The organism is Vibrio superstes, assembly GCF_003569005.1.
Classification (GTDB): domain Bacteria; phylum Pseudomonadota; class Gammaproteobacteria; order Enterobacterales; family Vibrionaceae; genus Vibrio; species Vibrio superstes.
Map to the genome: position 1 here is coordinate 2539573 of NZ_BCUR01000004.1, position 57671 is coordinate 2597243.

Annotated in this window: 41 protein-coding genes (1 of these 41 running past the window's edge); 22 read left to right on the forward strand and 19 right to left on the reverse strand. The window is 46.2% G+C overall.

Features of this window, described 5'->3' with window-relative positions:
* Positions 1–76 precede the first annotated feature (76 nt).
* The 3 genes from D5I41_RS19535 to erpA all read right to left on the reverse strand — a co-directional run bounded on the left by D5I41_RS19535 (position 77) and on the right by erpA (position 4705).
* Complete coding sequence (locus tag D5I41_RS19535; RefSeq protein WP_119011244.1) at positions 77–3160, reverse strand: efflux RND transporter permease subunit; 3084 nt, start codon at positions 3158–3160, stop codon at positions 77–79.
* 10 nt (positions 3161–3170) lie between these two features.
* On the reverse strand, positions 3171–4253 hold the full coding sequence (locus D5I41_RS19540) for an efflux RND transporter periplasmic adaptor subunit (protein WP_119011245.1): 1083 nt from the start codon (positions 4251–4253) through the stop codon (positions 3171–3173).
* 110 nt (positions 4254–4363) lie between these two features.
* Positions 4364–4705 (reverse strand): iron-sulfur cluster insertion protein ErpA, encoded by a 342-nt coding sequence (gene erpA / locus D5I41_RS19545; protein WP_017028370.1) that lies wholly within the window; start codon positions 4703–4705, stop codon positions 4364–4366.
* A 198-nt stretch (positions 4706–4903) separates the two neighbouring features.
* Here erpA and hemL point away from each other — a divergent pair, with 198 nt between their 5' ends.
* The 11 genes from hemL to D5I41_RS19600 all read left to right on the forward strand — a co-directional run bounded on the left by hemL (position 4904) and on the right by D5I41_RS19600 (position 22039).
* Positions 4904–6193 carry a glutamate-1-semialdehyde 2,1-aminomutase gene (gene hemL, locus D5I41_RS19550; RefSeq protein WP_119011246.1) on the forward strand — a complete coding sequence of 430 codons (1290 nt, stop codon included), beginning with the start codon at positions 4904–4906 and terminating at the stop codon, positions 6191–6193.
* Between the two features lie 112 nt (positions 6194–6305).
* Positions 6306–7391, forward strand: a complete 1086-nt coding sequence (locus tag D5I41_RS19555) for an AI-2E family transporter (RefSeq protein WP_119011247.1) — start codon at positions 6306–6308, stop codon at positions 7389–7391.
* A 13-nt stretch (positions 7392–7404) separates the two neighbouring features.
* On the forward strand, positions 7405–8424 hold the full coding sequence (rsmC, locus tag D5I41_RS19560) for a 16S rRNA (guanine(1207)-N(2))-methyltransferase RsmC (RefSeq protein WP_119011248.1): 1020 nt from the start codon (positions 7405–7407) through the stop codon (positions 8422–8424).
* Between the two features lie 107 nt (positions 8425–8531).
* Complete coding sequence (locus D5I41_RS19565; RefSeq protein ID WP_119011249.1) at positions 8532–11930, forward strand: response regulator; 3399 nt, start codon at positions 8532–8534, stop codon at positions 11928–11930.
* Positions 11931–12526: 596 nt separating this feature from the next.
* Positions 12527–14200 carry an ABC transporter substrate-binding protein gene (locus D5I41_RS19570; RefSeq protein ID WP_119011250.1) on the forward strand — a complete coding sequence of 558 codons (1674 nt, stop codon included), beginning with the start codon at positions 12527–12529 and terminating at the stop codon, positions 14198–14200.
* A 150-nt stretch (positions 14201–14350) separates the two neighbouring features.
* Positions 14351–15337, forward strand: coding sequence for an ABC transporter permease (locus D5I41_RS19575; RefSeq protein WP_102430834.1), 987 nt, complete (start codon positions 14351–14353; stop codon positions 15335–15337).
* Position 15338: 1 nt separating this feature from the next.
* A complete protein-coding gene (locus tag D5I41_RS19580) occupies positions 15339–16367 on the forward strand; it encodes an ABC transporter permease (protein ID WP_119011251.1) in 1029 nt (342 codons plus the stop codon).
* Positions 16368–16369: 2 nt separating this feature from the next.
* Positions 16370–17356 (forward strand): ABC transporter ATP-binding protein, encoded by a 987-nt coding sequence (locus D5I41_RS19585; RefSeq protein WP_119011252.1) that lies wholly within the window; start codon positions 16370–16372, stop codon positions 17354–17356.
* 18 nt (positions 17357–17374) lie between these two features.
* Positions 17375–18370 (forward strand): ABC transporter ATP-binding protein, encoded by a 996-nt coding sequence (locus tag D5I41_RS19590; protein WP_119011253.1) that lies wholly within the window; start codon positions 17375–17377, stop codon positions 18368–18370.
* 61 nt (positions 18371–18431) lie between these two features.
* Positions 18432–20162: a glycoside hydrolase family 9 protein gene (locus D5I41_RS19595; RefSeq protein ID WP_119011254.1), complete on the forward strand. Its 1731-nt coding sequence runs from the start codon at positions 18432–18434 to the stop codon at positions 20160–20162.
* The gene (locus tag D5I41_RS19600) at positions 20159–22039 is read left to right on the forward strand and encodes a beta-N-acetylhexosaminidase (RefSeq protein WP_119011255.1); all 1881 of its coding nucleotides are present in this window, start codon (positions 20159–20161) and stop codon (positions 22037–22039) included. Before D5I41_RS19595 ends, D5I41_RS19600 begins: the two co-directional genes overlap by 4 nt.
* On the opposite strand, the gene D5I41_RS19605 is transcribed toward D5I41_RS19600, so the two are convergent.
* The 6 genes from D5I41_RS19605 to D5I41_RS19630 all read right to left on the reverse strand — a co-directional run bounded on the left by D5I41_RS19605 (position 22036) and on the right by D5I41_RS19630 (position 28235).
* On the reverse strand, positions 22036–23061 hold the full coding sequence (locus D5I41_RS19605; protein WP_119011256.1) for an ABC transporter ATP-binding protein: 1026 nt from the start codon (positions 23059–23061) through the stop codon (positions 22036–22038). The genes D5I41_RS19600 and D5I41_RS19605 overlap by 4 nt on opposite strands.
* Positions 23061–24686: an ABC transporter permease gene (locus tag D5I41_RS19610; RefSeq protein WP_102376313.1), complete on the reverse strand. Its 1626-nt coding sequence runs from the start codon at positions 24684–24686 to the stop codon at positions 23061–23063. The genes D5I41_RS19605 and D5I41_RS19610 overlap by 1 nt, the downstream gene beginning before the upstream one ends.
* A gap of 79 nt (positions 24687–24765) precedes the next feature.
* On the reverse strand, positions 24766–25779 hold the full coding sequence (locus D5I41_RS19615) for a Fe(3+) ABC transporter substrate-binding protein (RefSeq protein ID WP_119011257.1): 1014 nt from the start codon (positions 25777–25779) through the stop codon (positions 24766–24768).
* A 285-nt stretch (positions 25780–26064) separates the two neighbouring features.
* Positions 26065–27297, reverse strand: a complete 1233-nt coding sequence (locus D5I41_RS19620; protein ID WP_119011258.1) for an ammonium transporter — start codon at positions 27295–27297, stop codon at positions 26065–26067.
* A 24-nt stretch (positions 27298–27321) separates the two neighbouring features.
* Entirely contained in the window at positions 27322–27660 is a 339-nt protein-coding gene (gene glnK / locus D5I41_RS19625) for a P-II family nitrogen regulator (RefSeq protein ID WP_017028386.1), read from the reverse strand.
* Positions 27661–27866: 206 nt separating this feature from the next.
* Positions 27867–28235 carry a YacL family protein gene (locus D5I41_RS19630; protein WP_119011259.1) on the reverse strand — a complete coding sequence of 123 codons (369 nt, stop codon included), beginning with the start codon at positions 28233–28235 and terminating at the stop codon, positions 27867–27869.
* A 147-nt stretch (positions 28236–28382) separates the two neighbouring features.
* Between D5I41_RS19630 and D5I41_RS19635 the strand changes: the two genes are divergently transcribed.
* From D5I41_RS19635 to D5I41_RS19645, 3 genes are all read left to right on the forward strand, one after another.
* Positions 28383–29534 carry a sugar diacid recognition domain-containing protein gene (locus D5I41_RS19635; RefSeq protein WP_119011260.1) on the forward strand — a complete coding sequence of 384 codons (1152 nt, stop codon included), beginning with the start codon at positions 28383–28385 and terminating at the stop codon, positions 29532–29534.
* A 131-nt stretch (positions 29535–29665) separates the two neighbouring features.
* A complete protein-coding gene (locus tag D5I41_RS19640; protein ID WP_065210190.1) occupies positions 29666–30931 on the forward strand; it encodes a GntP family permease in 1266 nt (421 codons plus the stop codon).
* Positions 30932–30947: 16 nt separating this feature from the next.
* Entirely contained in the window at positions 30948–32087 is a 1140-nt protein-coding gene (locus D5I41_RS19645; protein ID WP_119011261.1) for a glycerate kinase, read from the forward strand.
* A gap of 75 nt (positions 32088–32162) precedes the next feature.
* Here the strand turns inward: D5I41_RS19645 and acnB are convergent, their stop codons facing one another.
* The 4 genes from acnB to hrpB all read right to left on the reverse strand — a co-directional run bounded on the left by acnB (position 32163) and on the right by hrpB (position 42294).
* Positions 32163–34751, reverse strand: a complete 2589-nt coding sequence (acnB, locus tag D5I41_RS19650; protein ID WP_119011262.1) for a bifunctional aconitate hydratase 2/2-methylisocitrate dehydratase — start codon at positions 34749–34751, stop codon at positions 32163–32165.
* Between the two features lie 240 nt (positions 34752–34991).
* Positions 34992–37292, reverse strand: coding sequence for a patatin-like phospholipase family protein (locus tag D5I41_RS19655; protein ID WP_186811123.1), 2301 nt, complete (start codon positions 37290–37292; stop codon positions 34992–34994).
* 79 nt (positions 37293–37371) lie between these two features.
* Positions 37372–39759 (reverse strand): penicillin-binding protein 1B, encoded by a 2388-nt coding sequence (gene mrcB, locus D5I41_RS19660; RefSeq protein ID WP_119011264.1) that lies wholly within the window; start codon positions 39757–39759, stop codon positions 37372–37374.
* A 60-nt stretch (positions 39760–39819) separates the two neighbouring features.
* Positions 39820–42294: an ATP-dependent helicase HrpB gene (hrpB, locus tag D5I41_RS19665; RefSeq protein WP_119011265.1), complete on the reverse strand. Its 2475-nt coding sequence runs from the start codon at positions 42292–42294 to the stop codon at positions 39820–39822.
* Between the two features lie 56 nt (positions 42295–42350).
* Here hrpB and sfsA point away from each other — a divergent pair, with 56 nt between their 5' ends.
* The 7 genes from sfsA (at position 42351) to panC (ending at position 48393) form a co-directional block, all read left to right on the forward strand.
* Complete coding sequence (gene sfsA, locus D5I41_RS19670; protein WP_119011266.1) at positions 42351–43064, forward strand: DNA/RNA nuclease SfsA; 714 nt, start codon at positions 42351–42353, stop codon at positions 43062–43064.
* A gap of 141 nt (positions 43065–43205) precedes the next feature.
* A complete protein-coding gene (gene dksA / locus D5I41_RS19675) occupies positions 43206–43652 on the forward strand; it encodes an RNA polymerase-binding protein DksA (RefSeq protein WP_119011267.1) in 447 nt (148 codons plus the stop codon).
* Between the two features lie 229 nt (positions 43653–43881).
* A complete protein-coding gene (gene gluQRS / locus D5I41_RS19680) occupies positions 43882–44769 on the forward strand; it encodes a tRNA glutamyl-Q(34) synthetase GluQRS (RefSeq protein ID WP_119011268.1) in 888 nt (295 codons plus the stop codon).
* A 106-nt stretch (positions 44770–44875) separates the two neighbouring features.
* Positions 44876–46225 (forward strand): polynucleotide adenylyltransferase PcnB, encoded by a 1350-nt coding sequence (gene pcnB, locus D5I41_RS19685; protein WP_119011269.1) that lies wholly within the window; start codon positions 44876–44878, stop codon positions 46223–46225.
* Positions 46222–46707, forward strand: a complete 486-nt coding sequence (folK, locus tag D5I41_RS19690; protein WP_119011270.1) for a 2-amino-4-hydroxy-6-hydroxymethyldihydropteridine diphosphokinase — start codon at positions 46222–46224, stop codon at positions 46705–46707. The genes pcnB and folK overlap by 4 nt, the downstream gene beginning before the upstream one ends.
* A gap of 31 nt (positions 46708–46738) precedes the next feature.
* Positions 46739–47533, forward strand: coding sequence for a 3-methyl-2-oxobutanoate hydroxymethyltransferase (panB, locus tag D5I41_RS19695; protein ID WP_119011271.1), 795 nt, complete (start codon positions 46739–46741; stop codon positions 47531–47533).
* Positions 47534–47541: 8 nt separating this feature from the next.
* Complete coding sequence (gene panC / locus D5I41_RS19700) at positions 47542–48393, forward strand: pantoate--beta-alanine ligase (protein WP_119011272.1); 852 nt, start codon at positions 47542–47544, stop codon at positions 48391–48393.
* 51 nt (positions 48394–48444) lie between these two features.
* On the opposite strand, the gene D5I41_RS19705 is transcribed toward panC, so the two are convergent.
* Positions 48445–49215, reverse strand: coding sequence for an ABC transporter permease (locus tag D5I41_RS19705; RefSeq protein ID WP_119011273.1), 771 nt, complete (start codon positions 49213–49215; stop codon positions 48445–48447).
* Positions 49215–50138, reverse strand: a complete 924-nt coding sequence (locus D5I41_RS19710; protein WP_119011274.1) for an ABC transporter ATP-binding protein — start codon at positions 50136–50138, stop codon at positions 49215–49217. The genes D5I41_RS19705 and D5I41_RS19710 overlap by 1 nt, the downstream gene beginning before the upstream one ends.
* Before the next feature lie 95 nt (positions 50139–50233).
* On the opposite strand from D5I41_RS19710, the gene can reads away from it, so the two are divergent.
* The gene (gene can, locus D5I41_RS19715; RefSeq protein ID WP_119011275.1) at positions 50234–50884 is read left to right on the forward strand and encodes a carbonate dehydratase; all 651 of its coding nucleotides are present in this window, start codon (positions 50234–50236) and stop codon (positions 50882–50884) included.
* A 63-nt stretch (positions 50885–50947) separates the two neighbouring features.
* Here can and hpt read toward each other — a convergent pair whose 3' ends face one another.
* From hpt to aceE, 4 genes are all read right to left on the reverse strand, one after another.
* Complete coding sequence (hpt, locus tag D5I41_RS19720) at positions 50948–51475, reverse strand: hypoxanthine phosphoribosyltransferase (RefSeq protein WP_119011276.1); 528 nt, start codon at positions 51473–51475, stop codon at positions 50948–50950.
* A 210-nt stretch (positions 51476–51685) separates the two neighbouring features.
* Positions 51686–53110, reverse strand: a complete 1425-nt coding sequence (gene lpdA, locus D5I41_RS19725; protein WP_017032770.1) for a dihydrolipoyl dehydrogenase — start codon at positions 53108–53110, stop codon at positions 51686–51688.
* A gap of 201 nt (positions 53111–53311) precedes the next feature.
* Positions 53312–55198: a pyruvate dehydrogenase complex dihydrolipoyllysine-residue acetyltransferase gene (aceF, locus tag D5I41_RS19730; protein ID WP_119011277.1), complete on the reverse strand. Its 1887-nt coding sequence runs from the start codon at positions 55196–55198 to the stop codon at positions 53312–53314.
* Positions 55199–55226: 28 nt separating this feature from the next.
* A protein-coding gene (gene aceE / locus D5I41_RS19735) for a pyruvate dehydrogenase (acetyl-transferring), homodimeric type (RefSeq protein WP_065210201.1) crosses the window boundary here: on the reverse strand, positions 55227–57671 show its 3' portion. 219 nt of this gene lie beyond the right edge of the window; only the last 2445 of its 2664 coding nucleotides appear in the window; its start codon lies off the right edge, out of view; the stop codon is at positions 55227–55229.

Here is a 57671-nt window from a genome sequence, read left to right on the forward strand (position 1 = left end):
ACCTTTTATAAAAACAGATTCCAGCTTATAACATGCGGTAAAGACGGTTTTTACAGCTTGCAACTGATAGCTGCTTTTATTTAATCTTATTCCTTCCAAACATCAACAAACATGGTGTCAGTACCAGTGTGAGTACTGTGGCAAAGGCTAGGCCGCCGGCAATGGCGGTGGCGAGCTGAGTCCACCACTGGGTGCTTGGGGCACCGATTTCAATCTTTTGGTTTATTAGATCTACATTGGTTTGTAGAACCATAGGCATTAAACCAAGGATAGTGGTGACCGTGGTAAGCATTACTGGCCTTAGACGCTGTACACCCGTTCTCAGTATCGCTTCTTCTTTTGACAATCCACGTTGGCGCAACTGGTTAAAGGTATCGATCAAAACAATATTGTTATTAACGACAATACCTGCCAATGCAATCACGCCAATGCCCGACATCACTATGCCAAACGGGCGTTGGAACAGCAATAAACCGGCAAACACCCCTACGGTTGAGAACAACACAGCACTCAGGATCAAAAACGCTTGGTAAAAGCTATTAAATTGAGTGATCAGGATCAGCGCCATTACAGCCAATGCAGCCAAGAATGCGGACTGCAGGAAGCTCGAAGAGTTTTGCTGCTCTTCATTTTGTCCCTTAATTCTGAACTCAACACCTTCTGCTAGATCTAGCTCTTGCAATGCTTGCTCAATCGATGGCAACTCAATAGCGAGGTTATAGCCCTCACTCATATCAGCCACAACATTGACGATGCGCTTGCCATCCAAGCGATTAATGGTGTCTTGCTTAGGCTCAGGTTTTACCTTGGCAAAATTAGTAATAGGCACCAAGCCTGAGTGTGTTTTTACCCTGAGTTCATCAAAGCGACCAATATCTCGCTTGTCTTCAGGGTAGCGAACCAATATGTCGACCTCATCATCGGTATCATCGGGGAGATAATCCCCCACCCTTAGTCCATTAGTGACAAACTGAACCGTATTGCCCACCAGTGAGGCATCCGCGCCAAATCGAGACGCATCGGCGCGGTTAACATCGATAGTCCAATCAATGCCTTCCTTGCTTGAGTTATCGCTAACATTAGTCAATGCAGGATTACCATCAGCCCATAGCCGTATTTTCTTGGCCGCTGAATCAATCAGATTAGGGTCGCGAGAGGTCACCTCTATGACTAAATCGTTCTCAACTGGGGGACCTGCATCTGGAAACTTATACTCGATTTCGACACCAGCAAATTTGTCGGTTCTTTCACGAAGCTCCTCTATGATCTCTTTCACCGAGCGGCGATCCTGCCAATCTACCGGCGTCACCTGTATGGTGCCGATTTCGTCTTGCCCGCCAGTGCGAGTGTAGACACTCTCAAGTTCAGGGTGACCTATGATCTCTTGCTCCAACTCTCGCATAATGCTGTCTTTCTCAACAATAGACAGATCACCATAGGAGCGAGCCTTAACATTAAAGTATGGCGGATCAACCTCAGGGAAGAATTCAGCGCCAAGCCCTGCCTTGTTGTAGGCAAAGCCCACTGCAAATGCCAACAATACGGCGCTCAGCAATACTTTAAGAGGATGTTTAATGGCGATAGCCAGGGTGTGGTAATAAAGCTTGGTAATCCCCGTAGCCTTTTCAAAGTCACCATCATGAAGCTGCTGCATACGTATCTGCGTCGCTGCATTCATAAATTGAGGCTTGCCAATCAAACTGCCCAGCACAGGGACAAATACCAGCGCCATCACCAAGGAAGCACTCAGCGTTGCTATCAAGGTCAGCGGCAGATACTTCATAAACTCGCCCGTCGTATCAGGCCAGAACAACAATGGAGCAAATGCGGCTAAGGTCGTTGCGGTAGAAGCGGTGATAGGCCAAGCCATTCTCTTAGCTGCATCACGATAAGCCTCTTTACGAGGTGAGCCCTCTTGCATCTTTCTGTCGGCAAATTCGGTGACCACAATGGCCCCATCCACCAGCATTCCCACTGCCATGATCAACGAGAACAGCACGACGATATTCACCGTCAAGCCAAATACAGACAGTACCAATAAACCGGTAAGAAAAGAGCCTGGAATTGAGATACCGACCAACAGAGCGGTGCGCATTCCCAAGATGGCAATGATAACGATCACTACAAGGATGATGGCTGATAGCACGTTATTTTGAAGATCCGTCAACATACGATCAACGTCTTCAGAATCATCATAGGTGTACTTAACCAATAGGTTACTTGGCCATTCTGGTAATTTTTGAGCCTCAGCAATCACCGCTTTAACGATGTCCACCGACTCTATGATGTTCTCTCCTGCACGCTTTTTAACATCTAGCACGACAGCGCTTTCGCCATCTAATCGCGCAAAGCTTTCTGGGTCTCTAAAGGAGCGTCTTACCGAGGCGACATCACCAAAGGTAATGACTTGTTTGCCATCCACCTTAACCGGCAATTCAAGCACATCTTGTAGCGAAGCAAACACCGAAGGCACCTTCACCGAAAATCGACCATAACCCGTATCCACAAAACCAGCTGCGACTACTCTATTACTAGCGGCAATTAAGTTGTAGATATCACCTTGATCTAGGCCATAGCTCTCCATCAACAGGGGATCGACTATCACCTCGACAATATCGTCACGGTCACCGGCTATATCCACTTCTAGGATCTGCTTAAAGCTCTCTAGCTTGTCTTGAATGCGACGACCAATCTGAACTATGGTTCGCTCTGGCACTGTGCCATACAAAGCCACCGACAAAATTGGTTGCTCGCTGGCAAGGGTCACTTCGTTTACGGTGGGATCGTCACTGTCATCGGGAAGCTTTGATTTTGCAAGGTCGACCGCCTCGCGAACATCCGTCATCGCTTTATTAAGATCACTGCCTGCGACAAATTCTAGAGTCACAGAGCCGTGACCTTCGGATGCGGTAGAGGTCATTTTCTTAACGCCTTCTATTGAGCGAAGCTCTTGCTCAATTGGGCGTACCAACATGCGCTCAGCATCAAGAGGTGAGATACCTTGATGACCAACAGAAACATAGATAATGGGGATGGTGATGTCTGGGCTAGATTCTTTCGGGATCGTGATATACGTGTACACCCCTGCCACAATCAGCATAAACAGTAGTGTTAATACTGTTCTAGAACGATTAAGAGCTGCATCAATGATAGAGAGCATAGCTTACCCTCTACTGTCTAATGGCGATGACAGAGTCACCATCACGAACAAAGCCCTGCCCTTTAGTGACGATCTCAACGCTGTCACCTAAGCCACTTAGCCAGACACCATCTTGCTCTGCTTTAACAATCTGAATACCAACAAAATGAACCTTATCCTCTTGCAGTGTTTTTACTCCAAGGTTACCGGCCTCATCCAGCGCTAGCATTGCCGGTGTCACCTTAACGGCCATCTTCTTCTCCAACTCTAACTCCACCTCAGCGCTCACGCCAGAGGGAAGCATTTGATCTTTATTGGCAATTTCTATTTCAATCGGAAAGGTATTAGTCGTCACAGAGGAGTTGCGCGATACATAGCGCAGGGTGCCCTGAAGTTTTTCGCCCCCTAATAAAGTGATGTTCGCGGTTTGTCCTTTCTTCACTAGCTGAATATGGCGTTCACTAAGATCGGCTTCAATAACCAGCTTTTCAAGGTCGATAAGATGAGCCACTTCATCACCACGCGATAGATAGTCACCAAGTTCTACGTGCAAGCGATCTATAATGCCGTCAAAGGGTGCCCGAATAATACTGTTCTTAAGGCCTAACTTAACATTGGCGACGGTGGCTTTGGCGTTGGACAGTTCAGCCTCTGCCTGAGTAAAAGCGACTTCATTTTGTAATCCACGCTTTTTAAGGGAGGTCGCAGCATCAAACTCTTTTTGCTTAACTCGCAATAAGGCATTGGCACGATCCAACTGGATCTCTAAATCCCCTTTGTCGATCATGGCAATGATTTGCCCACGCTTAACCGTAGCACCTTTACGAACCCTCAAGGCTTTTATGGTGCCTGCAAGCTCAGCGCTGAGTTCAACATGACGATTTGGCGCCGTTCGTCCATAGAGTTCGATTTTTCGAGCGACGGGCTCGGCATTAAATTGAGTCACAACCACCTTAGCTAAAGGTACGTTGCGTTCTGTTGCTGGGGACTGTTGTGTGGGTTGTTCTGCCCTAAGGGCGCCAGCTGCAAGCCAAGCGCCGAGGGCAACAACAAGAGTAAGCGAGATGATCCAAGGTCGTTGGGCAAAAAATTGCCCTGTCCTTCTTAACGGCATAACTAAATCCTTTTAATTATCAGTAGGCGACCCTGCCTAGCTGTTTATACGGCACAGCCTTTATAAGTGACTACTGTACCGATTACTGCCGGTTATTTCTGAGGGTAGGATCACACGCTAAATGAGGCTCCACAACCGCAAGTGGTTGTTGCATTAGGGTTATTAATGAAGAAGCGTGCGCCTTCAAGTCCCTCTGTGTAATCTACTGTACCGCCAATTAAGTACTGCAAAGACATAGGGTCTACCACTAGAGTCACCTCGTCTTTCACTATAATCGAGTCGCCTTCATTCACTTTCTCATCGAAGGTAAAACCGTATTGAAAGCCACTACAACCACCACCTGTGATGTATACACGTAGTTTAAGCTCAGGATTTTCTTCCTCTGTAATCAATACTTTAACGCGCGCCGCTGCTGCGTCAGAAAAATTCAAAGGGACATTTAATTCGCTCACCGAGACCTCTCTTTATTCGATGTTGCCACTCTAGGTGACTGTGTTGATCTGGCGATTATCTAATACCTGAGCAAAGTGTTCAAGTATTCAAATTATGTGACTCCGTATAATAGTGAGACACAAGCGTTAGACTTGTGGCCAATATTTATTACAATGCTGTCATTCCCAAAAATGCTATCCGAAAGCAAGGATTCTTTAATGAGCAAATCAGAAGCACTCTATCAGCAAGCCCAAACCATTATTCCCGGTGGCGTTAACTCACCTGTACGTGCATTTAATGGCGTTGGTGGTTCTCCTCTTTTCATTGAGCGTGCTGATGGCTCTCGTATTTACGACGCAGACGACAAGGTGTACATCGACTACGTGGGTTCTTGGGGACCGATGATCTTGGGCCACAACAATCCTGTTATTCGTGATGCGGTTGTAGAAGCAGCGCAGCGCGGTCTTAGCTTTGGCGCACCAACCGAGCTTGAGATCAACATGGCTAAGCTTGTGTCTTCTCTTGTTCCTTCAATGGAACAACTGCGCATGGTGAGCTCAGGTACAGAAGCGACAATGAGTGCTATTCGTTTGGCACGTGGTTACACAGGCCGCGATAAAATCATGAAGTTTGAGGGTTGCTACCATGGCCACGCCGATAGCTTGCTAGTTAAAGCAGGTTCTGGCGCACTAACTCTAGGTCAACCGAGTTCTCCGGGCGTACCAGAAGATTTTGCTAAGCACACATTAACTGCCACATTTAACAACCTTGACTCAGTTCAAGCGCTGTTTGATGCAAACCCAGGCCAAATCTCATGCATCATTGTTGAGCCAGTTGCAGGAAACATGAACTGCATTCCGCCTATCAATGGTTTCCTAGAGGGTTTGCGTGAAATCTGTGACCAAAATGGTGCACTGCTTATTTTTGATGAAGTAATGACAGGATTCCGTGTTGCTCTTGGCTGTGCTCAAGCACATTACAAGGTGAAGCCTGACCTAACTACCCTAGGTAAAGTTATTGGCGGTGGTATGCCTGTAGGCGCGTTTGGCGGTCGTAAAGAAGTGATGCAACACATTGCTCCAACGGGCCCAGTATACCAAGCGGGTACACTATCAGGTAACCCTATCGCTATGGCTGCAGGCTATGCATGTCTAACTCAGTTAGCACAAGCAGGCAACGAAGAGCGCCTTAATGAAATCACAGCGAAATTAGCTCAAGGTTTCAAACAGCGTGCTGACAAGCATGGAATCCCGCTACTGGTGAGCCAAGTAGGCGGTATGTTTGGTTTCTTCTTTACTGATCAGCAGCAAGTTAACTGCTACGAAGAAGTGGCGAAGTGCGATGTTGAGCGATTCAAACGCTTCTTCCATCTGATGCTAGAAGAGGGTGTTTACCTTGCGCCATCGGCGTTTGAGGCAAGCTTTACCTCCCTATCTCACTCTGATGACGATATTGAGCAAACCCTCGCTGCCGCTGACCGTTGTTTTGCCACTTTAGCTGCTGAATAACCAGCTATACATTGTGAACAAGGAGCCGACTGGCTCCTTTTTTATTTCTAGCGATTCATGTTGCATAACGCTATGATTTATCATCACAAACACTATAAGTGGGCCGTTCAAAGTGCCAAAAAGATTCCAACTCACGTCTAGCCAATGGCTATTAATCGCTGCGCTACTGGTTTTTGCGTATGCCTGCTTTGTTTTAATCCGACCTTATATCAACTCAATCGTAATGGCATTTATCATCTCACTGCTGATGTTCCCAATTCACGAGTGGCTTGATAAGAAAATGCCGACAATGAGAAACACCAGCGCCCTGCTCTCTTGCATCATCTTAACCTTTATTATTGTGATACCGCTGTTGTTTGTCTTCACGGCAATCATCCAGCAAGGTTCCTCTTTTTCGCAGGGTGTTTATCACTGGGTAACCGACGGGGGGGTACAGGAGCTATTCGCACAGCCTTGGGTGGTTAAGATCCTCGATTTAATCAATACCTACTTGCCGTTCGACACCCTAAAGCCTTCTGAAATTGGGCAAAAGGTCGCAGAACTGGCCAGCACGTTTGGGTCCAACTTAGTGGCTATCAGTGCCTCTGTTGTGGGCAGTGCAACCAGCTTTTTGATGAACTTCGGCTTGATGTTGTTCGTACTGTTTTTCCTACTGCGCGACCATGAGAAGATCATCAACAATATGCGTCACATCCTTCCTTTGTCTCGCTCACAAGAAGACAGGCTACTAGACGAAATTGAGAAGGTCTCTAAATCTGCCGTAATGGGCTCTTTCTTAACGGCAATTGCTCAGGGCGCTGCAGGTGGTTTTGCTATGTGGTTGGTCGGGTTTCCAGCCCTATTTTGGGGAACTATGATGGGCTTTGCTTCATTTATCCCCGTTATTGGTACCGCATTAATTTGGGTACCAGCGTGTCTGTACCTTCTTTTGACAGGAGAAACCGGCTGGGCAATATTCTTACTGATTTGGTCAGTAGCGGTCGTTGGTTCTATCGATAACATTCTTCGCCCACTGCTCATGCAGGGAAGTGCGGGTATGAATACCCTAATGATCTTCTTTTCTTTGCTTGGCGGTTTGCATGTCTTCGGCTTAATTGGTTTAATCTACGGCCCGCTGATCTTCGCCATCACTATGGTGCTGTTCAACATGTATGAGGAAGAGTTCAATGACTTCCTCGATCAGCAAGATAACAACTAGTAAGAGTAAATTAATGAGTGCCTACACCGCCCCAAGCCAGATAGCTGAACGTCAACTTGCCTACTTCGCTGGAAAACGCGTCGTCATTGCAGGAGAAGCAGAGGATCATTTCCCAAAACAGCTACAACAGCACGCTGAAGCGGTGACCGTGTTCACGACTCATTATGGCTATCATCAGCAGATGCAGCGTCTCGGTGTGGATAGCCAATTTGGTGTCGAGTTTGATAACAATGTTGATGCTGACATGCTATTGCTTTACTGGCCAAAGGCAAAAAGTGAAGCGAAATATCTACTAGAGATGATGCTCAGTAAACTGTCACCTGAGACAGAGGTTGCCGTTATCGGCGAGAATCGTTCTGGGGTAAAAAGCATTGAAAAAATGTTCAAAGAGTTTGGTCCTATTAATAAATATGACTCAGCACGACGCTGCTCTTTTTACTGGGGCTTAAGCCAAACGCCTCCAGCCTCCTTTAAACTTAATGATTACTTTAAGTCTTATCAGGTTGAGCTAGAAGGTGTCTCTATCGAAGTTCAAAGCCTACCAGGCGTATTCAGCCACGGTGAGTTTGATTTAGGGTCTAAACTACTGCTCGCTAATCTCCCTAAACTCAATGGCAAGGTTCTCGATTTTGGCTGCGGAGCAGGCATTATTGGTGCCGCGATGGCACTGAAAAATCCATCAATAGAACTAGAGATGTGTGATGTGAGCGCTTTTGCGGTGGAATCTAGCAAGCGCACCTTGCAAGCAAACGGGCTTAAAGGGCGTGTTTTTGCTACAGATGTGTACTCTGAGGCTAGCAAAGACTACCAGTTTATTGTCAGTAATCCTCCTTTCCACTCAGGATTAGATACCAGTTACAGCGCGACAGAAACCCTACTGGCAGAGGCACCAAAACATCTTTCTCGCAGAGGTGAACTGCTCATTGTGGCGAATAGCTTCTTGAAATACCCACCGATTATCGAAAAAGCCTTTGGTAATTGCGAAACCACAAGTAAAACCAATAAGTTCGCGATCTACCACGCAACGAAATAAAACTGTGTGAGGCAACACGCTTTTTTAAGCCTTTGCTTGCCTCACTCCATTTGGCGGGTACATTTCAGCAATGATGATCTCATTATCAGGCCTTGAATTAGTACCCTATGTCAAAAAATCACACTCGCCCAAAGTTTAAACGTCTGCAAAGCACCCTTATGGGCGCCTTTATGCTGGTCAGCCTTATCCCTATGCTGCTGGTTGCTTTCTTCTTTCTTCGTTCCCACACTCAAGATCTTCAAGAGCAAAGCACCACTTACCTAACCTCTATGAGGGATGGCAATGCTAATAAGGTTACCGCTTATATCGGCAATCTTGACTCAGAGGTGATAGGTTTTGTGCATTCGGAACTGGCTTACGCCAGTGGTGGACGATTTTATGGGTTGATTGACTCTTTCAGGCGCTTAGGTAAAGACCTAGACGAATCTAGAAGCATAGGCCAACAGAGATACATTACAGGCTCTGGGAATGCCATTCGCACGAAAACCGTCAGAGACAATGACAACTACACCAGTGTTGAGCGTTACCGATTACTTCACAAGCGCTATCATTCTACCTTCCAAAGTTTGTTAGAGCGCTCGGACTTCGACGATATCGCCTTGGTTGATCTTGAAGGCAACGTCGCCTATTCAGTTCAAAAATACGATTACTACGCAACGAACCTGAATTCAGATCGCTACAAGCAAACCGAACTGGGTGGGATATTTAAACAGCTCAGAGACTACGTCGCCTCAAACAAAGGCTCCTTAGAGCAATACAATGACATCGTTCTTATGAGCGACTTTTCTATTGACGGTAACTCTGACAGCACTGAGGAAGTGGCTTGGTTTGCCGCCCCTATAGTGCAAAGAGGCTATTTACACAGCTACGCATTTTTCCGACTTCCTCTGTCTGCGCTCACAGCCCTTATCTCCGAGGAACATCTTGTTAACCTGAATGTATCCTTATTTGATAAGTCTTTAAAACTACTCGCAGACAGTAGCGAGACTGTTGATTCAAAGCAAAGCTCCCCGGTCGCCATAAAGGCCCTTGAAGGTTCTGCCGAGGTTGAAACGTACACCAACTTATCTGGCGACAATACCATCGCAGCCTACGCGCCTATCGATGTGCATGGTCTAACATGGGCAGTGGTGGTTGAGACCCCAGAAGAAATCGCATTTGAGCGAGTAAATCAGCTATTTAAGCTGTTTTTCATCATTGTATTAAGCGCCGCGGTTATCGTAGTGATCACCTCTCACTACCTATCGAACTTCATAACCAAACCTCTACTTAAGCTCACGTGGGCCGCAGAACGAATCTCTGCTGGCGACCTTAAAGAAAATGTTGAGGGCACTGAGCGCAAGGATGAGATAGGACGACTTGCAGTCAGTTTTGAGAGAATGCAACGTTCAATTCGAGAAAAGATTGAGTTGATCAAAGAGCAGAACAAAGAGCTCGAATTCAACCTAGATACCATTGCCACACAAAATAGTGAATTGCAGCTAGCGGATAAACTAAAAGATGAGTTCTTGGCCACCACCTCTCATGAGCTAAGAACGCCGCTACACGGCATGATTGGCGTCGCCCAAGCTATGCTAAGTGAAGCCCATGGAAGCGTACCGCCATCTCAAAGATATCAGCTAGAGATCATCATCAATAGTGGACACAGGTTGTCCAACCTAGTGGATGACCTTTTGGATTATCATAAGATGCAATATGGCCATTTGCAGCTTGAACCTACTGCGGTTTCACTGTCGTCAGCATCTCAATTGGTTGTCGAATTATCAAAACACTTAGTCGATAAAAAGCCAGTTCGCATTATCAATCAAATAGACAGTAGCTTGCCTATGGTCAGCGCCGATCCGCAAAGGCTTGAGCAAGTGCTGTACAACCTTGTTGGCAACGCTATCAAGTTCACCTCAGAAGGTAAGGTGATCTTAAATGCAGAGCAGCAAGGCGAACAGCTAAGAATACAGGTCATTGATACCGGGCATGGCATCCCTAAAGAAGACCTAGATAATATCTTCGAGCCACTGACTCAAAGCAATTCATCTGGTTACCATCAAGGCACTGGCCTTGGGTTATCTATTAGCAAGCGCTTGATTGAAATCATGCGCGGTGAATTAACAGTGACTAGCCAACCTATGCTCGGCACTACCTTTACCATGACCCTGCCTCTTGCAAGCAAACAAGAACTTGAAACCTTTAGTAGTGAGTCAGACACGGAACACTACTCTCGTGAGGAATTTCATCAAACCGAGTTTGATGAGGAGTCTCTATCTTTGCCAAATAACCCAGATGGCAAGCTAGTCATGATTGCGGATGACGAACCCGTTAACCTCAAGATACTGGAGAGCTTCTTGCGAGTAGAAGGGTATAGGGTGGTAAGCGCACATAATGGCCGAGAGGTGCTCGACCTAATTGGCGAAGAAAAGCCCGATATTCTGTTGTTGGATATCATGATGCCAGAATTGAGCGGATTCCAAGTTTGTGAGTACTTACGTAATCAGTACAACTACAACGAACTGCCAATCATCATGCTCACAGCCTTGAATCAAACAGAGGACAAAGTGAAGGGCTTTGACTGTGGCGCTAACGACTATCTGGTTAAGCCTTTTAATAAGCAAGAACTATCAGCGCGAATTCAGGTACATATTAATGCTAGCCTCTCGGAAAGGCGCAAGCAGGAGAACGATTCATTGAGCGCTGAGCTTACGCAGCGAGAAAGGGTCGAGTCATTGCTTTTGGAAACGCAAACCAAGCTTCTCGAACAGCTAGAGAGCACCCCAGAGGCGATTGTTTGTATCAATGAAAACCATAAGATCACCTTTGCCAATAAGTCTGCTACTGAGCTTCTAAAACGCTCTATTGAGCAAATTAAGCGCTCACAGATTGAAGAGTTTATCGCGCCCAAGTACCTACAGTTTGATCAGCCTCACCGAAGCATGGATATCGATGTCTTTGTCGGTGAGACCAAGCAGGTCATTGCTAGTGATATATTTACCCTGCCGTTGGAAACGGGTCTGCGAGGCATGCTTATTTTCAATTCAGACCCAGATGACGCTAACCAACGCATCAACAACCTTGAAGTGGCGTTGGATGCTTTAGCCAGCTACGCGTTCGCTGGAGATAAGTCCCAGCTGGAAGAGCTCAAAGAACTTGGCGATGAGTTTGCAGACTTGGTTGGACAATTGGATAACAGTAAGGACAACAAACAGCAGAATATGCGACAGCTACTTGTAGACTGTATGTCATCAGCACTTGAATATTGGGAAAGCCATGACGGTAACACTAAATTCAATTTTGCTGAACAAAGTGGCCTATGGCGTGTTTATCTTGATAGAAGCACCCTGCAGACAAGAACGCTAGACAAATACCTAAGGGTAGAAACTCTGCCTAAAACACCTCGCTGGCGTACCGTTCTCAACTCCTTAGACTTTATTCTTGCGCACTCTAATCAGGATGATGCGCAGCGAGCACAACTGCTTGAATTAAGGGAGCAGTTACAGAACATAGTCGCACAATGATTCTCTCTTAAAGAGCTTATTACGCACGGTAATGAGCTCTTTTTTATCCCTACCTCTTATTTTCCATTTCTAAATAAGCCTTAAAAACTCCAATATACCCCACTATAAACAGGGCCAGATCAGGCTCCCATGTGCAGATTTATTCAAAATTGCGAGCATAATCACAACAAACCCATAGTCATATTTTTAACTTGCGAATAAAGTAACAAAGCTTTGTTTAACCAAGATCACTGAGTTATAGAAACGCACTGCAAACAATGCAATTAAATGCACCAAGAGTAAGTAAGCACTAACAATGAGCGTGTTTAGCGTTATTCTTTGTATAAAAAAAGAACTTAAGCAGTGCTCACTAACGACACAGTATTAACGATTTTGACATCAAAACCGTCTTGTTTAACGTTTTTAACGGGAATGTAAATTGACGATTTTGACTGGAGAGACAATTCTACTCTCAACCAATGGTTCTCAGAGTCATACAGATGACCCGCCACAGTTAAGCAGTCACGTCGTTGGGTGGCACTGTTTAAGCAATAGGCTCAGGCAATCAAGCTTGGTTACTTACTAATAAAGAAGCAAACACAGACTAAGGATAAACTATGCTTGCTAACATAAAAAAAACAGTTCTTGCTACAGCGGTAATCGCAACTGCAGCTACTGCAATCTCAGCTCCAGCAGCAGCAAGATCGGAACTTACTATCGTACCTGATTTCTACCCTACAATGGTTCGCAACTTTAACCCCTACCTAGCGACGAACCTGCGTACTACTACTGATTTTATCTATGAGCCACTCGTCGTTTTCAATGAGATGCACGGTAATACACCTGTGATGCGTCTTGCTGAAAACTTCACAATGGCTGATGACCTAAAGAGCGTTACCTTTGATATTCGCAAGGGCGTAAAATGGTCTGATGGTGAGGCCTTTAGCGCTGATGATGTGGTTTTCTCGTTCAACCTCGTCGCGTCACATGCGGCACTAGATCAAACTGGCATCAACAAGTGGGTAAGCAAAGTAGAAAAGCTTAATGACCACCAGGTTCGCTTCCTTCTAACAGAAGGCAACTCAAACGTGCCTTATGAAATTGCCAAAGTCCCTGTTGTTCCAGAACATGTTTGGTCAAAGGTTGAAGATCCAACGTCTTTCACCAATGAAAACCCTGTGGGTTCAGGTCCATTTACTGAAATTGATACCTTTACACCTCAGTTATACATTCAGTGTGAAAACCCGAACTACTGGGATGCAGACAACCTAAATGTTGACTGCCTTCGTGTTCCCCAGATTGCCAATAACGATCAGCTTCTAAGTAAGATTGTGAACTCTGAATTAGATTGGACATCGTCTTTCATTCCAGACATTGACCGCACCTACAAAGCCGCTAATCCTAATCACGGTTACTGGTACCCACCAGCAGGTACGCAAGCTCTGGTAGTTAACTTTAAAAACCCAGATCCAGCGAAAAACGAAGCACTCACCAATGTAGACTTCCGTCGCGCTATGGGGATGGCCATTGACCGTGAAACCATCATTGATATTGCATTCTATGGCGCAGGTACAGTGAATGACTTTGGTTCAGGTCTTGGTTATGCATTCGAAGCTTGGTCTGATGAAGGCACTCACAATAGGTTCCAAAAATTCAACTCATACCACCCAGAAGATGCACAAAAGCTGTTGAAAGAAGCGGGTTTTAAGGATAGTAATGGTGATGGCTTTGTTGAAACTCCATCAGGTAAGTCTTTTGAGCTGTTAATCCAATCACCAAACGGCTGGACAGACTTTAACAACACAGTTCAACTGGCTGTAGAGCAGTTAAACGAAGTGGGCATCAAGGCGCGCGCTCGTACTCCTGAGTTTGCGGTATACAACCAAGCCATGCTTGAGGGTACTTACGATGTGGCTTACACCAACTACTTCCATGGTGCTGACCCTCACCTATATTGGAACAGCGCATACAACTCAGCTCTGCAAGAAGGCAGTGGTATGCCTCGCTTTGCAATGCACTTCTACAAGAATGAAGAGCTAGACAACCTATTGAACAGTTTCTACAAAACTGCGGATAAAGGTAAACAAATGGAGATTGCCCACGGTATTCAGCGCATCATTGCTGAACATCAGGTCACCATCCCAATCATGTCTGGTGCAAGTAACTACCAGTACAACACCACTCGATTCACGGGTTGGTGGACTGAAGACAACGCTAAGGGCCGTCCAAATGTATGGGCTGGTATTCCTGAGCGCCTACTTCACGTGCTGGATCTAAAACCTGTCGAGTAATCGACACTCAAAGGCGCACCAAATGGTGCGCCGGTTAATTCCCCTCAAAGTCAATAACAACTATGGCGCCAAAACGTCAGGGGATTCTTCGCTCAAAAAGCGAAATTTATCCGATACAAGGACAATAAATCGGATACTTAAGGTGTAGGTATGGGATATTTTCTAAGACGTTTATCGTTCTATTTTATCGCGTTGCTGGTGGCAGCGACGATTAACTTCATTATACCGCGAGCAATGCCTGGTGACCCCGTTACCATGATGTTTGCGAACGCTACAGCCCAAGTGACTCCAGAGCGCATCGAGGCAATGAAACAACTATTGGGTTTCGTTGATGGTCCTCTATGGATGCAGTACATCACTTATATCAAGAGTATTCTTAGCTGGGAGCTAGGTACTTCTATCAAATTTTACCCATTGAGCGTTAATGAGTTGCTGGGCGGCGCCTTTGGTTGGTCTTTATTTCTAGCTGGAACCGCAGTAGTACTTTCATTCTCTATCGGCTCAATACTGGGGATCTTCGCCGCTTGGAAGCGTGGCAGTAAGTACGACACCTTTATCACCCCTGGCATGCTGGTTATTCAAGCCGTACCTCAGGTGGTTATCGCTATGTTGGCAATGTTCATCTTTGCTATTGGTCTTAAATGGTTCCCTACCGGTTACGCCTATACCGCAGGCATTACGCCAGACTGGACAAGTTGGGAGTTCATAAAGAACGTTGCCTATCACGCCGTACTGCCTTTGGTTTGTGCCTCAATCGTGCAAATTGGTGGCTTCCTCGTGAATATGCGTAACAACATGATCAACTTGCTCGCCGAAGATTACATCACCATGGCGAAAGGGAAGGGGCTTAGTGAAAACCGCGTGGTCTTTAACTACGCCGCGCGAAATGCCTTGCTGCCAAGTGTCACTGCCCTGTCTATGTCATTGGGTATGGCGATTGGTGGACAATTGATTATCGAAATCATCTTCAACTACCCAGGCCTTGGCACTGTGTTGTTTAATGCCATTACTGCTCGCGATTACCAAGTGCTGCAAGGGCAACTGTTGATCATGACCCTATTCATGCTGTTCTTTAACTTGCTAGCCGACATGCTGTATGTGCTGCTAGATCCTCGCCTACGCAAGGGAGGCAAGTAACATGAAAGACATACTAAAACTGGTTCGAGGCAATACGGTTGCCATGATAGGCGTGGCGATTCTAAGTACGTTTTTGTTTATCGCTATTGCTGCCCCACTGATTACTCAACATGCTCCGGACAAACGTACTGGTAAGCCCCATGAGTATCCAGGCTTGATAGTAAAAGCCGCTCAAGCAAATCCTGAAGGCTGGGTTGCACAAAATCTGGCCACGGATAGCCGTACTCTACGAATGTCTAAGGAGGCAGAGCACACCTTAGGCACAACGCGCATGGGACGAGATGTTTGGGCACAGGTAGCCTATGGCGCTCGCGTATCTTTGGCTGTTGGCTTTGGTGCAGGCTTAACTGTCTGTTTTCTTGCCACCATTATCGGTGTTTCCGCAGGCTACTTTGGTGGCAAGGTTGATGAATTTCTGACGGCCGCCATGAACATCATGCTGGTTATCCCTCAATACCCATTGCTGTTCGTTGTTGCTGCATTTATTGGCGAAGCAGGGCCGCTAACCATAGCGCTAATTATCGGTCTCACCTCTTGGGCGTGGGGCGCTCGCGTTGTCCGAGCCCAGACCCTCGCATTGCGCGAAAAAGAGTTTGTTAAGGCGGCAGAAGTGTTAGGTGAGTCTTCATTTAGAATCATCTTTGTTGAGATACTGCCAAACCTTATCTCTATCGTAGGGGCCAGTTTCATTGGCTCAGTAATGTACGCCATCATGATGGAAGCCACCATCTCCTTCTTAGGTATGGGCGACCCTAACACCATCAGCTGGGGCATTATGCTTTACAACGTGCAAACCTCCTCTTCTATGCTGATTGGCGCTTGGTGGGAGTTATTGGCTCCTTGTATGGCACTGACACTATTGGTCACAGGCCTAGCTCTACTTAACTTTGCCGTTGATGAAATTGCTAACCCACAGCTTCGCTCTCATAAGGGTATGCGTCGCTGGAAGAAAATGGCCAAGTTAGACAAGAAAGAACGTAAATCTGAACCGGTTAAGGTTCCAACCCACCCAATCATGCGCGGAGACTGATCATGACTGAACCACTAATTTCTGTGCGCAACCTTTGTGTGGATTACATTACCGATGCCGGCGATGTACGAGCGTGCAATAACGTGAGCTTTGATATCGCTCCCGGTGAAGTATTTGGCTTAGCGGGTGAGTCTGGCTGTGGTAAATCCACTGTCGCCTTCTCTCTTATGCGCCTGCATAAGCAACCCGCTTTTATCTCAGGTGGAGAGGTGATCTTTAACGGCGAAGACATTCTTCAATACAGTGATGATCGTATGCAAGCGTTTCGCTGGAGCGAGATGTCGATGGTATTTCAAAGTGCCATGAACGCGCTTAACCCAGTATTGCCAATGGAAGAGCAGTTCTGTGATGTCATCATGCGCCACACTAATATGACTAGAGAACAAGCCATTAAACGCGCAGAAGGGTTAATGGAGATCGTTGATATCCACCCTAGTCGACTCAGTGATTACCCTCATCAATTCTCAGGCGGTATGCGTCAAAGATTGGTGATTGCGATTGCTTTGGCCTTGAACCCTAAGATGATCATTATGGATGAGCCCACTACAGCGCTTGATGTAGTGGTGCAGCGAGAGATCTTGCAGAAGATCTACGCGCTAAAGGAAGAGTTTGGTTTCTCTATCTTGTTTATCACACACGACCTTTCTCTGATGGTGGAGTTCTCTGATCGCATTGGCATCATGTACTCAGGTGAATTGATTGAAGTGGCTCCTGCCAAACAAATTCTTGAGCAGCCCTTCCACCCTTATACTCGCGGGCTAGGTAGCTCTTTTCCTCCGTTGACTGGCCCTAAAACCAAATTAACCGGTATTCCTGGTAACCCATTGAACCTACTAGAAATCCCTGAAGGTTGTCGCTTCCAGGCTCGTTGCTCCGAGGTCACTGAGCGATGCAAAACAGTGCCCACACAATTGCGTCAAATAGAGCATCAGCGCTTTTCAAACTGTCACCTATTTGGTGAACCTATCGCACAACAAGAAGTCAGCTAAGGCCAATGGAGAAGTAACATGAGCAAAGCAACAGGCGAACTACTCATTGAAGGCAAGAACTTAGTTAAAGACTTTCCTGTGAGCAGCAACGCACTAAAAAATCCGATGATGCGCGCGATCAATGACGTGTCATTTAAGATGTATAAGAGCCGTGGATTATCGGTAGTCGGCGAGTCAGGCTCAGGTAAATCTACCACCGCTAAAATGATCGCCAAGATGTATGCCCCCAGTGGCGGCAGCATCGAATATCGTGGTCGTGATATCCAAACCATCACTAAAAAGTCAGACCTCATGCGCTATCGCGAAGGCGTGCAAATGGTATGGCAAGACCCGTTTGGCTCACTCAACCCAACCCACAACATCTTTCACCACATCGCGAGACCTCTTCTGATCCATAAGAAAGTGTCATCAGGAAATAAGAAAGAACTGCAAGAGCGCGTGTATGATCTTCTTGAGCAGGTGGGCCTGATCCCGCCAAAGGAAACCGCAGAGAAATTCCCGCATCAACTCTCTGGCGGGCAGCGTCAAAGGGTAAACCTAGCACGAAACATTGCCGTTGGTGCAGAGGTGGTACTTGCTGATGAACCCACCTCAATGCTGGATGTGTCTATTCGTGCAGGCGTGCTAAACCTGATGGAAGAGATGAAGTTTGAAAAGCAGATGTCTCTTTTGTACATCACCCACGACATTGCCACTGCACGCTATATTGCCGAAGACATCGCGGTTATGTATGTGGGTCACATGGTGGAATGGGGTGATACCGATGAAGTTATTGCCAACCCGCAACACCCATATACGCAGTTATTAGTCTCTGCAGTGCCCGATCCTGCCAAATCTATCCATGAAAAACTGGCAGGTAATAAAGGTGATATTCCACTTTGGACTCCAGAATCTGCTGGCTGTCCTTTTGCTGGACGCTGCCTGCACGCTACCGATAAATGTAAAGATAAACTCCCTGAAGTCACTCAACTGTCCGATAACCACTTTGTTCGCTGTTACTTGCACGAGGGTTAAGGGTGACTTCTGTTTTGGCCCTCATTATTGGGGGCTATTTTTCTATAAGGAATAACGACTTATGCAGTTGTTAATCAATCAAATCGGCTACTCCACTACTGCCGATAAACAGGGTGTCCTGCTCTCTCCTCACCCTTTATCTCTACAAACCGTCGACAATACCGATATCATCATTGTGGATACAAAGACTCACCAAGAGATAGCCCGTGTACCGCTTCAACCCGGCGCTCAGGTGGATCAATGGAATATAGGCTGGTGCTACACTTTTGACTTTAGCAAGCTCAACAAGAGCGGCACCTATCAGGCTCGCTTTGAAGGCTACGCATCGCACACTTTCGAGGTTCAACCTCAGCTATTATTCAAGCGCACCTTTTCTGATCTTTTGCATTATTTCAAATCGCAGCGCTGTAGCGGTATCTACAATCAAGCGGATCAACAAGCCACACTATTGGGCTCAGAGCGAACCATTGATGTCTCTGGCGGTTGGTATGATGCCTCTGGAGATGTAAGTAAATACCTAAGCCACCTATCCTACGCCAACTACTTGAACCCACAGCAAATTCCTATGCTAGTTTGGAATCTGCTCTCTAGCCTAGACAAGCTGAAAACTGAACCAAGCTGCCACCCTTTTACTCAAGCCCGCCTGATGGATGAGGCGCTATTCGGCGCTGATTTTCTAGTGCGAATGCAAGATGCAGAAGGCTTCTTCTACATGACTGTGTTTGACCAATGGAGCAAAGACCCTGCCCAGCGAGACATCTGCGCCTATAAAACCCAAGCTGGTATTAAGCTTGAGAATTATCACGCAGGCTTTCGCCAAGGAGCGGGGGTTGCCATTGCAGCCCTTGCCTCTGCTGCTAGGCTTGAACACTGCGGTGAGTTCAACAGTGAAACCTATTTAGAAAGAGCACAGCTTGGTTATTGGCACCTAACAGAGCATAACCAAGACTACCTAGACGACGGCACTGAGAACATTATTGATGAATATTGCGCGCTACTGGCTAGCGTCGAGCTCTGTAAAACAACCAATGAATCTCGCTATTTAGATGAAGCTCGTCAATGGACACAGAAGCTTACTGCACGCCAGTCTAGTGATGATTACTGTCACAACTTTTGGTCTGCCAATAGTGATGGTACTCGCCCTTATTTCCACGCAGCAGAAGCTGGGTTGCCCGTTATTGCCCTATGCTGTTTTCTCGATATCGAGACAGATACAGCCATAAGAAGTCAGGTAGTCGACACCATCAACGCCTCAATGCTGTTTGAGCTAAGCATCTCTCAGAGAGTGGCTAATCCCTTTGGCTATCCAAGGCAGTATGTCAAGGATGTGAGTGGCGAGAAACGCGATGCCTTCTTTATTGCCCAAGACAATGAATCAGGTTATTGGTGGCAAGGAGAAAATGCTCGCCTCGCCTCACTTACCGCAATGGCACATTTTGCGCTTCCTTATCTATCTACGCACTTGATCCCTCAGGTAAAAAACTACGCACAGCAATCCCTAAACTGGATTCTAGGTCTTAATCCCTATGATATGAGCATGCTTGATGGGCATGGACACAACAACCCAGACTACCTCCCTGAGTTGGGCTTTTTCAATGCGAAGGGAGGGATTTGTAATGGCATTACCGCAGCCTTTGATAACCCGTTAGGCATTGGATTCAAACCCGAAGAATACGCCGATAACTTAGAGCAAAACTGGCGCTGGGGAGAACAATGGTTGCCTCATGCGGCATGGTACCTATTAGCAATTGCCTATCAAACCAGTGATGAATTATCAGGAGACTCCCAATGAGCCTATTTCGTCTCGACCTAAAAGTGATTAATCAAACCGAGCAGCGCACTCGATTTTCAATGACCCTTAGTAACCACTCTTCACGGACACTCGAAGAGTGGACTCTCTATTTTTCTATTACCCGCTTTTTAGACGCGAGCAGCAATACGCAAGGTGAGCTCTCTCAGCTGGGTAGCTTTTGTACTTTGCAGTCACTGGCAACGCTGCAAGCTGGTGCTCAATTTGCCACTGAGTTTGAGATGCCTACACCACCATTGCAGCTGCAGTGCGACGGTATTTTAGAAGCGTTTATTGTCGCATCAGAGCAGTATTCTGTGGATGTAACTCCTCTGCAGCTCATTGAACCAAAGTCGAATCCACAACCTATAGCAAAGGTACACAAGGCGAGCGTTGGCATTATCCCTAAACCTCAAGAGATACACATTGACTCTGGTGTCTTTGAATTTGCCCATAATGAGGCGATATTCGTTGGCTGCGATCAAGCAAAACAAGCCGCTTTATGGCTGATTGAAGCAAAGCCTGAACTTGGCTTATCCCTAGGAAAAGAAGCAAACAAAATCGAGTTTAAGCGACTTGAAAGCTTACCTCACCAGTCTTATCAACTAGAGGTAACTAGCAACTCAATCACTCTATTTGCCAATGACTACCAAGGGTTCAGCCACGGTGTTGCTTCCCTATTGCAACTGCTTGGCAATGGCACCAAGGCCACTTGCGTTCAGATATCAGATAGCCCTGTTTATGACTATCGAGGAATGATGCTGGACTGTTCAAGGCACTTCCATCAACTAGATCAAATTAAATTGATCATCGATCAACTTGCCCGCTATAAGTACAACCACTTTCATTGGCATCTCACCGATGATGAAGGTTGGCGTATTGAGATCAAGGCCTTCCCTGAGCTGACCGATATTGGCGCATGGCGGGGCAAAGATCTGCCCCTTACTGCTCAGTTTAAACACATCGACTCCAAGTATGGGGGGTTCTATTCTCAAGAGCAGATCAAAGAGGTTATTGCCTACGCTAAATGCCGTGGGATCAGTGTGATCCCTGAAATCGACATACCGGGTCACTGCCGAGCAGCAATCAAGGCCCTCCCCCACCTTTTGCTCGATAGGGATGATAAGTCCATCTACCGCAGTGTGCAGCACTACACCGACAACGTGCTCTCACCTGCGCTAGAGGGAACGTATGAATTCCTCGATAGGGTGCTCGAAGAGGTTGCTGAGTTGTTCCCTGCCCCTTATGTGCATATCGGCGCTGATGAGGTTCCTGAAGGGGTTTGGACAGATAGCGAAAAATGCCAGGCTGTAATGACTGAGTACGGCTATTCTGATGCCAAAGAACTGCAAGGACATCTTCTGCGCTACGTTGAAAACAAACTCAGCAGTTTAGGTAAGCGCATGCTTGGTTGGGAAGAAGCTCAGTATGGTGACAAGGTTAGCCAGCAAACAGTGATCTATTCTTGGCAGAGCGAAGAAGCCGCCATAAAATGTGCCCGTAAAGGTTTTGATGTAGTCCTGCAACCTGGTCAATATACCTATCTTGATATGGCTCAAGAATTTGATGCCACTGAGTCAGGGTTCTATTGGGCGAACATTACTCCGCTAAAACACGCTTATCACTATCGCCCTTTGAGCGAGATCGAAGCAAGCGACCCTATCCAACAAAAGGTGTGGGGAATCCAAGCTGGATTATGGTGCGAACTCATTGATAGTGCCGAGCGACTGCAGTATATGGTACACCCAAGGCTGCAAGCCATAGCCGAGGTGGCTTGGACCAAAGAAACCAACAAAGACTGGAATGATTTCTTATCTCGTTTACAGCTTGATCTGGAAGGGTTAGAGGGCCGCGGTATCCACTACCGCAACCCTTTTTAAAAGGCCAGAAGTTGAGTTGGCGTTAAGGTAACGTCAACTCGGCTACCAATATCTAACTGTTCTATGGAGCTAGACAGTAGCTTGTGTCCATCCACATCGATAACGTAGCGGAAGTGATCACCCATGAACTGCTGCTCTAATACCTTAGTCAGCCCCTCTGGATTTGCCGTCAGTTGCAGATGTTGAGGTCTAAACAATATATGAGCCTGCTCATCGGTACTTTGCTGCTTAGATAGCGCTTTAACCACACCAAGGGCAGTTTGATACAGCCCTTGCTCTACTTTGAGCCCAGGTAAATAGCTGCCACCACCAAGAAAGTCTGCAACAAATCGGCTTGAGGGATTGTGATACAAATCGCTCGCAGTGCCAAATTGCTCAATCACTCCCTTGTTCATCACTGCCATTTTATCGGCAAAAGCAAAGGCCTCTTCTCGGCTATGAGTCACAAAAATAGCGGTTACGCCTGCTTGCTTGAAGATAGCACGGATCTGAGCAATCAATTTATGACGTACTTGGGTGTCGATATTCGAGAAGGGTTCATCGAGCAATAGTAGATCAGGTTTATAAGCAAGAGAGCGCGCAATAGCTACTCGCTGCTGCTGACCACCAGACAACTGATGAGGATAACGATCACCAAGCTCCTGAAGATGAACCATCTCTAGCATTTGCAGAACACGTTCTTTCTGCACTTCTTTTGCCAACTCTTGAATACCAAAACAGATATTCTCCGCTACCGTTAGGTGAGGAAATAGCGCGTAATCCTGGAAGATCATTCCGATATTGCGCTGCTCTGGTGCAACCCAATGCTTTCCGTCATCAATAACGTTACCGTTAAGTTCGATATAACCTTTAGTGAGAGGCAACAAGCCTGATATCGCCTTAAGTAGCGTGGTTTTACCACAACCACTGGCACCCAACAAACAGACGATTTCTCCCTGTTTAACCTTCAAAGACAAAGACTCTAGAACAGTCTGGTTGTCATACTTACAGGTGAGGTCTTTAATGGCTAAGGTACGGCTCATTAGTGTGGTTGCTCCAAAGAACGGTTGACGATAATTAACGGAATCAATCCAACGAGCACAAGCAGTACTGCAGGCATCGCCGCAATTTCCAATTGCTCGTCAGAGGCAAAGTTATATACGTAGGTAGCGAGTGTTTCAAAGTTAAATGGTCGCAATAGCAATGCCGCATTTAACTCCTTCATTGACTCGATAAACACCAATAAAAAGGCGATCAATGCCCCACGCTTCATTAGCGGAATATGCACGCGCTGCAGCATTTGCGTACTGTTACAACCCATAGTGCGTGCGGCCATATCCAATGACGGTGATACCTTGTTCATACTGCTCTCAATAGTGCCAATGGCGACCGCAGAGAAACGCACAACAAAAGCAAATACGATGGCAAACATTGAGCCTGAGAAGATAAGTCCGGGTCTTCCCCAATCCATCGCCTTTGCAATATCATTAATAAAATGGTCAGCCGTTAGTACCGGTACCATCACACCAATCGCAAGCACAGTTCCAGGAACAGCGTAGCCTAGAGAGGCTAAACGCACGAACACATTGCTACTGGTTGTCGCAGATAAGCGATTATAGAAGTTCAGTACCACTGCGATAACCAAGGCAATCAATGCCGCCAGCACTGACACCTGCAGACTGTTCATCGCATATTGATAAAACTGAGTCGTCCAGCTTTCTGAAAAGTAACGATAGGCGTACTGACAAAGCTGAAGTAACGGGAAGATAAAAGCAACGGCAACAATGGACCAACACCAGGTAACCGCTGCCCACTTTTTCCAGCCTTTCAGCTCATAACGGAAATTTTCATGGCTATTAAATTGATTTTGGAACAATTTCTGCTTGCGGCGGCTGTACCGCTCAGCACTGATCAGCAGAATAATCACCAACAGCATAATTGCTGAAATCTTAGCGGCTGCGCCTAGATTAGAGTAACCAAGCCAAGTATCAAATACCGCAGTGGTGAGAGTATTCACCGCAAAGTAACTGACAGTACCAAAATCACCAATAGCTTCCATCGCCACAAGGGAAAGACCAACGGCAATGGAAGGACGAATAATCGGTAACGATATACGCCAAAAGCTCTGCCACGGAGAACACTTTAGCAATCTAGCCGATTGTAGAATGCTCACGCTCTGCTCCATGAATGCAGCGCGACACAGCAGATAAATATACGGATAGAGAACCAAAGACAACACCCAGATAGCGCCACCTAAAGTACGCATATCAGGGAACCAGTAGTCTCCTGGACCCCAACCTGTGATGTCTCGCAAGAAAACCTGTAAAGGGCCGGCAAAATCAAACCAATCCGTAAAAACGTAACCGACAATATAACCAGGCATAGCCAGAGGCAGTACCATTGCCCACTGCAACACTTTTTCTGATGGAAGGCGACACATAGCCATTAGCCAGGCGCTTGGAATACCAATTAACAGAGACAGTAACATCACTCCAAATACCAACCAGAAGGTATTTGAGACGTAGGTAGGCAACACCGTATCAAAAAGGTGGGTGAACAAGTCGTTATCACCACCGATACTGGTGTAAAAAATGGCTAAAATTGGCAAAACCAGTAGTACAGCTAAGAGTGCACTACTGGTTCGAAAAACGGGATACTTTTCTTTCATCAAATAACTTGAAAAGGCGTCCTAAAGACGCCTTAATTCTAAACCTTAAATTTTATAGGTGTTTAACCCATGCAGTGTATTACAGGTCAAACTTAGTTTCATCCAATAGCTTCACAGCAATCGCATGATTTTCAGCAATTTTCTCAAGTGCTAGTGTATCTGCTTTGAAGTCACCCCATGAAGCGACTAACTCAGAACGCTTCACGCCTTCTTTCACTGGATACTCGTAGTTCACTTCTGCGTACATTTGCTGAGCTTTGTCGCCTGTTAAGAATTCCATCAGCTTCTGAGCATTGTCACGGTTTGGAGAGTGCTTAGCCATTGCCATACCACTCACATTTACATGTGTACCGTTAGATTCTTGACCTGGGAAGTTAATGTAAACTGATTCAGCCCACGCAACTTGCTTTGGATCGTTAACCATCTTGCCTAGGTAGTAGCTATTACCTAGTGCTAGGTCACACAAGCCCTCTTTAATCGCTTTAACCTGTGCACGGTCATTGCCTTGAGGCTTACGAGCTAGGTTCGCTTTAACGCCTTCAAGCCAAGTTTTTGCTTCCGCTTCACCGTAGTGCGCCACCATAGAAGCCACTAAAGAAACATTGTATGGGTGCTTACCGCTGCGAGTACAGATCTTGCCTTTGTATTCTGGGTTAGCTAGGTCAGTGTAATCAAAATCAGAACCAAGCTTGCCAACGCGATCACGCGAAGAGTATACGTTACGCGCACGTAGAGTCAGTGCAAACCACTCGCCTTCAGTATCACGGTACTGAGCAGGGACATTTTCATCAATCACCTTGCTATCAACACTCTGCACAACGTCTTTATTGCTTAGCTCAACCAAGCGACTGATGTCTGTAGTCAATACTACGTCAGCTGGACTGTACTCACCCTCTTGAACTAGTTTCTCAGCGATACCTGTATTAGAGAACTTAACGTTTACCGTGATACCCGTTTGTTTAGTAAATTCATCAAACATTGGTTCAACCAAAAATGGCTGGCGGTAAGAGTACACGTTCACTTCTTCTGAAGCTGATGCGATTGGCGCGAATACACCGCTAATAGCAGCAGTCAACACAAGTAATTTTTTCATTCTAGTTCCCTTAATTGAAAGTGAGAATAGTTATCAATGCGTTTATTATATTCAAGAACTCGTTTCAAACAATGATAAAAAACAACTAAATTGCGATTTATTTAACTTTGTTATCAATTTCTGTGATTCAGTCAGGCAAAAACAAGTCTTTAAAGATGGAGAGTGCTCCTGAAAACACCCAACATAGTAGATAAGTTCCACTAAATTACTCGAACTCACGTATTTCATACACAAAAAAAGGCCTACTCGAAAGTAGGCCTTTTGTTAAATAATTGATTTATCGAATTATTGTTTCACTGTCATGAACTCTGGGTAAGCACCGATACCACAATCGTGAACGTCCATGCCTTCCATCTCTTCTTCTTTAGTAACTCGGATACCCATAGTTGCTTTCAGTACAGCCCACACAACCATGCTTGCACCGAATACCCAACCGAAGATTACAGCAGCACCTAGAAGCTGAGCACCAAATGTTGCATCTGCATTGCTTAGTGGCACTACCATCAAGCCGAAGAAACCACATACACCGTGAACAGAGATAGCACCCACTGGATCATCAATCTTGATTTTATCGAAGCCTACGATACTGAATACAACGATTGCACCTGCTACTGCACCAACACTCACTGCTGCAAGTGGTGATGGAGATAGAGGGTCGGCAGTAATTGCAACAAGACCTGCTAACGCACCGTTAAGAATCATAGTAAGGTCAGCCTTACCCCAAGTAGTCTTACACACTAGAAGCGCTGCGATTGCACCCGCTGCTGCTGCTGCGTTAGTGTTTAAGAAGATTTGGCCTACTGCTGTTGCATTTTCGAAGTCCGATACCATTAGCTGAGAACCGCCGTTGAAGCCGAACCAACCAAACCATAGGATAAACGTACCTAGTGTCGCTAGAGGCATGTTTGAACCTGGGATAGGGTGAACTGAACCGTTTTTACCGTATTTACCTGAACGAGCACCTAGTAGTATTACACCAGATAGAGCTGCTGCTGCACCAGCCATGTGTACGATACCTGAGCCGGCAAAGTCGCTAAAGCCCGCTTCTGATAGGAAACCGCCGCCCCAAGTCCAGTAGCCTTCCATTGGGTAGATAAAGCCAGTAAGAACCACTGTGAATGCAAGGAAAGCCCAAAGCTTCATACGTTCAGCTACAGCACCAGAAACTACTGACATTGCAGTTGCTACGAACACTACTTGGAAGAAGAAATCAGACTCTAGAGAGTGATCTGCGCCTTCGCCTTGTGTTCCTATTAGGCTGCCAAATGATGGTAGGTAACCGCCACCGCTATTGTCTACGTACATGATGTTGTAACCCACCAGCAAGAACATAGTACAAGCGATTGCGTACAACACGATGTTTTTAGTTAAGATTTCAGTGGTGTTCTTCGAGCGCACTAAGCCTGCTTCCAGCATGGCAAAGCCTGCTGCCATCCACATAACTAACGCACCTGAAATAAGAAAGAAAAAAGTGTCTAGTGCGTAACGAAGTTCCGTTACTGTAGCTGTAAGTTCCATAATAAATTCTCTTGTCCGTTATTCTTAAAGGGCTTCTGTATCCATTTCGCCTGTACGAATACGTACAGCCTGAGATAGGTCGTAGACAAAAATCTTGCCATCACCAATCTTGCCTGTGTGTGCTGCTTTACTCACTGCTTCAACAACACGGTCAACATTCTCAGCCTGTGTTGCGATTTCTAGCTTAACCTTTGGCAAGAAATCCACTTGATATTCTGCACCACGGTACAACTCAGTGTGACCTTTCTGACGGCCAAATCCCTTAACCTCAGAAACAGTCATACCTTCAATTCCCACATCCGATAGAGCTTCACGGACATCGTCCAATTTGAAGGGTTTGATAATTGCATTAATAAGTTTCATCGCTTTCCCTCTGCATAAGTAATTTCATCAACACTTTTATATATACAAAGGGCGTGCCAAGTTTTTAAATCCATGAATTTTAAGGATTTAAAGGAGAGAGGAGTAAAGAAGGGAATTTAATTGCACTATATTAGTGCACAACGCTCACCAAAAGTGCACAAAATGTTAAGAAATGTCACAAGTTTGTGCAATTGTGGGGAAAGGGCCTATCGGCCCGTTATTAGGAAGCGCTGCCATTGATGGATAAGGGTAGAGAAATCCTCCAGACCACATACCCCAGAACTCTCGCTGTCATAAAAGTCCATATCAGGCTCAAACTCTTGTTCATATTGCTGCAGTAACACGTTTTCTTGTACGGTCACTTCACCCGCTTCAATACTAATACTGATCTCCGTACCGGGAAGGTTAAAGACGTCTGCTAGATTATTGTTCGCCTGCTCCATCAAACTAAGAACTTGGTTGATCTTTTCCATATCATTACCAATCTCTTCATTCAGCCAACGGCCAATGATCTCATGCCCCATGCTGCATTGAACGGAGTACTTTCCAAATACGCGTCTAAATTCAAACTCCATAACTCAACCTATATTGCAATAATAACCAAGCGCTACAAGCTCGGCAGTATACCATTATCTTTTTAGAAACGAGCATATTGACACGTTTGCCGTTACTATCCTGCCGCCAATACCAGAAACAAATGCCTATAAAGATGAGAGCCTGTTATGCAACTGAATGAAATGATCGCCAGACAAATTGTTGAACGAACAATGAAGATCATTCCCTACTCCATCAATGTCATGGATGCTAATGGACGTATTATTGGTTCCAGCGATGCCACTCGTTTGCACCAAAAGCATGAGGGAGCCGTGCTGGCCATCACCGAGTCTCGCGTTGTAAACATCGATGAAGCGACTGCAGAGCATCTAAAAGGTGTCAAACCAGGCATTAACCTGCCGATCTTCTTTCAAGACCTCGTTATTGGAGCAATCGGTATTTCAGGGACACTGCAGCAAGTGCATCATTTTGGTGAACTGGTAAAAATGACCGCGGAGCTTATTGTCGAACAAGCCGCACTCATGTCACAGGTCGAATGGAACAAGAGGCATCGAGAAGAATTAGTACTTCAATTGATCCGTGGCAGTACCCTAAATGACATGCAACTGCAGGCTATTGCCCAGCGTTTGGATCTCGACCTTGAACAACCTCGAATTGCCGCCGTCGTAAAGGTATTGCCTATAGGCAACAAAGCCCCTTCATTAGAGAACCTACAGCAATTGGTGCACCTATTGGAATACCCTGAGCGGGACAACCTAGTAGGCATCTTATCCGTTTCACAAAATGAAGTGGTGGTATTAAAGCCCATTACACTATCAGGAAGTGGTTGGTCTAAAGAGGCTGAAACCAAGCGTGTGAACCTGCTTCTAAAAAGAATAAAGAAAGAAGCTAAGTTTCAAATCAAGATTGCTCTAGGAGATTACTTTCCGGGACTCGCCGGACTCGCGCGCTCATACGATACAGCCGAACTGACCATGCACAGCGTAGGCAATCGCTTTGGTGAGGTATTCTTTTATCAAGACCATCGGCTTCCTGCCATCATGAGCAGCCTCTTAGAAGACCCTTGGATTCGCGAACAGCTGGAGCAGTCTTATCTGCAGTTGCAAAAGCGCGACGGTAAAGGGCTACTGATTAAAACCCTTAAGACATATTTGAAACAGAATTGTGATTCAGCTCTCACCTGTAATGAGCTACACATTCATCGTAATACTCTGCGTTATCGAATAGAGAAGATCAATCAAATAACTTCATTAAATATCAATAACATAGATGATCTATTTCAACTGTATATTGCCATCAATCTGTTCCATTGGAAATAACAGTAATTGTGCAACTGCACAAATAATAACACCAGAAACCATCGTTTATTTGTGGCAAGCGCTAAAGACTTGTCACACCTCCCTCTCTATATTTGCCGAAAAATTACAAATTGTTACTTGGGAAATATCACATGATTGAAGTTTCAACCCTCGGCGCACTGGCAGCACTTATAGTCGCTATCGCGCTGATCCTAAAGAAAGTTCCACCCGCCTACGGCATGATTATTGGTGCCTTAATCGGCGGTATTGTAGGTGGTGTATCACTGACAGATACCGTAGGTCTAATGATCGGTGGTGCTCAAGGCATAGTGACTGCGGTTCTACGTATATTAGCTGCCGGTGTGTTGGCGGGTGTACTCATCGAGTCTGGCGCTGCCACCTCTATCGCCGAAACCATAGTTAAAAAAGTAGGTGAGACGCGAGCTCTACTGGCGCTAGCGGTAGCCACCATGATTTTGACTGCTGTTGGCGTATTCGTTGATGTGGCGGTTATTACCGTATCGCCAATTGCCCTAGCGATTGCTCACCGTGCGAACATCTCCAAGACAGCAATCTTGCTAGCAATGGTCGGTGGCGGTAAAGCGGGTAACGTTATGTCGCCAAACCCCAATGCAATTGCAGCCTCTGATGCGTTCAACGTTCCACTGACCTCTGTAATGGCAGCCGGCGTTATTCCAGGTCTATGTGGCATGCTATTGGCGTACTTTATTGCCAAGCGCCTAGTCAACAAGGGCAGCAAAGTTTCAGCTTCTGAGATCGTAGCCGTTGATCATAGCAAGCTACCGTCATTTGGCGCTGCGATTGTTGCGCCTCTTGTCGCTATTGCTCTACTGGCACTTCGTCCTATTGCTGGCATTAATGTTGACCCTCTTATTGCTCTACCTCTTGGTGGCCTTCTTGGTGCAGTGGTTATGGGTCGCTTCAAAGACTCTAACCAATTTGCGGTTGCGGGACTAAACCGCATGGCTCCAGTAGCAGTAATGCTTCTAGGTACAGGTACTCTAGCGGGCATCGTGGCTAACTCAGCATTAAAAGGTGGGCTTATCGATATCTTGACGGCGTCTGGTTTGCCTTCATATCTACTTGCACCAATCTCTGGTGCGATGATGTCTCTTGCTACCGCTTCAACCACAGCTGGTACAGCGGTTGCGGCGAGTGTATTTAGCCACACTATTTTAGAGCTCGGTGTTCCCGCTCTTGCTGGTGCTGCAATGATCCACTCTGGTGCTACCGTTCTTGACCACATGCCACACGGCAGCTTCTTCCATGCTACTGGCGGTGCTGTACATATGGGCATTCGTGAGCGTCTAAAGCTTATTCCTTACGAGTCTGCAGTAGGTCTAATGATTGCGTTTGTTTCTGTGATGATCTTCGGCGTATTTGGTCTGTTTGTTTAAGTTTAAGGGTTTCAAAATGAAAATTGTAATTGCTCCTGATTCATACAAAGAAAGCCTATCTGCAATGGGCGTAGCTCAAGCGATTGAAAACGGCTTCAAGCAAGTAATACCAGACGCTGAATACATTAAACTGCCGATGGCAGATGGTGGTGAAGGTACAGTTCAATCACTGGTTGATGCAACAAGTGGCTCTATCACCAAGCATCCTGTAATTGGTCCGCTAGGTGAGACCGTTGAAGGCTTCTACGGCATGCTAGGTGATGGCAAGACTGCGATCATCGAAATGGCTGCGGCCTCTGGTCTTGACTTGGTTGCTCCAGAGAAGCGCAATCCCTTAAAAACGACCACCTACGGTACAGGTGAGCTAATCAAGGCGGTATTAGACAAAGGTGTTGAGCATATTATTATTGGTATCGGCGGCAGCGCGACCAATGATGGTGGCCTAGGAATGGCTCAAGCCCTTGGCATTCGGATGCTAGATGCTGAAGGTAACGAGCTTGGTTTTGGTGGTGGTGAGTTGTCAAAACTGGCAAGCATAGATCTCAACGACCTAGATCAACGCCTACAAGACGTTCGCCTTGAGATTGCTTGTGACGTAGACAACCCATTATGTGGCCCTAAAGGTGCATCACATGTATTTGGTCCGCAAAAAGGCGCAACACCAGAAATGGTTGAACAGTTAGACGCCAACCTTGCCCACTACGCAAGCATCATGAAAGAGCAACTCGGGGCTGACGTGATTAATCTTCCTGGCGCGGGGGCTGCTGGTGGACTTGGCGCGGCACTAGTGGGTCTTCTAGATGCTGAACTTCGCCCAGGCATCAACATTGTCATGGATGCGGTTAATCTCGATAACGTGGTTGCGGATGCAGACCTTGTGATTACGGGTGAAGGTCGTATTGATAGCCAAACCATTCACGGCAAAACGCCGATTGGTGTTGCTCGCACCGCCAAAAAACATAACCTGCCGGTCATCGGCATTGCCGGCTGTCTCGCTGCAGACTGTAGTGTGGTTCATGGACATGGTATCGACGCAGTGTTCTCGGTTGTGAATCACGCGGTAGACCTGCCAACCGCATTGGCTGAAGCGGCTGAGAATATTGAGCTCACCGCTCGCAATGTTGCAGCGCTATATATGATGAAACGCGCGATATAACACGGCGTTAAGCTACCTCGATACAAAAAAGGCCGCTATCAAGCGGCCTTATTCGTATTTACAGTACGTCAGATATTATGCTGGCTCTTGGAAAATCACCGTATCTGCTTTGTCTGTGTATTGGCCCATACGATGGAAGTTCAGGTAGCGATAGGTATCCGCTGCTGTTGCATCAATCTGCGATGAGTACTCTAGGTATTCTTCTTTAGTCGGAATGCGACCTAAGATAGCACCGACTGCCGCCAGTTCAGCTGAAGCCAAGTAAACGTTCGCGCCAGTACCTAAACGGTTCGGGAAGTTACGAGTCGACGTTGACATCACTGTCGCTTTGTCTGCCACTCGAGCTTGGTTACCCATACACAGTGAACAGCCCGGAGTTTCGATGCGAACCCCTGCACGTCCAAAGATGCCGTAGTAGCCTTCTTCTGTCAGTTGGTCACGGTCCATCTTAGTCGGAGGTGCAACCCAAAGACGAGTATCTAGCTGGCCGTTGAATTTCTCCAATAGCTTACCTGCAGCGCGGAAGTGCCCAATATTGGTCATACATGAACCAATGAATACCTCATCAATATCAGTACCTTGTACTTCAGATAATGGACGTGCATCGTCAGGATCATTTGGTGCGCACAAGATTGGTTCATCGATCTCAGCCAGATCAATCTCAATCACATGCTTATACTCAGCGTCTTTATCCGCTTCCATAAGCTCTGGATTGTCTACCCACTCTTGCATAGCAGTAATACGGCGCTCAATAGTACGGCGGTCACCGTAGCCTTCAGCGATCATCCACTTAAGCATAACGATGTTAGAGTTTAAGTACTCTTCGATAGACTCTTGAGAGAGCTTAACCGTACAACCTGCAGCGCTTCGCTCCGCAGATGCATCAGACAACTCAAATGCTTGCTCTACGCTTAGGTGTTCAACACCCTCAATCTCAAGAACGCGACCAGAGAATTCATTGATCTTGCCCGCTTTCTCAACCGTTAGTAGACCTTGCTTGATGCCGTAATACGGGATGGCATGAACTAGATCACGTAGCGTAATACCCGGCTTCATTTCGCCTTTAAAGCGCACCAAGATAGATTCAGGCATATCCAGTGGCATAACGCCCGTTGCCGCAGCAAAGGCCACAAGACCAGACCCTGCAGGGAAAGAGATACCTAGAGGGAAACGAGTATGTGAATCACCGCCCGTACCGACAGTATCAGGAAGCAACATACGGTTTAGCCATGAGTGAATAACACCATCACCAGGGCGAAGCGATACACCGCCACGGTTCATGATGAAATCAGGTAGCGTATGGTGAGTATTTACATCAACAGGTTTTGGATACGCTGATGTGTGACAGAAAGACTGCATCACAAGGTCAGCTGAGAAGCCCAAACACGCTAAGTCTTTTAGCTCATCACGCGTCATAGGACCCGTTGTATCTTGAGAGCCCACTGTCGTCATTTTAGGTTCGCAGTATTGTCCTGCACGTACACCTTCTACGCCACAGGCTTTACCAACCATTTTCTGAGCTAGCGTGTAGCCTTTATTCGATACAGATGGGTCAATAGGTTTAGCAAACAAATCTGTTTCTTCTAAGCCTAGAGATGTACGAGCACGGCTAGTCAATCCACGACCCACAATCAGAGGGATACGCCCGCCGGCACGAACTTCATCAAGCAGTACTTTACCTAGTTCAAACGTAGAGATTACTTCGCCGTTCTTACGCACTACGCCTTCATATGGGAAGATATCAATCACATCTCCCATATTCATGCTTTGCACGTCCAGTTCAATTGGCAATGCACCTGAGTCTTCCATAGTGTTATAGAAAATTGGGGCAATCTTTCCACCTAAACAGATACCGCCGGTACGCTTGTTTGGCACGTTCGGAATATCGTCACCCATAAACCACAGCACAGAGTTTGTCGCTGACTTACGAGAAGAGCCTGTTCCCACAACATCACCAACGTAAGCTAATGGAATGCCATCTTTTTGCAGTTCTTCTATTTGGCTAATAGGTCCTATATTACCTTGCTCATCAGGATGGATGCCCTCACGCTCCATCTTAAGCATTGCTTTTGCATGCACTGGAATATCAGGGCGAGACCAAGCATCAGGGGCTGGTGATAGGTCATCAGTGTTAGTTTCGCCGGTTACTTTAAAGACTTTAACCGTGATTTTTTCTGCTACTTTATCTTTCGATGTAAACCATTCCGCATCCGCCCAAGACTGGACAACTTGCTTAGCAAGTTCATTACCCGCTTTGGCTTTTTCTTCTACATCATAGAAGGCATCGAACATAAGCAGAGTATGAGAAAGTGCTTTTGTCGCAATTGGAGCCAGTTCTGAGTCATCTAGCAAGCTAACAAGCGGTTCGATGTTGTAACCACCCTGCATTGTGCCCAGTAGTTCAGCAGCCTTTTGCTTGCTCACTAGCGGTGATTCAACCTCACCCTTGGTGATTGCAGTTAGAAAACCAGCTTTAACATAAGCAGCTTCATCTACGCCCGGTGGAATACGGTTTTCTAGAAGGTCTAAGATGAAGGTTTCTTCACCTTGAGGTGGGTTCTTAAGTAATTCAACAAGTGCAGCCACCTGTTCTGCGTCTAGGGGCTTTGGAACCACTCCCTGTTCAGCACGCTCAGCTACGTGTTTGCGATAAGCTTCAAGCACAACATCATTCCTCTGGTTGTGGTCTGTGAGCTAAAAAAGCTACAGACATCCTTTGATCAGACACCTTGTCCTATTGTCGTAATATTTCTGCAACACTTATGCATCGCAGTGAACAAGGGCCAAAATGGTGTACCGAGAATATCAAAATTAACCTTAAATTAAAATCTCGCCATTTTGACCAACATAGCAACTTAGGATGAAATCTTTTACAAATTGTGTCTAAAAGCCACTCAAACAGATTTATTTAAATGAAGTGCCTATGATCAAATACACCGCTCCCATACCATCTTCTGTATGACCATAGCCTAAGGTTACTGGGCCTACGGGAGAATCGATTCCCGCGAACACAGAACCAGCCACAAATAATGGCGCATCGCTGATGCTGTTATCCTGACCAGACCAAACACCGCCATATTCAACTGAAGCGCCGAGGAAGACAGGAGATTGGAACATACCAAAATCATTCTCAAACCAACGATAACGGTAGATCAAACTGGTGAACGCTTTATTCTGGCCAATTAGGCTATTTCTGGGAATACCTGATAAATTGTGGAAGCCACCAAGTGTATAGGGATCAATAGGGGTTGCTGTCGTTTCAGAATCAAACAGACCAAGCTCAGCGTTGGCTACGAGTGTATGTTTTTCAAAGAAGGTCGCGGCCCCCATAAGGTTTACCTTGTACTCATCCACCCTTTCATCGTCCTCTACCTTGGTGCCTAAGTCCTCAACGGTATCAAAGGAACTTACGTACTCTAGGTAGACATAGGTACCCTGAGTAGGAAAAGAAAAGCTGTCCAACGTATCATGCAGATACCTGACATATACCCCCTTTCTATCAAACTTAACGTCGCCCTTAGAAGGCAGTGTAGACAATTCAGCTTCGCCGTTGGTATAGCGCAGGCCAACTTTCACCTCACTCCACAGTGCCGGTTGTAATCCAATGCCAAGATCGGCAACGAACTGCTTATAAGAGACGGGAATGTAGTCCTCAACCTTGCTTAGGTCATCGATTTCTTCATCAAGAGCTCCAGCTACAGTCACATTACGTTTGTCGTCAGAGTAGATAAGACTAAAGGTATTAAATAGCAACTGATTGGCAAAAAATGGGGCGTAGAGGTCAATACCTATCAATTTATCTGTACCTAGCTCAAAGTTACCTCTGAGTTCCGCACCTTGCCGGCTCATGTCAGTAAAATTGATTGACGCACCCAGGCCATATTGACTGTCTGTTGTAAAATCGTCTTCTAAAAAGAAACGGAAATTAAGATAATTTGGACCCCAATCTTTTTCATCAACACTCACCACCACTGCATTTTCATGCTCACGCTGATCAATACGATAGGTGATCTTTTCAAAGCGGTCTAAGGCATACAGGCGGGTTATCCCCTCTTCAATTTCTTGAGGAGTAGGCTCGTTCTCAACAGCCAAATCTAGACGGTGGCTAAGAATCTCTGGGTTGTAATGACTTTGGTTCTGTACCTCAATAACATCAATCGGAATCTCATCACCAAACACCATGAATTCGGCTTTGAGCTCTTTATCTTTGATATAGGTTGCGTAGTCCTCCTCAGACAAGGAATAACGCTGCAATCTATCTCGATTGGCCATGGCAGCTTCGTACCCTAGCTCATAAGCCTCTGGCATTGCGCTAAAATCAGTGGTCCCTATCTCTCCCACTTCGGGCTTAAGGTAAGTATCATCGGGGGTGAGTAACTTAGCCTTTTCAACCGTGCCTCTTTGAACCAAGTAATTGGAGAGTTGCCCGCCCACATCCAAGAAGCTTCGCAATTCATCTTTGTTTTTATAGTTACTTGAGATGTCCACGGCTATGACGTAATCAGCGCCCATCTCCTTGGCAAGATCAACCGGCATATTGTTGACCACGCCACCATCAACCAACAAACGTCCGTTGACCTCATAGGGTGGCAAAGCACCGGGTACTGACATCGATGCCATCATGGCATCAACTAGATACCCTTTATCCAATACCACCTCTTCAAGTTCAACAATATCTGTAGCAACCGCGCGATAGCGGATCGCCATATTGTCAAAGCTTCCCATTGCGGGCGGATTACGAGAGGTTTCACGAAGAATACGCAGCATACCCTGGCCTTGAACTACGCCTTTCGGAGTTTTAATCGTGCCTAAACCAACGCCGAGGTCGGTATTCAGTTGGTAGCGATCCTCGTACTCTTTATCACGTAAGCGACGATCGGAGCGATTGACTTGATCACGGTATCCCGAGTTCCAGTCTACCGTTGTCAGATAGCCTTTGATTTGTTCTGCACTTTGACCTGTCGCGTACAGACCACCCACGTAGGAACCCATACTGGTGCCAGTGATAATATCGACGGGAATACGCATCTCTTCGAGGGCTTTCAAGACGCCGATATGCGCTGCCCCTTTAGCCCCTCCACCAGCCAACACCACCGCAATAGTGGGTCTCGTTGTAGGGTTGCCGATAGAGGACTCAGCATCATTTACTGATTGAGCGTGAGCGAGGGTAGATTGGAGCGACAAGGCTCCAATCAAAAAAGCCATCCGAAGCAATTGATATTCCTATAAATCCGTTTACTAGAATACCCTTAAATCTAACACACTTTGTGACAAATCATTGCCCCTACCAAGGTAATATTTTTTTAAACCAAGGCTTTGCGTTAGATTCACACTCCTCAAGCGCCGAGCCGCCCTCATCCCAAACAGGGAGTTTGAAGTCGCTACTGCAATCTACCGCTAGGCTACCATCGTCCAATTTACGGTAGCCCAGAGTGCGAATGCCTTTTGGCCAAGGTAGGCTAAGCACCTCAGGCTCACGATGTTTTAAGTAGTCGGCATAAACTCGCAAAGCACCAGATGACCCCGTCAAATACGCTTGTTGGTTGTCATCACGTCCTACCCAAAGGGTCACCACTTCTCTACCATCCACGCCAACAAACCAACTGTCACGCCCATCATTACTGGTACCGGTTTTACCCGCGAGTGCATAGCGAGAATAATTGGCGGATAGATAGCGCCCCGACCCCTCAGTCACGACTTTCTTCATCGCAAAGGTGGTAAGCCAAGCGGCCTGCTCAGGCACTACCTGCTGAGCACGAGGAAAGGATTGATAAAGAACCTCATCATCTTGATTCTTCACCACTCGCAGAGCGCTCAATGGCACTTTTCGCCCTGAGTTAGTCAGTGATTGATACATTTGCGCTACTTGATAAGGCGTTAACGAAAATGCCCCAAGGAACATCGAAGGCAGAGGACGAACCTCATCTTCACCGACCCCGAGTTTTTCAATGGTTTGTTGCACATTTCTAATACCCAGTGTCATACCCAGTTGCACTGTTGGTACATTCAAGGACTGAGCCAGTGAGCGATAGAGCGGTACATTTCCTCGAAACTTTCTATCAAAGTTTCGTGGTGTCCAGTTACTTCCCTTATTCCCTTTGAGTGAGATAGGCTCATCAACTAAAGTGCTCGCCAATCGATACTTATCCGGCTGCATTAGGGCATCCAAATAAACCGCTGGCTTAACCAAAGAGCCAATCTGACGAGAGGCATTCAATGCACGGTTAAATCCATCATAGCCAGTACGTCTTCCGCCGACCATGGCGCGAATCTCGCCTGTTTGTCTGTCCACGGCAATGGCCGCGGCTTCTAGTTGCTCTGGCTTCCCTTTCTCTAGCCTTGGCAGGGTTTCTGTAACGGCTTTTTCTAGCATTGATTGAGATACAGGGTCTAAAGTGGTAAACAAGCGCAGCCCTGCATGCTGCTGAAAGTCTTCACCAACATACTCATTTAGCTCGTTTTTAAGCTGTTGGAAATACGCAGGTTGCCTGCTCGCAATTTGTGGTGTTTTTTGCAGATCCAGCTCTCTGCTGACCGCTTGTTGGTACTGCTCAGAATCAAGCGTCCCTTGTTCAAACAGGAGTTTAAGGATCAAATCTCTGCGCTCTTTGGCGCGCTCTGGATTACGAATAGGGTTGTAATACGATGGTCCCTTTACCAGTCCAACTAGCATAGCCACTTGGTCAATACGCAGCTCTTGGATAGGCTGCCCAAAATAGAAACGAGCTGCTAAGCCAAAGCCGTGTATTGCTTCACCGGCACTTTGTCCAAGATAGACCTCATTCAGGTACGCTTCTAGGATTCGGTCTTTGTCATAGCGATGGTCGATAATAAGGGCAATTAAGGCCTCACGCACCTTACGCACTAACGTCTTTTCTCTGGTTAGGAATAGGTTTTTACTTAGCTGCTGCGTCAAAGTACTGCCACCTTGCACCGCACGTCCAGCTTTAAGGTTTACCACAAAAGCGCGTGCGATTGCGGTAAGTGAGACACCATCATGCTGATAAAAGTCGCGATCTTCCGTAGTTAACAAGGCATCAATCAAAAACTCTGGATAGTCCTGTCGTTTTACAAACAGTCGCTGCTCTGTGACATCTTTTTCCAACATACCGAGCATCTTCGGCTCAAGACGTAAAAAGCCCAGCTGTGCTTTTTTCTCAACCGATTCAATCTTGGTAACGCTAGAGCTATCAAAGTGGAGCATGACATGACGCTCAGCCTCGGGACCATCCTGAAATTCAAATGGGCGACGAATAAGTTCTATTTTAGTGCTAGAGGCGGAGTACTCCCCTGGAAACTTAGGATTACGCACCTTACGATAATGTAAAACATCCAACTCTTTTAGCATCTGAGAGTGGGTGATTTCGGTGCCTGGAGCGAGGTTTAATATGCGTGCATAGACGACGGTAGGTAGGTCGAAAAGCTGCCCTTCAAAGCGGCGTTCTACTATCGTATTCAGATAAATCATCACAAAGGCAAGCACTGCAAACCCGGTAAGCCCAAGCTTCCAAGTAATACCCCATAGCTTCTTTAGCCACGATCGAGGGGCCTTTTTATTGGCTTTGTTGTTCTTTGAGGCAGGCTTTCTCGGGGCTGCTTTTTTTGCCGGTGTCTTTTTGGCTTGTGGCTTCTTCACCTGACGACTTTTTGGCGGAGTCCGTTTCTCTGGCACGCTATGATTCCATTTATTGTTTAATTACTCAGCATTGAGGTTTATAGCCTCTATTTGAGGTTACTTAAGATGACGTTTCGTTTTACTGGTCGCTTGGTGTGACGCTGGGTCATCTGGCCACGGGTGCTTAGGATAGCGACCCTTCATCTCTTTTTGCACCTCTTTGTACGCTCCATTCCAGAAACCAGCTAGGTCTTGAGTCACCTGCAATGGCCTTTGGGCAGGAGAAAGTAACTCAAGTGTCACCTTGACTCTACCTTGCGCCACTGTTGGCGACTGAGGCTCACCAAACATTTCTTGAAGCTTGACCGATAACTTAGGGTTCTGCCCCTCACTGTAGTCAATCGCTTTTGTCGAACCAGAGGGCACCTTTAACGCTTTAGGCAGCAAGGTATTAATTTCTTGGTTCAAAGGCCAGCCTAATTCGGCATTAAGAATATCTAACATATTCAGGCGCTGTAGCGCTTTTACCGAGCGAACATTATCAAGGTAGGGTAATAACCAGCGCTCTAGATTATTCAATAGCCCTTGCTCACTCCAATCTGGCCACTCTTTCTCAGGAAGCCAAGCCCTTGCGCAGTTAATGCGACTTCGTAGCGCCTCAGAATCCTTGCTCCAAGGCAGTATCTGCAAGCCTTTTTTGGCAATGTAGTTCAGTAGTCCTTTCACCAACACCTGAGGCGATATCTCAGAGGGTGAAATTGGCTTACGCTTGATCACCAACTGACCGATTCGAGTTTGATGCTCGGCGAGCATAGCCTGCTTTTCATCGCTCCATTGCACCACATCCTCTTCTTCAAGACGATGGTAAGTCTCAAGCTCAGATAAGCTAATACTTGAGGCTGCTAATATGCGACTGGCCGACTGACGCCCCTTCTGCAAGTTGGCAACCGCTAAGTACTCATCGCTAGATAAGCGGCTATTCTCATCCACAAACGCTCCATGACCGGAGGCAAGTTGGTACTGATTACCACTTAAAGAGCGTCGTTGTCCGAGACGATCAGGATAAGCAAAACTTAGGCACACGCCTACCTGGCCTGTCAGTATCAAGGCAGCTGAAAACTTACGATGACACCTTGCCGCTAAACTCTCTACTCGTCTTTTTAGCACGCCTTGCTTAGGGTGCTTTCTCTCCGCAAACAGGGCGACTTGAAATGCAATGTCATCGCTATTTCTCATCGGCTCTTCCAATACTGCAGCGGTCACTAAGGCAGTATCAAACAGCGTATCAGGCGCGCGTGAAAGCATGGCGCCCAAACGAGGTTCTAAACCTAATTGTAGAGCTCGCCTACCTTGCTGAGTCAGAGTTAAGTCAGAAGTGAGCAAGGTTAGGCGTTGCAATAATTCACTCGCAGCACTTATCGCAGCGGATGACGGATGGTCGACAAACTGCAGCGTCGTGAGATCGCTGCTTCCCCACTGCACCGCTTCCAGCATCAGAGGCGCTAAATCAGAACGTAATATCTCTGGCGTGGTATGCGATTGGTTTTGATTGAATTGAGATTCAGAAAAGAGCCTTACGCAAACTCCCGGCTCTGTTCGCCCTGCACGTCCCGCACGTTGGATGGCGGATGATTGTGATATCCATTTCTGCTCAAGACGACTGACACCATTGCTCAAGTCAAAGCTCGCACGATTCTCAAGACCTGAATCAATAACGATCCTTACCCCTTCAATAGTCAGTGATGTTTCAGCAATATTGGTGGTTAGTACGATCTTTCTTTCATCCTTATTACATGGCTGTATGGCCTGCTGTTGAGTAGAAAAATCCAAACCACCATGCAAAGGAAGCACCTTGAGTCCATTAACCTGATGTAGCTCATTGCTCAGCGATTCCAAACAAGCATTGATGAGCCCAACACTTGGCAAGAAAACAAGAATCGAGCCCGACTCTTCGTTTATCGTTTTGATGGTTTGCTGACAAATATGCGCAATGAGATTTTGATTTGGTTTAAGCGAGGCGTAGCGCTGCTCAATAGGAAAGCCTCGTCCTTGTGAGGTGTGAATCGCCGCATCAGGCATAATGGAATGCAGACCAGCTTGATCGAGCGTTGCCGACATCACGATGATCTTAAGCTGTTCGTTAAATACTTGCTGCACCTCAAGAGCCAAGGCTAAGCCGAGATCAGCATGGATACTCCTTTCGTGAAACTCATCAAACAGCAACAGTTCAACGTCACTAAGCTCTGGGTCAGATTGAATCATGCGAGTAAGGACGCCTTCTGTGACTATCTCAAGCCGAGTAGAAGCACTGGTTTTGCTCTCGCCACGGATTCGATAACCCACCCGCTGACCGACTGGCTCGCCAAGCTGTTTTGCAATGAAGGTGGCGATACTCTTCGCCGCAAGCCTTCTAGGCTCAAGCATAATGATCTTGCCCTGCCATTGTGGATCAACAAGCAACTGCAATGGCAAATAGGTCGATTTACCTGCGCCAGGGGGCGCTTGAATAATCAGCTGAGAATTGAGCTTAAGAGAGGCGGTAATATCCTCTAAAATTGCGCCAATAGGCAAATTGGATAGTGCTTGAGTCAAGAGAAGGGCCTATGCCATGATGTGTTCTTGGTCAATTCTACCCAAATGATTTAGAAATGGAATTTTCTCCTGCTTTACAATGTGGCACTTTAATCAAGCGCTATAAGCGCTTTCTTGCCGACCTTTCATTGGACGACGGCTCTGAGCTCACCATTCATTGTGCTAATACTGGGGCAATGACCGGATGTGCTGAACCGGGCAATAAGGTGTGGTTTTCTACCTCTGATAACCCTAAACGTAAATATCCCAATAGTTGGGAGTTGACAGAGACACTAGCGGGACATCGTATCTGCGTGAATACCCTACGCGCCAATACACTGGCTATTGAAGGAATAAGAGAAGGCGCTATCAAGGAACTGTCTGGCTATGAAGAGCTCAAAACCGAGCAGAAATATGGCTCAGAGAACAGTCGTATTGATGTTTTATTACGCTCAAAGGATAAGGCCGACTGTTATATTGAAGTAAAGAGCGTCACCTTACTGTCTAATGATGAAGGCTTGGGACAGTTTCCAGATGCAGTGACGACTCGAGGACAAAAACACCTTAGGGAGTTGATCGAGATAACAGAATCTGGGCAAAGAGCCGTACTTTTGTTTATTGTTTTACATTCAGGTATTGAAAAGGTATCCCCTGCGACCCATATAGATGAGCATTATTCAAATTTACTACAGCAAGCCTTAAAAGCCGGCGTTGAAGTAATTTGTTACAAAGCAGATCTTTGCACGGGTGAGGTAAAGATCTCGCGCAAATTGCCATTTTACCAAGGTTAAAATGACGAATTGTTCACAGTTATGCGTATAGCTGAGAATGTAACCAAAAGACTTCGTTGCTAATACAAGGACTTTTTGCTATAGATACCCGCCTTAAATTAAGCCACTCGCTGGTTTAACAAGGTTACTAGGAGATGCGGTATGCCAGAAAACAAGAAAAAAGCGCTAGGCATTCTAGCCATAGCAGGCGTTGAGCCGTACCAAGAAAAAGCTGGTGAAGAGTACATGTCACCAGAGCAAATGGCTCACTTTACAAAAATTTTAGGAGCTTGGCGCGACCAATTGCGTGAAGAAGTAGAACGTACAGTTGTACACATGCAAGACGAAGCGGCAAACTTCCCAGACCCTGTAGACCGTGCGTCTCAGGAAGAAGAGTTCAGCTTAGAGTTGCGTAACCGTGACCGCGAGCGTCGCTTGATCAAGAAGATCGAGAAAACTCTAAACAAGATCGAAGAAGACGAATTCGGCTTCTGTGACTCTTGTGGTGTTGAAATTGGCATTCGCCGTCTAGAAGCTCGCCCAACAGCAGACCTTTGCATTGATTGCAAAACGCTAGCTGAGCTTAAAGAAAAGCAAATGCAAGGCTAACGCCAACAAAACAATAGTTTAAACTAAAGGGAGCCTAGGCTCCCTTTTTCATACCAATCACACTAAGTAAGTGATCAGAAATAACGCAGGAAAAATGCTCGAGAACAAGGCAGAATATTTCGATAAGTAGTTATTCTACAATCAAAAATTCTAACGCAGTTGTCGATCATTTTAACAAGTTAGAGTGACCCGTTAATTAGTACGATTGGTATCAATCATAAGTGTTTGTATGGATTACGTTGGACGTTTCGCCCCCTCCCCCTCTGGCCCTTTGCATTTCGGCTCACTAGTCGCCGCACTGGGTAGCTATTTCCAAGCTAAAAGCCAACAAGGGACCTGGTTGGTCCGTATGGAAGACCTTGACCCACCACGAGAAATGCCAGGCGCAGCGGATCTTATTCTAAAAACCCTAGAAGCCTATCATCTCTTCTGGGATGGCGAGGTCGTGTATCAAAGCCAACGACATTCCATTTATCAATCACAGATAGACGAGTGGCTTGCACAGCAAGAAGCCTATTATTGCCAATGTACTCGCAAGCAAATCAAAGCCGATGGCGGTTATTATCTTGGTCACTGCAGAGATAAGCACCTTCAAGCAGAAGGGTGTGCGGTTCGTATTAAGGTTGATACTCCAATAACAGAGTTTTACGACCTCAAGCATGGGCGAATTGCTATACCTCAAGCCATTGCCGAAGAAGACTTTATCATTAAGCGTCGTGACGGCTTATACGCGTATAACCTTGCGGTAGTGATTGACGATATTGAACAAGATGTGACTGAAGTAGTGCGTGGTGCTGATCTCATCGAACCCACAGGGCGACAAATTGGTTTGTATAACACCCTTGGAAAAACACCCGTACAGTATCTGCACTTACCACTAGCGGTCACTGAAAATGGAGCCAAGCTCTCTAAGCAAAACCATGCCGAGGGTATAAGCCTAGATAACCCTGTCCCGACCTTGCTTGAGGCAATGCGATTTTTAGGTTTTTCTCTGCCTAAAGGTATGGATAGCGGCAAAATTGATGAAATCATCGCCTGGGGAATTGAACATTGGCACTTAACTCAGCTTCCAGAAGCGACTCAAATCACAACCTTGTTCTCAAATCGTGTCAGCTAGGCTATTATATGCGCGGATTTGAAGCTGATTCAGAACCAAACCTTTATTGAGTGCAACACTAACTATCGCACTCTCGTTCCTACTAAAAAAGAAACCGACAAACTCGATGACATCTGATTTCGATAGCAATAACTCAGTTGGGAAAATAGACCTTACTATCTACCCAAGAGACAAACACAATATCTCAAGAGAGCATATCAGTGAGAATGCACTCAAGGTATTATATCGATTACAAAAAGCTGGATACGATGCGTTTTTAGTAGGCGGTGGCGTTCGCGACCTTCTTTTAGATAAATCGCCCAAAGACTTTGATATCGCTACCAATGCCACTCCAGAGCAAATCAAACAGTTGTTTCGTAACTGTCGCTTGATTGGCCGTCGCTTTCGACTGGCCCACATCATCTTTGGCCGAGACATTATTGAAGTGGCAACTTTTCGTGGCCATCATCAAGAGCCTGAAAAACAAACTGCAGTTCAATCTGATGAAGGTATGCTGTTGCGTGATAACGTTTACGGCAGCATAGACGAAGATGCTGAGCGTCGCGATTTCACTATCAATGCAATGTATTACAACATTGCCGATTACTCTATTCATGACTATGCCAATGGCATGCAGGACTTAAACGAAGGTATGGTTCGCCTTATCGGTGATGCAGAGGTTCGCTATCGCGAAGACCCTGTGCGTATGCTTCGTGCTATTCGTTTTGCGTCTAAGTTAGACATGGATATCAGTTTTGAAACTGCCGATCCAATCAACTATCTTGCGCCTCTGCTTCAGGGGATCCCTGCGGCACGCCTATATGAAGAATCTCTTAAATTGCTTCAATCCGGCCACGGTTTAGATACCTACGACCTATTGCGAGAATTTGGCTTGTTTGAGCACTTATTCCCGCAGGTAGCAGAGCTATTTACCGAGGAAGAGAACTCAAAGGCTGAGCTCATGATTGAGTTGGTACTGGAATCAACAGACCAACGCATTGCTGAAGGCAAGCGAGTCAATCCTGCATTCATGTTTGCGGCTATGTTGTGGTACCCGCTCGAGGCTTATGCTGCACGCCTTATGGCTGAGCAAGGCATGAGCGAATACGATGCTATGATGGTTGCTGGTAACCATATCCTTGATGAGCAAGTTCGTAGCACTGCGATTCCACGTCGCCATACTGCAACCATCCGAGAAGTATGGCAACTGCAGTCTCGCCTAGAGCGCCGCTCTGGTAAGAGAGCCTTCCGCCTACTTGAGTTGAACAAATTCCGCGCCGGATTCGACTTCCTTGAGATGCGTGGCGAAGTTGAGCAAGGCGATACTCAAAAGCTAGCTCAGTGGTGGCATACCTTCCAGCACTCTGGTCGAAACATGCGCCAAGCTATGGTGAATGACCTAGCGAGCGGTGGTAAATCAGGTAGCGCACGTCGTCGTCGACCTGCAAAGAAAAAACCGAAGAAAACTAATTCATGATTAATGCGTATATTGCAGTAGGAAGCAATCTTGGTGATCCTGTCGCTCAAGCAAAACAAGCGATAGAGAGCCTCAGAGACCTTCCTCGCAGCCGTGTTATTCAGGCGTCATCGCTGTATAGCAGCACGCCTATGGGTCCTCAAAACCAGCCCGACTACATTAACGCTGTCGTCAAAATAGAAACTGAACTTCAGCCTCTAGAGCTTCTCGATAACACTCAGAAGATAGAGAATGAGCAGGGGCGTGTGCGCAAAGAGGAGCGCTGGGGACCTAGAACTCTTGATCTCGACATTATCCTTTATGGCGATGAAACCATCGACCTACCACTCTTAGTGGTGCCTCATTACGGCATGCGGGAACGAGAGTTTGTGCTTTATCCTCTTCTCGAAATCGAACCAAATTTAATACTTCCCGACGGAAGTGCACTGTGCAAACTGATCCAGTCCGTGGACAGAAATGGCTTGCAGGTGTGGGACAAGTAACCGAGTCCAGCTTCCAGTAAAAGGCATAGAAATGAAAAAAGTAACTATCAACACGCTAATGAAGCTTAAAGAAGAAGGTCGTAAATTTGCTTCTTCAACCGCTTATGACGCAAGCTTTGCTCAACTATTCGAACAACAAGAAATGCCAGTGCTTCTGGTAGGCGACTCGTTAGGAATGGTACTTCAGGGCAAGCCAGATACTCTCCCTGTGACCGTTGAAGAGGTCGCTTATCACACTCGCTGTGTACGTGCGGGCAGCCCAAATAGTCTTCTTATGGCTGATATGCCATTCATGAGTTACGCAACGCCACAGCAAGCCTGCCTAGAAGCGGCCAAGCTGATGCAAGCGGGTGCCAATATGGTCAAACTGGAAGGTGGCTCTTGGCTAGCTGAAACAGTACGTATGCTGACAGAGCGTGCAGTACCAGTATGTGCTCACTTAGGGTTAACGCCACAATCTGTAAACATCTTTGGTGGCTTTAAGGTTCAAGGTCGTGAGCAAGAGCAAGCAGACCAAATGGTTAAAGATGCACTAGAGCTTCAGGCAGCAGGCGCACAAATCATCTTACTCGAATGTATCCCAGCTGAGCTTGCAGAGCGTATCACTAACGCCTTGAACGTGCCTGTTATTGGTATCGGCACGGGTAATGTGACGGATGGCCAAATTCTCGTTATGCACGATATGTTCGGAATTTCGGCTAATTACATGCCTAAATTCTCAAAAAACTTCCTAGCTGAAACCGGTGACATGCGCAGCGCAGTAGCAAAATACATCACTGATGTTGAAAGCGGTGCATTTCCAGGCCCAGACCACACCATCGCCTAGGAGTGAGTATGCTTACAATTGAAAATACTACTCAGCTTCGCGAGCAGATTCGCAGCTATAAGCGTGAAGGTAAAACCATTGGCTTTGTGCCAACCATGGGTAACTTGCATGAAGGGCACCTAACACTGGTTCGCAAAGCTAAAGAATTAGCCGATGTCGTGGTAGTGAGCATTTTTGTGAATCCGATGCAGTTTGGTAATCCTGATGACTTGCAGAACTACCCAAGAACAATGGATCAAGACCTTGCCTTGCTGAGAGAATTAGGCACTGACTTAGTCTTTACTCCAACACCTGAGATCATGTATCCGAAGGGGTTGGATAAGCAGACCTTTGTTAAAGTCCCTCTACTATCAAGCATGCTCGAAGGCGCTTCGCGTCCAGGTCACTTTCGCGGCGTCGCCACTATCGTGACTAAGCTATTCAACCTAGTGAGCCCTGACGTTGCATGTTTTGGCGAAAAAGACTTTCAGCAAGTAGCGGTAATTCGTCAAATGGTTGAAGACTTAGCAATGGATATCAATATTGTTCCTGTATCTACGGTACGTGAACAAGACGGTCTTGCTATGAGTTCTCGCAATAACCGATTAACCGCAGATGAGCGCAAGGTCGCGCCAGCTCTGGCGAAAATCATGCTTGAAATGACTGATAGGATATTACTGGATCCTACGGATGCACAGGCTGTTATCGCATTTGGTGTGCAAGCCATTACTGAGGCAGGAATGAAGCCAGATGAGTTATTTATTCGTGATGCTCATACGCTAGAAGAAGTTACCTCTTCTACCGAAGAAGCCGTTGTACTCGTTGCAGCCTTTCTTGGCGCGGTAAGACTTATCGACAATAAGATTGTTGAACTTAGCTAATTCAACCCAGCCACTAAAAAGGGAGCCTAATTGGCTCCCTTTGTATATCTGCTAGCTTCTTAATCCAATGCCTTTATCGACAAGTCGATACGCGACAGTGAACAGGATAACCACAAATAGCGTTAGAACAGTGAACGAGCTGACGATATCCACATCCGACACGCCCAGGAATCCATAGCGGAATGCATTCACCATGTAGACGATTGGATTGATCTTAGACACGCCCTGCCAGAATTCAGGCAATAAGCTGATGGAATAGAACACACCGCCTAGGTAGGTCAAGGGTGTCAAGATGAAGGTAGGGATGATTGAGATATCATCAAAGGTACCCGCAAACACCGCATTGATCAGGCCACCAAGAGCAAAGACTACTGAAGTCATAAACACGGTTGCAATGATAACGCCCCAATGCTGAACCTGAAGATCAACAAAGAACAGGGATACAAAGGTAACGATTGTGCCAACGAGCAACCCTCGAACCACGCCACCCATGACATATCCTGAGATAATCACATAGGTAGGCACCGGAGCCACGAGCAACTCCTCAATGTTCTTCTGAAACTTAGAGCTAAAAAATGATGAAGCTACATTCGAGTAAGAGTTGGTAATCACGCTCATCATGATTAGGCCTGGAACAATGTATTCCATGTAGCTAAAGCCATTCATCTGTCCAATGCGAGAACCAATCAGATTGCCGAAGATAATGAAATACAGTGTCATGGTAATCGCCGGTGGTACAAGGGTTTGTACCCAAATACGCATAAAACGATTAATTTCTTTGCCTAGTAGACTCTTAAAGGCCGTCCAATATACGCCATACATTACTGCTGTTCCTCGGTTTGATCTCTCACGATAGTGACAAATAGCTCTTCAAGACGGTTGGCCTTATTACGCATAGAAAGTACCTTCACGCCTGCATCCGTTAACTGTGAAAAAACATGGTTCAGCCCCTGTTCTTTCTTTAATTCAATCTCAAGTGAGCCGTTCACAAGGTGCTGGCTAACTACATCATTCAGCGACTGAGGCTGTACCCCTTCCTCGAGATCTAGGATAAAGGTTTCCACCTGCAATTTATTTAGCAGGCTCTTCATACTGGTGTCTTCGATCAACTCACCGCGATTAATGATGCCGATATTACGGCACAACATCTCAGCTTCTTCGAGGTAGTGAGTGGTTAAGATAATGGTAATGCCTTCTTTATTGATCTTCTGCAGGAACTCCCACATAGAGCGCCTTAGCTCGATATCAACACCCGCCGTAGGTTCATCAAGAATAAGTAACTTAGGCTCATGCATCAGAGCGCGAGCTATCATTAAGCGACGCTTCATGCCCCCTGATAATGTTCTCGCTCTATCACTGCGCTTATCCCAAAGTTCAAGCTGAGTGAGGTACTTCTTAGCTCTGTCTTTTGCATCGGCGCGCGATACGCCGTAGTAGCCTGCTTGTTGCAGTACAATTTGCTCAACCGTCTCGAACATGTTGAAGTTGAATTCTTGAGGTACTAAACCCAGGTTCTGTTTTGCAAGCTCAAGGTCTTTGTCGATATCATGACCGAACACAGCAACCGAACCAGAGGTTTTATTGACCAATGATGAGATAACACCAATAGTCGTGGACTTCCCTGCTCCGTTAGGGCCTAGCAGTGCATAAAAGTCGCCCTTTTTGACGCTAAGAGACACACCTTTTAGTGCCTCAAAGCCACCTTTGTAGGTCTTTCGTAGATTTTCTATTTCTAATGCGTACATATGAAGTTGTTTTCTTAGTGGTTATTTGTCACAAATCCGATTTGATTTGAGCGAATTTTAGGTATAGTAACCCAAGATTCAAAAAAGGACTTAACATGCCAGAAATTAAACAGTTATTTGAGAATAATTCCAAATGGTCAAAATCTCGCACAGCTGATGAGCCTGAGTACTTTACTACATTGGCGCAGGGACAAAACCCTGATTTCCTATGGATAGGATGCTCTGATAGCCGAGTTCCAGCAGAACGTCTTACTGGGCTTTATTCTGGAGAGCTATTTGTTCACAGAAACGTAGCAAACCAAGTAATACATACCGATTTAAACTGCTTATCTGTTGTTCAATATGCCGTAGATGTGTTGAAAGTTAAACACATTATTATTTGTGGCCACTATGGCTGTGGTGGCGTTAATGCCTCTATCGACAATCCTAAGCTAGGCCTTATCAATAACTGGTTGTTGCACATTCGCGACCTCTACCTAAAGCATCGTGATTACCTTGATGGACTTTCTGAAGAAGAGCGTTCAAATAAGCTTTGCGAAATCAACGTAGCGGGACAAGTACACAATCTAGGTCACTCAACCATCATGCAATCTGCATGGGAACGAGGCCAAGAAGTTGAGATACATGGCGTCGTATATGGTATCGGTGATGGCAAGCTAGAAGACCTAGGAGTACGTTGCTCAAGCAAAGAAACGCTAGAGGCAAACTTCCCCGTCGCTATGGCGAAGATCCTAAAGCAGGATTAATCGAGTCCCCATTAAATAAATACCCGCTCTATGCGGGTATTTTTCTATCTAGTACTATTAATATTATAACGGTACTACTTTACCAATGTATGGCAGGTTACGATATTTTTGCGCGTAGTCTATGCCTACACCAACCACAAACTCATCCGGGATCTCAAAGCCAATCCACTTTACATCTACTTTAACTTCTCGGCGAGAAGGCTTATCAAGCAGGGTCGCGATTTGAATCGAATTAGGCTCACGAATAGATAAGATTTCACACACCTTGCTTAGCGTATTACCCGTATCAATGATGTCTTCCACCAGCAACACATCTTTGTCTTTAATGTCATCATCAAGGTCTTTCAAGATACGCACATCACGAGAGCTTTCCATGGTGTTGCCATAGCTAGAGGCTGTCATGAAATCAACGCTATGGTTTACCGTAACTGCGCGAGACAAGTCAGCCATAAAGACAAACGAGCCACGTAGAAGTCCTACCATAACTAGCTCTTCGCTGTCTTTGTAATGCTCGTTAATCAATGCACCAAGCTGTTGTACTCGCTCTTGAACCTCTTGTTCAGAGATCATCACTTCTACGGTATGTTTCATACTGTTCTCTCGTTTACTGGACTCGCATCAACTATAGCCACCTGTTGCCATACTGTCGCAAAATTTTGCGTTTGAATGGTAAGGCCTTCTCAAAAAAGTCGTTGCGCTTAAAATGGGTGAGCATTGTAACAAACAATGTTTTGAAACCGAAAAAAACCCAGCTAAAAAGCTGGGTTTTATTTTCAAACTCATTATTCAGTAAATAAGAAATTACTTCTTCTTCACTGCTTTCTTGTTTGGAAGATCAGTGATTGAACCTTCAAATACTTCAGCCGCTAGACCAACAGATTCATGCAGTGTTGGGTGAGCATGGATAGTCAGTGCGATATCTTCCGCATCACAACCCATCTCGATAGCTAGACCGATTTCACCAAGAAGCTCACCACCGTTAGTACCCACAACAGCACCACCGATTACGCGATGAGTATCTTTGTCGAAGATCATCTTAGTCATGCCGTCAGCACAATCTGATGCGATTGCACGACCAGAAGCTGCCCAAGGGAACGTAGACACTTCGTAGTTAATGCCTTCCGCTTTCGCTTCTTTCTCTGTCTTACCAACCCACGCCACTTCTGGCTCAGTGTAAGCAATTGAAGGAATAACTTTAGGGTCAAAGTAGTGTTTCTTACCAGAGATAACCTCTGCCGCTACGTGACCTTCATGCACACCTTTGTGCGCAAGCATTGGTTGACCAACAACGTCACCGATAGCGTGAATGTGTGGCACGTTAGTACGCATCTGCTTATCAACATTGATGAAGCCGCGCTCATCAACCTCGATACCCGCTTTTTCAGCGTCGATTAGCGCACCATTAGGCACACGACCGATAGCAACAAGAACTGCATCGTAGCGTTCAGCTTCTGCTGGTGCTTTTTTGCCTTCCATTGATACGTAAATACCGTCTTCTTTCGCTTCAACAGCGGTCACTTTAGTCTCAAGCATTAGCTTGAACTTGTCTTTGATACGCTTAGTGAAGACTTTAACGATGTCTTTATCTGCTGCTGGGATAACTTGATCAAACATCTCAACAACGTCAACTTTAGAACCTAGAGAATGGTATACCGTGCCCATCTCAAGACCGATGATACCACCACCCATGATAAGCAATTTTTCTGGTACTTCATTCAGCTCTAGTGCATCCGTAGAATCCCAAATACGTGGGTCTTCATGCGGGATGAACGGCAGTTTGATTGGGCGAGAGCCCGCTGCAATGATTGCGTTGTCGAAGTTAACCGTTGTTGATTCTTCGCCTTCCACTTGGATAGTGTTAGGACCAGTGAATTTACCAAAACCATTCACAACCGTTACTTTACGCATCTTAGCCATGCCGTTAAGGCCGCCAGTCAGTTGGTCTACAACCTTCTCTTTCCAGATACGGATTTTGCTGATGTCTGTCGTTGGCTCACCAAATACAACACCGTGCTCAGCCATTGCTTTTGCTTCTTCGATAACTTTAGAAACGTGAAGAAGTGCTTTCGATGGGATACAACCCACGTTCAGACAAACACCACCTAGAGTGCTGTAGCGTTCAACAAGTACAGTTTCAAGACCTAAGTCTGCGCAGCGGAAAGCGGCAGAGTATCCAGCAGGACCTGAACCCAGTACCACAACTTGGGCTTTAATTTCTTTGCTCATTTTGACCTCTTGTAGTCATTATCCCTAACAGGCTAATTGGGTATTTGCGTCACCCCAGTTTACAAACTTGTAAACTAAGAGAAAACTAATTCCATTTAGGCTGTGAGCTATACAACAATTCGGCGATACTTTATCTCAAGTCGCGCCCAATCTTGTTAAATATTTGCGACAAAAAGCAGCTCTTGCGAGCTGCTCTATTTTTTACATTACCAGACGACGAATATCGCTTAGGCATTGGTTTAAGAAGGTAATGAATCGTGCACCTTCTGCACCATCGATAACACGGTGGTCATAAGACAGTGACAATGGAAGCATTAGACGAGGAGTAAACTCACTGCCGTTCCATACTGGCTTCATCTCAGACTTAGATACACCAAGGATACCCACTTCTGGTGCGTTCACGATTGGCGTGAATGCTGTACCGCCGATGCCACCTAGGCTTGAGATAGTGAAACAGCCACCCTGCATATCTGCAGCTGTTAGCTTACCAGAACGTGCCTTCTTAGATATAGCCGCTAGTTCAGCAGACAACTCGTAGATGCCTTTCTTGTTTACATCCTTAAATACAGGAACAACAAGACCGTTTGGTGTATCTACTGCGATACCAACGTTCACGTACTTCTTAAGAATGATGCTTTCACCATCTTCAGATAGAGACGAGTTGAATGAAGGGAACTCTTCAAGAGCTTTCGCTACAGCCTTCAAGATAAACACAAGTGGTGTGATCTTGATACCAGAGTCTTTCTTCGCTTCAAAAGCGTTTTGCTCTTTACGGAACTTCTCAAGCTCAGTGATATCTGCGTTATCCCACTGTGTAACGTGTGGGATCATTACCCAGTTACGATGCAGGTTAGCGCCAGAGATCTTCTTGATCTTAGACAGTTTCTGAACTTCAGTGTCACCAAACTTGCTGAAGTCCACTTTTGGCCATGGTAGTAGGCCAAGTGCACTACCGTCACCTTTACCTGATGCGCCAGCACCAGACTCAAGGCGTTTAAGTGCGTCTTTAACAAAGTTCTGAACATCATCTTTTAGGATGCGGTTCTTACGACCTGTGCCTTTAACCTTAGAAAGGTTAACGCCAAACTCACGAGCAAGACGGCGAACAACTGGAGATGCATGTGCATACTCGTGGTTCTCTTGGAAGTCACCTTTAGTTGCTGGTGCTTGAGCCGCTGCTGGTGCTGGTGCTGCAGCCGGAGCAGGTGCTGCCGCTGGAGCCGCTAATGGTGCAGGTGCTACTGCACCACCGACCGTTTCAAATACCATGATTAGAGAACCAGTGGTTACTGAATCGCCTTCAGTAATCTTGATTTCTTTAACCGTACCCGCAAATGGTGCTGGTACTTCCATAGAAGCCTTATCGCCTTCTACAGTAATAAGTGACTGTTCTTCTTCAACGCTATCACCAACAGAAACCATGATTTCAGTCACTTCGACTTCATCACCACCAATGTCAGGTACGTTAACTTCTCGACGTTCCGGCGTTCCGGCTGCTGGAGCGGCAACAGGTGCCGCTGCTACTGGAGCAGGGACTGCTGCACCTGAACCCGCTACCTCAAATACCATAACTAGAGAACCAGTTGATACTGAGTCGCCAGAAGCGATCTTGATTTCTTTTACTGTACCAGCAAATGGTGCAGGAACTTCCATAGAAGCCTTGTCGCCTTCAACCGTTAGAAGAGATTGCTCTTCTTCTACTGTATCGCCAACTGCAACCATGATTTCAGTCACTTCGACTTCATCACCGCCGATGTCAGGTACATGAACTTCTTTTAGTTCAGAAGCGCCGCCCGCAGGAGCTGCTGCTGGAGCCGCTTCAACTGCTGGAGCTACAGGTGCTGCAGCTGCAGCGCCCGCTTCTTCAAAAATCATGATTAAAGAACCCGTCGTTACTGAATCGCCTTCAGATACTTTGATTTCTTTAACGATACCCGCTTGAGACGCTGGTACTTCCATTGAAGCTTTGTCGCCTTCAACAGTGATCAGTGACTGCTCTTCTTCAACCTTGTCGCCAACGTTAACCAGAATCTCAGTTACTTCAACCTCATCAGCACCGATATCAGGTACATTAATTTCGATTGTCATTGTTTATTTCCCTTAATAAATGGAAGTCTTATGCGTATTGCGGGTTAATTTTGTCTGCGTCGATGCCAAATTTAGCAATTGCTTCTGCAACTACTGACTTCTCAACATCGCCACGTTTAGCCAGTTCAGTTAGCGCAGCAACGACTACGTAGCCAGCGTTAACTTCGAAGTGACGACGTAGGTTCTCACGGCTGTCTGAGCGACCGAAGCCATCAGTACCAAGAACCTTGTAAGACTCAGAAGGCATAAATGCACGTACTTGCTCAGCGTAGTTCTTCATGTAGTCAGTGACTGCGATTGCAGGCTCACTACCAAGAACCGTTGTAATGTATGGTACTTTTTCTTCAGCTTCTGGGTGAAGCATGTTGTCACGCTCTACCGCTTGACCGTCACGAGTTAGCTCGTTGAACGATGTTACAGAGAAGATGTCAGAGGCTACGCCATACTCTTCGCTTAGGATTTGAGCAGCTTTACGCGCTTCGTTCATGATAGTACCAGAGCTCATTAGCTGAACTTTAGACTTGTCACCTGCGTAAGACTCTAGCTTATAGATACCTTTACGGATGCCTTCTTCAGCGCCTTCTGGCATTGCTGGCATTGCGTAGTTCTCGTTCATTACTGTTAGGTAGTAGTAAACGTTCTCTTGCTCTGGACCGTACATGCGACGAATACCGTCTTGCATGATTACCGCTAGCTCGTAAGCAAACGTTGGGTCGTAAGAGATACAGTTAGGTACAGTGTTCGCCATGATGTGCGAGTGACCATCTTCGTGCTGCAGACCTTCACCGTTTAGCGTTGTACGACCCGCTGTAGCACCTAGTAGGAAGCCACGAGCTTGTTGGTCACCTGCTAGCCATGCCATGTCACCAATACGTTGGAAACCAAACATTGAGTAGTAGATGTAGAACGGGATCATTGGCAGATCGTTGGTGCTGTATGACGTTGCAGCAGCAACCCAAGATGCCATTGAACCTAGTTCGTTGATACCTTCTTGAAGAACCTGACCAGAAGTCGCTTCTTTGTAGTATGAAACGATGCCTTTATCTTCAGGCGTGTAGTCTTGACCGTGCGGGTTGTAGATACCGATTTGACGGAATAGACCTTCCATACCAAAGGTACGTGCTTCGTCACAGATGATAGGAACGATGTTCTTACCAACACTCTTGTTCTTCAACAAGATGTTTAGTGTACGAACGTAAGCCATAGTGGTAGAGATTTCACGCTTCTGAGCACCCAGTAGAGGAGCGAACTCTTCTAGTTCTGGTACTTGGAATTCTTGAGTGAACTTAGGCAGACGCGCTGGAGTGTAACCGTGTAGAGCGTTACGGCGAGCGTGCATGTATTCGTATTCAGGAGTGCCAGCTTCAAGCTTCAGGTAAGGAAGTTCAGCTAGTTTGTCATCTGAAAGAATGTCTTCTAGGCCTAGACGGTCACGCAGGTGTTGAACATGAGTCATGTCCATTTTCTTCACGCCGTGTGCAATGTTCTTGCCTTCTGCTGCATCACCCATGCCGTAACCTTTAACGGTTTTAGCTAGGATAACAGTTGGCTTGCCGCCAGTTTCTTTCGCATTGTTGAATGCTGCGAATAGCTTAGATGAATCATGACCACCACGCTTAAGCGCGAAGATTTCGTCATCAGTCATATCGGCAACAAGTGCTGCAGTCTCAGGGTATTTACCAAAGAAGTGCTCACGTACGTACGCGCCATCTTTAGATTTAAATGTTTGGTAGTCACCATCGATAGTTTCGTTCATTAGCTGAAGAAGCTTACCTGTGGTGTCTTTCGCAAGCAGTGAATCCCAGTTGCTACCCCAGATAACTTTAACAACGTTCCAACCAGCGCCTTTAAATAGGCCTTCTAGTTCTTGAATAATGCTGCCGTTACCCATTACAGGGCCATCTAGACGCTGTAGGTTACAGTTGATTAGGAAACATAGGTTGTCCAGTTTTTCACGAGCAGCAAAAGAGATTGCACCACGTGATTCTGGCTCATCCATCTCACCATCACCTAGGAATGCGTAAACGCGCTGAGCTGAAGTATCTTTTAGACCACGGCCTTCCAGGTACTTCAAGAAGCGAGCTTGGTAGATAGCTGAAATCGGGCCTAGACCCATAGATACTGTTGGGAACTGCCAGAATTCAGGCATCAACTTAGGATGTGGGTAAGAAGGGATACCCTTGCCGTCAACTTCTTGACGGAAGTTGTCTAGCTGCTCTTCAGTTAGACGACCCTCAACGAATGCACGAGAGTAGATACCTGGAGAGATATGACCTTGGTAATAAACCAAATCGCCACCATCCGTCTCATTTGGAGCGCGGAAGAAGTGGTTGAAGCAAACTTCGTAGAATGCAGCTGCTGACTGATAAGAAGCCATGTGACCACCAAGGTCTAGGTCTTTCTTGGAAGCACGCAATACGATCATGATTGCGTTCCAGCGGATGATAGAGCGAATACGACGCTCAAGCGTTAC

Coding starts and splice junctions, on each gene's coding strand:
- D5I41_RS19535 (WP_119011244.1), bottom strand. CDS start 3,160: ATGCTCTCTATCATTGATGCAGCTCTTAATCGTTCTAGAACAGTATTA.
- D5I41_RS19540 (WP_119011245.1), bottom strand. CDS start 4,253: ATGCCGTTAAGAAGGACAGGGCAATTTTTTGCCCAACGACCTTGGATC.
- hemL (WP_119011246.1), top strand. CDS start 4,904: ATGAGCAAATCAGAAGCACTCTATCAGCAAGCCCAAACCATTATTCCC.
- rsmC (WP_119011248.1), top strand. CDS start 7,405: ATGAGTGCCTACACCGCCCCAAGCCAGATAGCTGAACGTCAACTTGCC.
- D5I41_RS19565 (WP_119011249.1), top strand. CDS start 8,532: ATGTCAAAAAATCACACTCGCCCAAAGTTTAAACGTCTGCAAAGCACC.
- D5I41_RS19570 (WP_119011250.1), top strand. CDS start 12,527: ATGCTTGCTAACATAAAAAAAACAGTTCTTGCTACAGCGGTAATCGCA.
- D5I41_RS19575 (WP_102430834.1), top strand. CDS start 14,351: ATGGGATATTTTCTAAGACGTTTATCGTTCTATTTTATCGCGTTGCTG.
- D5I41_RS19580 (WP_119011251.1), top strand. CDS start 15,339: ATGAAAGACATACTAAAACTGGTTCGAGGCAATACGGTTGCCATGATA.
- D5I41_RS19585 (WP_119011252.1), top strand. CDS start 16,370: ATGACTGAACCACTAATTTCTGTGCGCAACCTTTGTGTGGATTACATT.
- D5I41_RS19590 (WP_119011253.1), top strand. CDS start 17,375: ATGAGCAAAGCAACAGGCGAACTACTCATTGAAGGCAAGAACTTAGTT.
- D5I41_RS19595 (WP_119011254.1), top strand. CDS start 18,432: ATGCAGTTGTTAATCAATCAAATCGGCTACTCCACTACTGCCGATAAA.
- D5I41_RS19600 (WP_119011255.1), top strand. CDS start 20,159: ATGAGCCTATTTCGTCTCGACCTAAAAGTGATTAATCAAACCGAGCAG.
- D5I41_RS19605 (WP_119011256.1), bottom strand. CDS start 23,061: ATGAGCCGTACCTTAGCCATTAAAGACCTCACCTGTAAGTATGACAAC.
- D5I41_RS19610 (WP_102376313.1), bottom strand. CDS start 24,686: ATGAAAGAAAAGTATCCCGTTTTTCGAACCAGTAGTGCACTCTTAGCT.
- D5I41_RS19615 (WP_119011257.1), bottom strand. CDS start 25,779: ATGAAAAAATTACTTGTGTTGACTGCTGCTATTAGCGGTGTATTCGCG.
- D5I41_RS19620 (WP_119011258.1), bottom strand. CDS start 27,297: ATGGAACTTACAGCTACAGTAACGGAACTTCGTTACGCACTAGACACT.
- glnK (WP_017028386.1), bottom strand. CDS start 27,660: ATGAAACTTATTAATGCAATTATCAAACCCTTCAAATTGGACGATGTC.
- D5I41_RS19630 (WP_119011259.1), bottom strand. CDS start 28,235: ATGGAGTTTGAATTTAGACGCGTATTTGGAAAGTACTCCGTTCAATGC.
- D5I41_RS19635 (WP_119011260.1), top strand. CDS start 28,383: ATGCAACTGAATGAAATGATCGCCAGACAAATTGTTGAACGAACAATG.
- D5I41_RS19640 (WP_065210190.1), top strand. CDS start 29,666: ATGATTGAAGTTTCAACCCTCGGCGCACTGGCAGCACTTATAGTCGCT.
- D5I41_RS19645 (WP_119011261.1), top strand. CDS start 30,948: ATGAAAATTGTAATTGCTCCTGATTCATACAAAGAAAGCCTATCTGCA.
- D5I41_RS19655 (WP_186811123.1), bottom strand. CDS start 37,292: ATGGCTTTTTTGATTGGAGCCTTGTCGCTCCAATCTACCCTCGCTCAC.
- sfsA (WP_119011266.1), top strand. CDS start 42,351: ATGGAATTTTCTCCTGCTTTACAATGTGGCACTTTAATCAAGCGCTAT.
- dksA (WP_119011267.1), top strand. CDS start 43,206: ATGCCAGAAAACAAGAAAAAAGCGCTAGGCATTCTAGCCATAGCAGGC.
- gluQRS (WP_119011268.1), top strand. CDS start 43,882: ATGGATTACGTTGGACGTTTCGCCCCCTCCCCCTCTGGCCCTTTGCAT.
- pcnB (WP_119011269.1), top strand. CDS start 44,876: ATGACATCTGATTTCGATAGCAATAACTCAGTTGGGAAAATAGACCTT.
- folK (WP_119011270.1), top strand. CDS start 46,222: ATGATTAATGCGTATATTGCAGTAGGAAGCAATCTTGGTGATCCTGTC.
- panB (WP_119011271.1), top strand. CDS start 46,739: ATGAAAAAAGTAACTATCAACACGCTAATGAAGCTTAAAGAAGAAGGT.
- panC (WP_119011272.1), top strand. CDS start 47,542: ATGCTTACAATTGAAAATACTACTCAGCTTCGCGAGCAGATTCGCAGC.
- D5I41_RS19705 (WP_119011273.1), bottom strand. CDS start 49,215: ATGTATGGCGTATATTGGACGGCCTTTAAGAGTCTACTAGGCAAAGAA.
- D5I41_RS19710 (WP_119011274.1), bottom strand. CDS start 50,138: ATGTACGCATTAGAAATAGAAAATCTACGAAAGACCTACAAAGGTGGC.
- can (WP_119011275.1), top strand. CDS start 50,234: ATGCCAGAAATTAAACAGTTATTTGAGAATAATTCCAAATGGTCAAAA.
- hpt (WP_119011276.1), bottom strand. CDS start 51,475: ATGAAACATACCGTAGAAGTGATGATCTCTGAACAAGAGGTTCAAGAG.
- lpdA (WP_017032770.1), bottom strand. CDS start 53,110: ATGAGCAAAGAAATTAAAGCCCAAGTTGTGGTACTGGGTTCAGGTCCT.
- aceF (WP_119011277.1), bottom strand. CDS start 55,198: ATGACAATCGAAATTAATGTACCTGATATCGGTGCTGATGAGGTTGAA.